This is a genomic window from Lysinibacillus sp. FSL L8-0312 (assembly GCF_038003285.1).
Lineage (GTDB): Bacteria > Bacillota > Bacilli > Bacillales_A > Planococcaceae > Lysinibacillus > Lysinibacillus fusiformis_D.
In genome coordinates, this window is record NZ_JBBOOV010000001.1 from 1 (window position 1) to 57,671 (window position 57,671).

The window sequence follows — 57,671 nt, forward strand, 5'->3', positions numbered from 1 at the left end:
ACTCTAACAATTAGAGGTGCAGTTTTTCTATGGATAAATTTACTGCTGAGGAAAAATTAGGAGCCGTTTTACGCTATTTAAACGGCAAAGAAGGTTATAGAGAAATGGGGGAAATTATCATCTGCTGATAATACCCTATTGAATCGTTTCTTCTGCATTAAAATCTGAAACGTTCTATATAGACAATTGAAAGCGTACTATGACGGCAATCGTCAAACAAACTGTCAAAGACTATATAAATTTTGATAATGATATCCGAATACAAGAGACACTAAACAACCAGTCGCCGATTTAGTACCGACAACTGATTGGATAATGCTTTTTGATCCCTGTCTTATATTGGGGCAGTCTCAAATTGATTCATCAGGACGCTACTTTTATTTTTGTTGCTGCCATTCACTTACAAGCATGCCGTATACAACATGATCCACATAATGGTCATAGAGCCATTCTGCTGAGCGAATCGTACCTTCTTTTATTAGGCCAAGTCGTTCGGGTATTGCACGGCTTTTGTGATTGGTTTCAGCAACACGAATTTCCACTTTATGCAGCTGCAATGTTTCAAAGGCATATTGTAAGAGAGCTTTTACCGTTTTTGTCATAATGCCATGTCCCTGAGCACCTTCACTTAGCCAATAGCCGATCGTACCAATGTTATTATTCGGATTAATGGCATTAAAGCCAGCTATGCCGACGATTTCATGGTTAAAAAGAATAACGAGGGAGAGACTACTTTTTGATTCATGTCCTTTAATACAGCCCTCAATATAAGCTTTCGTGTCTGCCACTTCCTTCGTGTAATCCAACCATGGTAGCCATTCTTTTAGATACTCTCTAGAGGCATCTGTTAAGGCAAAAACCTTTTCTGCATCCTCCAAGGTGATTGTACGTAAAGATAGATCTTGGTCAATGGTTATTTGCATCTTGTGCACCTCCCAATTATTTTAATGCATCGTGCATAAAGCCCTTCATTTCGCGGCTTAGTACAGTCAGCTCTTCAATGATTTCGCTAAAATCCTGTACAAGCTGTGCTTGCTCATTCGTTGCATCATTGATTTGTCCCATATTTTGCTTTAAGTTTTCAAGATTTCTATTAATATTACGTAAGGAAGATTCTATATTTTCGGTAGCACTAGATGTCTCAAAGGACAATTTTCGAACTTCCTGTGCCACAATATTAAAGCCAGCACCATGCTGTCCAGCGCGAGCAGCCTCTATGGATGCATTTAAACCAAGTAAATTGGTTTGGCGGGAAATGCTTTTGATTAAATCCGTTACGGCATTGGTTTTTTCTGAATCTTCTAGGGCATGCTGTGCCTGCTTATTTATTTCCTCACTAGTAGCCGCTAATTCCTCTGAATGGGAAGCGATTGTGTGGACTTTATCTTGTAGGCTATTGACGATATTATCCATAGTACTCATATAATCTTCGAGTTTAAGCTCATTATCTATTGGTAGGCCAAATGCTAAGGCACCTACTACTTGACCATTTTCACGAATGGGGAATGAAAAAGCATTGATTGCTACGCCGTAAACATCCTTTGGTATAACCACATCTGCATTTTGTCCGTTAAAGGCAATGTAAACATTTTGGTCATTAGCATTTACTTTTTGTCCATCATGATAGCCTGAATCTACACGTTTCCCCGCTAAATACTTGATGACTGTTTCACTATCCTTTTCAATAACAGCTACAATGGCTTCTTGCTTTAATGCAAGGTGAATATAAGGTGCTGCAAGGGCTAAAGCTTCAATAATTTTCATAAAAATTCCTCCAAGTCTAGTCAATGAAAAATGGTTGTGTCATCTGTATTCATTGTGACAATGGTTCTAGATGATTACCTTTACTGTAGCATAATATTTGCCAAGTCAAAATAGTAAATTCCTTTTTATAAATAGCTTTTAAAAAGAGAGTTGGCGTGTTTTGAATGTCAATTAAAATTTGCTTTTTCCGGGTGAAAATGGTGATGAATTTGTCTATTATTTGACGGAGGGATCGTGTGTTTTACGAAATATTGTATTAGAATAATAGTAGTATGTTGAAGAGCTGAAGGAGAGAGAGTCATGGAATATATACAAAAAGGCACGAGAGCGTTTCATAAAGCAAACTGGGCCTTATTTTTGGCAGGCTTTATTACTTTTGCAAATCTCTATATAACGCAGCCATTACTACCGACATTTGCAGATGTGTTTCACGTCTCGCCAGCTGTAGCAAGTTTATCTCTTTCTGTCACTACCTTTGCCTTAGCAGTGAGTTTAATTATTGTTAGTTCTTTATCTGAGGCATGGGGAAGAAAATCATTGATGACGATTTCTATTTTTGCAGCCTCTGTATTGACAGTGGCACTAGCTTTTTCACCTAACTTTGAAATAATTTTAGGATTGCGTGTGCTACAAGGCATCGTTTTTGCAGGTTTACCGGCAATTGCCATGGCTTATTTGGGGGAGGAAATGGAACCAGCAAGCTTAGGTGTTGCCATGGGCTTATACATTAGTGGTAATTCTGTGGGAGGGCTTAGTGGACGAGTCATTATCGGGACATTAACGGACCATTATAACTGGCATATAGGGATGATGGTGCTAGGAGGAATTAGCCTTTTTGTCAGTGTGTTGTTTGTCTGGATGCTGCCAAGCTCCAAGCATTTTAGCCCACGTCCTTTACAATTAAAAGCATTAACTAAAACGCTGTTGCAACATCTGAAGGACCCTTCTATGTTGTGTCTATATGGTATAGGATTTGTTCTAATGGGAAGCTTTGTCACACTTTATAACTATATTGGCTTTCAATTAATGGCCCCTCCCTATAATTTGAGCGCGACCATTGTAGGCTGGATATTTGTCATATACCTAGTAGGGACATTTAGTTCAGCATGGTTTGGTAGCCTAGCCGATCGTTACGGACGCCAACAAATGTTATTACTAGCCATTGCCATTATGTTGGCAGGAGCCATAGTAACACTTAATGGGCTCCTTACTTTAAAAATTATCGGCATTACGGTGTTTACCTTTGGCTTTTTTGCAGCTCATTCTATCGCGAGTGGCTGGGTGAGTAGACGGGCAACACATGATAAAGCGCAAGCATCATCCCTTTATTTATTTTTTTATTATGTTGGTTCGAGTGTTGGCGGGACAGTAGGTGGTGTTTTTTGGATGAAGTATGGCTGGGTAGGTGTGATCGCCATGATTGCTCTATTTTTACTAATTGCTTGCGTGTTATCTTTCTTATTGAAGGAATTGATTGCTAAGCAACATGCTATAACCACTCTATAGTACTAAATGATGTGAGGTGTCGTTTTGCAGGAATTACTTTTGTACTTTTTTATTATACTAACAGCTTCCATTTTGCAAACAAGTACGGGGTTTGGTTTTTCTATCATGGCCACCCCTTTTTTACTGTTGCTTTTTTCTCCGCAAGAGGCAATGCAAATAAATATCGTACTGTCCCTTGTTATTTCATGTTCTCTCATTTGGAAGGTGAGGCATGATATTGATGTCGCTTTGCTGAAGAAGATAATAATTGGTAGTGTTGTGGGCGCTCCTTTTGGCAGTATTTTATTTGCCTTAGTCGATGTCACGACATTTAAACTTATTATCGCCATCCTCTTAATAGGTCTTACGTTTCTCTTGATGAAAAATCTCTCCATTCAACAAACAAGTGGTAGAGATTATGGCGTTGGTTTAATCTCAGGAATGTTTACAACAAGTATTGGTATGGCAGGGCCGCCATTGTTGCTGTATTTTGCGAGCACCCATCGAAATAAGGAAACCATTAGAGCTATTTCACTAGCCTATTATATTTTTATCTATCTTATTAGTTTACTATCTCAAGTCACTGTTGAGGGCACAAGTAAACTGGTTTGGATTTATAGTTTGTATGCCTTGCCTATTGTTTTCATCGGCCTTATTTTAGGACAAATCTTGTTTACTAGGCTCAATCAAAAGCTATTTAAATCATTAATTTATCTTCTTTTAATAGCAGCAGGTATAATTTTATTGATACAAACTATATGGACGATGCTATAAAAAAGAATGGAAGAGAATATTTATCTTCCATTCTCATAGTGTTGAGAAACAAAACCATCCATAGCATTTTTGTGAAAGGTGAAAAAGGATTTCCGTTGGAGGCTACTTGCTTTCCTGTGGGCGAGCGCTGAGCTACTTCCTACGCTACCGCTCAGAGGCTTGCCTGTCTCGCTATATAGTTAACCCATAATATTGTAGCCAGCGTCGATGTAAATTGTTTCACCAGTTACACCACGTGATAGGTGAGATAGCATAACAATCGTCATATCGGCTACTTCGTCTTGTTGAACATTCCGTTTTAATGGAGCTGTTTCTTCAATTTTGTGTAAAATGGTATTAAAAGAAGGTACACCTTTTGCAGCAAGTGTACGAATAGCTCCAGCTGAAATGGCATTGACACGAATATTATCCTGACCAATATCAGCAGCAAGATAGCGCATGGAAGCCTCTAATGCAGCTTTTGCTACACCCATAACATTATAGCCATCAAGCACACGTTCAGCCCCTAAGTAACTCATCGTGACAATAGAGCCACCTTCTGTCATATACGGATGAGCCGCTTTTGCTGTTGAAATAAGTGAATAAGCACTTGTATCTTGTGCAAATGCATAGCCTTCACGAGTTGTTTCAAGGAAGCGGTTGTGTAAGTCTTCGGCGTGGGCAAAAGCTACTGAATGCACAATACCATGAATAACGCCAACCTTTGAGCCGATTTCATCGAAAGCCGCTTTTGTACTGTCATCACTATTTACATCGCATTGCACGATGAGTGAATCAGAATGGCCAATTGTGTCTAATTGCTTTTGTAATTTCTTTAATGAGCGTTCTTGTCGATAGGTGAAAATAACATTTGCACCTACGTCAAATAAGCGTTTCGCAATGCCCCAAGCAATACTACGATCATTTGCTACACCCATAACTACAATGTTTTTATCTTTTAATTGTAATAAATTATCCATCATTATAAAGAACTCCTTTGCGAGATAATATCTGTTATTAGTACCAACTACTAAAATCTTATCATACATAAAATATCGTTGCAATAACAAGATGAAAAGAGAAGTCGTTTCATAAGCAAAAAAAATTCATCTCTTTCTTATGAGAGACGAATTAAAGGTAGTCCTATTTTATTTGTTACCATGCTGTTCATACAGATATACTGCTCGATTAACAGCACTGCTGACGGTGATTCTAAAGCTATTTTGTGAGCGAATGACTTGAGCTAGTATTTTGATTGCTCTTGTTTGATCTTGGTGGAATGTAGCATTGTCTGTTTGAAAATCATCCTCTAAATGAGCGAGAAAATATGGTTTTAGGTGTTGAGGGAGTAATAAATCAGCTTCAGAGCTTTTTTCAAGCGTATTGTACACCCACAGGTCTATTGCATTTGCTAATTGGAAAGCGACAAAATACTGTAAATCATCATTCTCAAATCCCTTTGTTTTTTGAATTATTTGAATCTTTTTGAGCTCGTCTATTAAAAATGTATTGATGGAATAGTTAATTGCTTTAGAAGGATTGAGAATGAGTTCATCGTTGAACTGAGATTTTAAGAAAACCCAGTTATTTAACACGATGGCCCATGAATCTAGTGTATTCAAACATTTAGCACAAACATCTGGAAAAACTGGTTGCCATTTAGCAGCAAGATTTTTAAATAAATTCATATGGTCTTGATTAATAAGAAATAAACTATGTTCAACTTGTAGCTGCTTAAACATTATCATTCCTCCAATAGATTGGTATGTATAGCAATAGACCATATGATTATCTCTTGATGCAAATATTTAATACACATAAGAAGGCACCCAAAGTAGGATGCCTTTTAGGGTATACATTTACTTGAAGACTATTCGAATTTTAATGAATCGCCATCGAAAGTTTCGTCGGCTACTTTGATGGAGTCTGTTGGACAACCTTCAAAAGCATCTTGCATATCTTCTAATAGATCTTCTGGTACTTCAGCAGTTCCCATGTTATCATCTAAAATAACGAAGGCAATCCCTTCATCATCATAATCATAAATGTCTGGCGCTGCGGCTCCACATGCGCCACAGGCGATGCATGTATCTTTATCAACTATTGTGTATTTAGCCATTTTTTTCTCTCCTTTAACGATGTTCCTACAAAGCTTCATACTCATTTTAAAGATGTTTATCTTACATTTCAACTTAAATACTATTAAATTGGAGGAATTTGCGTCAATGTTTCATCAAATTTTATTGCAAATCTTTCAAAAACTCCATAAGGAGCGGACAATTTCGGCAGCCTATCATGTCCTAAGAGGAAAGCGTTCAGGCCAGACAATTCAAGATATTGGTCTTTTTCAGTTGCATCCATATTTTGGTCTGTTGCCGAAACTACCTCGTGCCACATTTGACGAGGCGGTTACCTTATTTATGCAATATAGTTGGTTAAACGTGCAGGAATCCGGTCATTTTTACATGGAAAAGCTAGGATTGCAGCGTGCACAGCAAACACCGACCTTTTTCTTTGATGGTTGGCATTATCGAGGGAATGAGCATGTTTTTTATGCAAGGCTTTCTCTCCTTGTCCAAAGCTTGTCACATCAAACTGCAACAGTTCGTTCTTTTTCACCAATCAGTAGGGATCCAGTAATTCAAGCATGGGTGCGCTCTTTTTTACAGGAGCATCATTACAAGGAGGGTCATTTGCAGCAACAATTAGTGGTAGAATGTACAAATGTACTCCAAACGATCCCTGTTTCAGATGCCAACAAACAGCTTGTTCTTTACCGCCTCAGTGGTTATCGATTACCAGGCTGGACTTGGCAACAGCTTGCATTTGAACGGAAGGAGAACGTGTTAGATAGTCAATTAGCATTTATAGAAACACTACATATATTATTAAATGAAGTGCAACAAAAATTAAATGATTACCCACTGCTTGGTCGAGTGGCTGAAGGGTTAAAAGTGACAATTTTATTAACTGATTCTGCCCAGCAAACAGCACAGTTATATGAGCAAGGCTATTCAATGGAGGAAATTGTACAAAAGCGAAAATTAAAACAAAGTACAATTGAGGATCATTTTGTAGAATTAGCCATGTATGAACCGAACTTTTCTATTGGACCATTCGTCTCATATGAAGAAGCACAAAAAGTTTGGCAGGTATCCAAGCAATATCAAACAAAAAAATTGAAAATATTACATGGAGCATTAGAGGACATGAGTTATTTTCAATTAAGGCTTGTCCTTGCGAAAGGAGAAGTTTAAATGGAACTTGAACAATTATTGCACAAGCATTTTGGTTATTCATCATTTCGACCAGGGCAGAAAGAAGTCATTGAAGCTTTGCTGCAAGAGCAAGACGTTATTGCCTTATTGCCGACAGGAATGGGGAAATCACTCTGCTACCAGCTCCCAGCCTATATATTAGAAAAGCCTGTCTTAATTGTGTCACCATTGCTTTCATTAATGCAGGATCAGGTAGAAGAGCTGAAGCGTTTTGGAGAAAAGAGAGTGATCGCTTTAAATTCTTTTTTATCCCAAACAGAAAAACGCTATGTACTACATTATCTAGAGCAGTATCGGTTTATCTTTACCTCACCAGAAATGTTATTACAGCAGCAGGTACAAGAGAAATTAGCGCAAATGAAGCTTGGCTTAATCGTAGTGGATGAAGCGCACTGTATATCACAATGGGGCTTTGATTTTCGACCGGATTATTTACGAATTGGTGAATGGTTTTCGAGGGGAAATCGCCCGCCAATATTGGCGCTATCCGCCACAGCAACGGATAAGGTCGTTCGAGATATACGTGAGACCCTATCACTCAAGGCGCCATTTGAATTTATGTATAATGTTGACCGTGCAAATATTCATTTAGGTCGTATAGTAGTAGAGGATAAGGCTGATAAAGCTAGGTGGCTCATGCAGCATATTAAAGAAACAGCAGGGCCAGGTATTTTGTATGTATCTTCACGCAAACGTGCGCAGCAATATAGTGAAGCCCTTTTACAAGCAGGTATTCGCACCGCAGCATACCATGCAGGCTATGGAGCAGAAGACCGTCAGTTTATTCAGCAGCAGTTTATAGATGGTGAACTGGATTGGATAGTCGCCACGAATGCTTTTGGTATGGGCATCAATAAACTTAATATACGTCAGGTTATACATGAATCGATGCCTGCCAACATAGCGAATTATATGCAGGAAATAGGTCGTGCAGGGCGTGATGGTCAGTCTGCACTTGCCATTTTGCTGTATAGTGAAGGGGATGAAGAGCTAGCGAAATTTGTTGTGACAGGTGATTTGCCGACACCACACCATGTTGATCGCTATCAGGAGCTGCTTTCCCAGCAAATACAGCCAACACAGATGCTGAAAAATGGTGAGCTGAGCGAGACAGCTTTTCGTGTGCTGGATTATTGGGTGCAACAAGAATCTAGTGAACAAGTGAAGGCTCGATTAAATCATTTAGCCCTAGAGAAATACAGTGCGGTGAACGAAATGCTAAAAATCATTCAGACAAAAGACTGTATTCGTGAACATTTAGTCGGGTATTTTGGGCAAAAATTGCAGAAAAAGCCGGAAAACTGTTGTGAAAATTGTGGAATCCATTATGATGAAATCAAGAAAACACGCTTACAAGAAGATAAGAAAATTGAAATGGTTTCGTGGGAAAGTCGATTGCAGCAACTTTTAATGGGTATTTAGACTAAAACTGACGGTCATTTACTTTTTTCGTAAAATTCGTCATAATAGACATGATAGAAAGCGTAGTAAGGTTGGGGGAAAGGCGAATGAATAAAGAAGATTATCGCGATAAAATAGAAGAACATCGTCAATCATTTGAAGATGAACAAAATGAACAGCAATCCTTATCAAGAGTTTCCAGAATGAATAAAAATGGCAATAAAAATAAAAAGCCAAAAAATACAAGCCGGAAAACACCGTTAATGACGATTTTGTTTGTTATTTTTATCCTAATTCCATTAACAATTCTTATTTATTTTTGGAAATTTTATGAGCCAGGAAAAACGATTGAACAAGCTGAAAAAGATACAGCAGAACAGGTCGTCGAATTAGATCCTTCCGAGTCATCTGCATCTGATAAAGAGAAAGATAAAGGTAAGGGACAAGACGATCAAGGAGATAAAAAAGCACAGGAGCAATCTCAAAAAGATGCAGACAAATTAGCAGCTGAACAAAAGGCTGCGGAAGAAGCGAAAAAAGCTGAAGAAGCAAAAAAAGCTGAGGAAGCGAAAAAAGCCGAAGAAGCTAGAATAGCACAACAACAGGCAGAGGCAGCAAGAAAAGCAGAAGAGGCGAAAAAAGCCGAAGAAGCGAAACAAAATGCTAAAGCCACTACACATACTGTCAAAGCGAATGAGAACTTATACCGAATCGCATTGAATCATTATGGCGATGGTAGTGAGGCGACATTAGCTAAAATTCGTGCTTTCAATGGTATGTCTTCAAATACGGTCAGGGTTGGGCAAGTAATTAGGCTACCTTAATAAGATTTTTTAATGGTTATATAGTTTTTCTAGTATAAAATAACAGACAAACGTTCACACCAAAACGTACGTCTGATTTAGCGAAAAGGCGATTCTTCTTAAGAAATGAATCGCCTTTTTGCTGTCGTAAGGAGAAGTGAGGAAATGCTATATATAGGGCTATTTCTTTTAGTTGTCATCGCCTTTCTACTTTATATGTGGAAGGTAGCGCATGAAAATAATGTATTACATCACCAGCTTTCATTACACGGTGAACAGGAACAGGTACGATTATTTTTTATTTCAGATGTACATTTACGTAAAATAAATAAAAAAATGATTGCACAATTAGAGGGACATTTTGATGCTGTGATTATTGGTGGTGACTTTGCAGATAGCCGCACACCTATTGAACGGATTCATGAAAATTTGACTTTATTAAAGTCTATCGCACCAATCTATTTTGTGTGGGGCAATAATGACAGAGAAATTGGAGAAGAAAGGCTAAAGGACATTTTACAGGCCTATCAGGTTCAAATCATTGTCAATGATGCTGTGCTACTTCCTGTAAAAAATCGTTTTTGGTTAAGTGCAATTGAAGATACAACAGTGAAAGAATATAGCTTTGAAAAGGCCTTTGAAAAGGTAGGAGAGCAGGATTTAGTTGTTTTCATTGCACATAACCCAGGTGTTTTTGCCAAAGTTCGAGCAAAGTTCCGAGCAGATTTAATGATGGGGGGACATTTACATGGGGGGCAGATTCGATTCGGTCCTTATGGTGTTCATCCCAACGGTTCCTATCGACAGCGTGATGGTGTCATGACCTTAGTAAGTAATGGCTATGGCACGACATTAGTGCCTTTTCGACTTGGCGCAAAACCTCAATGTCATATTATTGACATTGATATTTCGAGTAAATAACCAACCAATTCTTGTGAGAAGGCGTATAATAAAAAGGTATCGTCTATTCTATAATTATGTGAAAGCATGAAGCAGCAACTAATGCTGTTCAAATTCGATTGGAGTGTCAAGAAATGCAGCAAGCAGATGCAATTATTGTTGGAGGTGGCCCATGTGGCTTAGCAGCAGCAATAGCTTTGCAAAATATTGGATTACAACCTATTGTGATCGAAAAGGGCAATATCGTGAATGCCATCTATCACTATCCTACACATCAAACTTTTTTCAGTACAAGTGAACGTTTAGCTATTGGTGACGTACCTTTTATTATTGAAGGCCGTAAACCAAAACGAAACCAAGCACTTGTTTACTATCGAGAGGTTGTCCGCTTGAAAAATATACAAGTAAATCGCTTTGAAAAAGTGCAAAGTGTTGTGAAAAATAACGATGTGTTCACTGTCACATCTGATAAAGATACGTATGAAACGCCGTATGTAGTAATTGCAACGGGCTATTACGATCACCCGAATTATATAAATATTAAGGGTGAACAGTTACCCAAAGTATTCCATTACTTTAAAGAGGGACATGAATTTTTTGATACGGATGTACTTGTTATTGGTGGCAAAAATTCAGCTATAGATGCTGCGTTGGAATTAAATAAAGCAGGCGCTCGTGTAACAGTTGTCTATCGTGGTAGTGAATATTCTTCAAGCATCAAACCGTGGGTCTTACCTGAATTTGAAGGGGTAGTCAAAACGGGAGAAGTTGACATGCGTTTTAATACGAATGTGCTAGAAATTCGTGAGCATGAAGTGGTTTTAGAAGTAGCTGGGCAAGAGCAAGTAGTAAAAAATGATTTCGTTTTTGCTATGACTGGCTACCATCCAGATCACACTTTTGTCAAAGCGATGGGCGTTGAGATTGATGAAGAAACAGGGCGTCCTTTTGTTACGCCAGAAACGATGGAAACTAATGTCGAGGGCTTATTCATTGCGGGAGTTATTGCAGCAGGGAATAATGCCAATGAAATTTTTATCGAAAATGGGCGTTTCCATGGTGAATGTATTGCTCGAATTATTGAGCAAAGAAAAAAATAATGACCGAGGCTGTATAGGCATCTAGCTTATACAGCCTTTTTAGTAAGGAGGAATCACATTGATTGGGTTGTATTGGGCCCTTAGCTATTTAATGGGAAACTTCATGACAGCTTATTTCGTTGGTAAGGTGTATGGTGTCAATTTGCAGGCAGAGCGTAGTAAAAACTTGGGCGCACGTAATGCAGGAAGTGTTATTGGAAAAGCGGCCTTTGTTTGGACTTTTCTTGGTGATGCACTGAAAGGAGTACTAGTCGTTTGGTTAGGGTATTTGTGGCAATTAGAAGAATGGGTCATGATTGGTGGAGCTGCATGGGTAATAGCCGGACACTTATTTCCTATCTGGTTGAAATTTAATGGCGGAAAAGGTGTGGCTACTTTTATCGGTGTTGGAATCGCCTTATCACCGAGCCTATTTTTATGGATGATTATTGGTACTATGCTTTCGCTTGTCTTTATACGAAGTTTGACACTTAGTATGGTTGGAGGCTTTATTTTCTATATAGGGGCTATTATTCAGGCGGGGAAATTAGAGCCATATGGACTGCTCATTATAGCAATCATGTGCATGCTCATCAAGCATATGTCTAATATTCAGGAATCGTTAAAAAGAAGGAAGTGAAGAGATGTATTGGTGTAAAATTGCCCAAACAAATGCCGAGTTTGAGGCTATCGCTCGATTGAATTATGAAACATTTGTTGAAGAGATTCCACAGCATGAAGCGAATTCGACAAGAATAAAAGTTGATCGATTTCATCGGGAGAATACATATGTCGTTGTGTATAAGGAAACAGAATTAATTGGAATGGTCGCGTTTAGAGATCAACGACCGTTCTCGATTGATGAAAAAATTGGCGAGATTGAGGGATATTTACCTAAAGAAAATTGTGTGAAACCTTGCGAAATTCGATTACTTTCAGTGAAAAAGGGTTATCGAACGGGGCGGGTACTATTGAAACTTACACAAGCTTTAACTACCTTTGCCTACGAAAAAGGCTATACAGCAGCAGTAATTTCAGGGACAACAAGAGAAGAAAAGCTGTATAAGCAGATGGGCTTTAAACAATTTGCACCAGCTGTAGGAGCAAAAGATGCAATATTTTTACCGATGGTGCTAACAAGACATGAATTTGAACAATCATTACAACATAGACTAGCGACGGAACAGTTTACATTTTATCCAGGACCTGTGAAGCAATTGGAGATGAGTGATTATTCAGATTTATCGCACCGATCGTTACCATTTTATGCACTTTATGAACGAGTGCAAAAAAAGCTACTGCATTTATCGAATGCCAATTATATTGGTGTAATCGTTGGTACGGGAACATTGGCAAATGAAGTGATGCTGGCCCAATTAAAGGCGCAACAATTAGGGAAAGGGCTTATTTTAACAAATGGTGAATTTGGCGAACGTTTACGGAAGCAAGCTACTCGCTGGTCATTATCGTTTGATGTAGTGGAGAAAGACTGGGGGACAGCGTTTGATGGAGATGAGGTGGCGTCACTGCTTGAAACGGGGGCTTATCAGTGGATGCTAGCAGTGCATGGTGAGACTTCCACAGGGACTTGTAATGATTTAGAGCATTTGAGTGAACTAGCTAAGCAATACCATGTAAAGCTATGTATAGATAGTATCAGTACGTTTGGTGCCATGCCATTTTCTTTACAAGACTGTTATTTGGCTACAGCAGTGAGTGGCAAAGCCATCGGTGCGTTAAGCGGGCTAGCATTTGTGTTTTCACAATCCCTTGTACCACCAGCTGCTACATTACCTGCTTATCTTGATTTAGCAAATTATCAGCAAGGTGCCATACCATTTACACTACCTGCAATGTTATTGGGTAATGTTGAGGTGGCATTACAAGCCTATCCAGCACGCTATGAGCAGCTACAGCAACGCTTTCAGGCACTGCTGCAGCTTCCCATCATGCAATATCAATACCGAACAGTCCACTATCCAATGCTTGTAACTGTTCGATTGCCAAGTACTTATTCTAACCTACCCATTGATCTAGCATTAAATGGGCTATTGGTTCATGGTGAAAGTCATTATTTACAACAAAGGGGATTCATTCAATTTTCCGTAATACAACCAGATTTCGACGAAGCCTTAGCTCGTCTTCGTGAAATATTGTACTACTATGAACAAGTGATAGCGGCAGAGCAAAGTACCAGCTAAAAATATATTGCCTTTACAGGAAAAAGTCCTTTAAGTTAATAGGCGTGCCTGTAGTGTTTAGACCTATTAACAATTTTAAGCGTGCCTTTTGGCCATTAATACCTGTGGCGAAAATTGCACCTAAGTCTTCCAGCATTTTCCCTCCACCAATGTAGCCATAAACACCCTCTGCAATCCCATTGAAGCAGCGGGATACGAGCACTACTGGAATGTCTCGCTGTAAGAGGCTTTCAATTCCTTTTACTACAGATGGAGGGACATTCCCTTGACCTAGTCCTTCCAGTACGACGCCATCATATTTGCATGCAAGCACGATATCTAGTAAATCTTCCTCCATTCCAGCATACACTTTTAACATCGCCACGCGCTTGGATAAATTGTTAACATCTACATATTGTCGACGAATGGGTGCATGATGGAATAGGATACGTGATTTTGTAATTAATCCAATCGGCCCATACTGTGGAGATTGGAAAGTATTCACTGAGCTCGTGCTTGTTTTAGTTGTGTTAACAGCAAGATGAACCTCATCATTCATGACAACAAGTACCCCTTTATTACGTGCTTCTTCATCGACGGCTACTCGGACTGCTTCCACTAAATTATAAATGCCATCTGCCCCTAGTTCGTTAGAAGAGCGCATGGCACCTGTCAGTACAATGGGGATGTCTAAGTTCGTTGTTAGCTCTAAGAAATAGGCAGTTTCTTCTAAAGTATCCGTACCATGTGTGATGACAACACCATCGATTGGCTGTGCTGTCATTTGCTCCATAATCACGTTGCGCAATTGTAGCATTTCCTTCGGTGTGATATGTGGAGAAGGAAGGTTAAAAGCTTCTATTTCGATGATGCTTGCAAGTGAAGCTAGTTTATTACTTTCCTTCATAAGGGGATTTTCTTCATTCGGCATGACTGCTCCTTCAGCACTCATAGCCATGGAGATTGTGCCGCCAGTATGAATTAATAAAATTGTTTTTTTCATAAAAAATAAAATCTCCTTTTAAAAAGTTTTTTTGTCATTACATGGTATAATAATAGCAGTCTAATTGTTGAAAGGAGCCGGCATCATGATCATTTTATTATCTGCTGCCATTGCTCCCGGTCTAGCGCTTTTTAGTTATTTCTATTTGCGCAATCAGATGGCTACGGAGCCAAGAAGAACTTTACTACAAACGTTTTTATACGGTGCATTCTTAACGTTCCCAATCATGTTTTTACAGTATGTATTAACAGAGGAAGGGGTTTTTCGATATCTTTATCTTCAAGATGTTCTTTTTTCTAGTGTCATTGAAGAGTTTTTTAAATGGTTTGTGCTATTAATTGCAATCTATAATCATGTAGAATTTGATGACCCATACGATGGTATATTATATGGTGCCAGCATATCACTTGGTTTTGCTACGATTGAAAATGTTCTCTATTTACTGTCCTTTGGCTTGGACACGGCATTCATGCGAGCCTTATTACCAGTATCGAGCCATGCATTGTTTGGTGTCGTAATGGGCTATTATTATGGACGGGCTAAGTTTTCAAAGCTTGTTAAGACGAAAGAAATGATTGCTATGGCGCTCTGTGCACCAGTTGTACTTCACATTCTATACAATACAATATTATCATTCAAAGGTCACTGGGTTTATTTAATGATACCTTTTATGTTGTTTTTATGGTGGTTTGGCTTGCGCAAAGTAAAACTTGCTCATTACCATCTGGTACAACATCTCCATATGCAAAAGAAAATTTAAAGCGTAGAAATCGTCAAAGATTTCTACGCTTTATTTCTGTTTTAGCATGTATAAATTACTCCTTTTGTTTCAAGCTATAAAAAAAAGGAGTGATAAAAGTGCGTTTAGTAAGCATACTTTTTGCTTTGATATTAGGAATTAGTATAATTGCGATTCCTCAAAATGATGCCAATGCATTTAGCGATCAGCAAATTACTCGTGGTGCCTATGGAGATGATGTTATTGAATTACAGGCTAGGCTACAATACTTAGGTTTTTATAAGAGTAAAATTGATGGCAAATTTGGCTATAACACATACTGGGCTTTGCGTAATTTCCAAGAGAATTATGGTTTGCCAGTAGACGGAATTGCCGGCACTAAGACAAAAAAAGCATTAGCAGGCAATTCTGATTATGATGAAAAATGGGTTAAGGCACAATTGAATGCAGGAAATCAATTTACTTACTATGGTGGTAAGCCACTTGATCAACAAGTGAAAAAAGGCACTGGCGGTGGTAATAGCAGTGGAAGTAGCAATAAGAATGGTACACAGACACAGGTTCCACCAAAATATACGGAACGAGATTTACAATTAATAGCCAATGCCGTTTATGGAGAAGCTAGGGGAGAACCTTATGAGGGGCAAGTAGCAGTAGCGGCCGTTATTTTGAACCGCTTGGAAAGCCCAGATTTCCCGAATACTATTTCAGGTATTATCTTCCAACCGTTAGCGTTTACAGCAGTAGCAGATGGTCAAATTTGGCTAGAACCAAATGAACGTGCAAAAGAAGCTGTTATTGATGCTATGAACGGCTGGGACCCATCTGAAAATGCATTGTATTATTTCAATCCTAAAACAGCAACAAGTAAATGGATTTGGTCACGCCCACAAATTAAACAAATAGGAGAGCATATTTTCTGTTCATAGGAAGGAGGAACATAGATGAAAACTTGGCTCGTGGTCTTAACAATCGCTGTCATTGGATTAGGAGCATATAGTATTAATTTACATGGAGATAAAGAAGATTTACAACGTACCGTGCTCGCACAGTATACAGATAAGTTAACAGATGCTTCTGAAAAACTGTCCCATCTTCAGCGTTCAGTATCGCAATCCCTCTTGTTTCAAGACGAGCAGGCGATTCACAATGAGCTAGACTCAGTTTGGCGTTTAAGCTCAGAAGTTCGTTCTTCTATTGCAAATATTCCTATTGGACAAGAATTATCGAATCAATGGATGAATTACTTAGGGCGACTTGGCGATGAAGCTAAAAGAACAGCCAAAACAGGTGATTATGATGCTTGGCGTGAAAAGATGCCACAGGTGTCAACCAATTTACAGTCTCTTTCTGATGAATGGACAGCTGCAACCGTTGATTTTTATAAGCATGATGGAAAAATGGATATTTGGCTACAGCAAGTAGATAATAAAAATCCAAATACACAATTTGATACTGTGAAAGATACGTTAAAAGGCTACGGTGAAAAGGATTTCCCATTAACTTTATCTGAATCTGATTGGCAGAAAAAAATTGAGTTAAAGGCATTGCAGGATGCCGTTATTACCGAAAAAGAAGCACTAGAAAAAGTGAAATATTTATTCCCAGTCATTAAAGATGCTACATTCACTGTCACAAAAAGTAGTGATACAGCACCATATCCTTTCTATCATATCCAATTCCACCAAGGGATACGTCTAGGGTATGTTGATTTAACAGAAAAGGGTGGCCATTTATTATCCTATTTAGTAGAACGACCTGTTGATGAAGCTAAGCTATCACAAGAAGAAGTTCTTAAAAAGGCACAAGATTATGTTAAGAAATTAGGCATGAAGGATGTAGCCTATGTGGAATCACGTGAAAACCACCAAGCATGGCATGTGACATTTGCCCGTGTAAATCCAGGCGATAATGCGTTAATTTATGCTGACGGTGTGCAATTAAAATTAGCGAAAGATACAGGTGAGCTATTAGGTGCTAATGCGATGGAATATATTCAAGAAGAGAATATCAAACCGCAAACCGCTAAGCCTATTGATTGGAAAACGTTCTTCCAGGACGATATTCAAGTACAAGAAGTAAAAAATATTTATACAGACAATGGACAATTTGAACAACGTCTTTGCTATGAGGTCATTGCATTACGTGACGGAAATACACAAGAAACATTCCGAATCGTTATTGATGCGGAAAATCACAACGTATTAAAAGTAGAATATCTCACTTAGTAATAAGAAAATACTACCAATTTTTATAGCCAAAATAAACATCTCATGAGATAATTAAACTATAATTTTCGTACGGGGAGATGCTCATGGAAATAAAAATTGGTACACAATTACAACTTGAACCTACTTATACCGAGCGTGTGGAGAAATTCCAATGTAAAGTGGTAGAGCAGCAAGACAATATTCTTTATATCGACTATCCAGTTAATACGGCAACGAAGAAAACGGCGTTTTTAATAGATGGCTCAGAATTTAGAGCGACTTTTCGAACCGAAGATAAACATTCCTTTGCTTTTAAAACAGAGGTCATTGGTCGTAAAGCAGGTAATATACCGATGATTATGTTGCATTGTCCAAAGCCGGAGGAATTTATAAAAATTCAACGACGAGAATATGTCCGAGTGGAAACACCAGTGGATGTAGCGGTCCAATTCAAGGATCATAAATATCAACTTGTGTCAGCAGATATTAGCGCAGGAGGCTTGGCAATCATCTTGAAGGGAACAGTAGCTTTCAAAGATGATGATGAGGTAAAATTAACGATCGCATTGCCGTTTACTAATGGAGAAGTCAAATACGTTATTACAGAAGCTACCGTCGTGCGCATTTTTGAAAAAGAGGGTAAACGCATTGCGACAATCCAGCTAACGGATACAGATGACGTCGACCAACAGCATATTGTGCGTTTTTGCTTTGAGCGTCAATTAGTCAATCGTCGTAAGGAATTGAATCCATTTAATGTTTAATGTTCATGATGAATATTTTTATTTAACCCTCTCCTAGCAGAGGGCTTTTTTTAGGTTATATGGTACAATAAAAAGCGATAGAAAGTAGGGAAGAATATGAAAAAAAACATTCAAATTGCGATAGACGGACCGGCTGGTGCTGGTAAAAGTACAATCGCGAAAATTGTTGCAGAAGCACTTGGATTTACTTATATTGACACAGGTGCAATGTATCGAGCAGTTACGTATAAAGCGATGCAACAAAACATACATTTAAATGATGAAGCAAAATTAGCAGAGATGCTAGCGGCTAGCACAATCGAATTGAAACCATCCCAACAAGGACAGCTAGTCTTTTTAGATGGTCACGATGTGACAGCGGAAATACGCTCAAATGAAGTCACTTCATCCGTTTCTCAAGTTGCTGCCCATGCGAAAGTTCGTGAGCTATTGGTTGCGCAACAGCAAAAGCTGGCAGCTAATGGTGGAGTGGTCATGGATGGTCGTGATATTGCGACACATGTATTAAAACATGCAGAGCTCAAGATTTTTATGTCTGCAACAGTAGAAGAACGTGCTAGACGTCGATTGATTGATAATCAAAAAAGAGGAATTGACTCCTCTCTTGAAAAACTTCAAGAAGAAATTGCGCTCCGTGATAAAAAAGATAGTGAGCGTGAAGCATCGCCACTGATTCAAGCGGAAGATGCCCTATTTTTAGATACGACAGCATTATCCATTGATGATGCAGCACAAGCTATTTTAAAATTAGCAGAAGAAAAAATGCTATAAATCCTAAAATTTCAGACATTTTTAGAATTTAAAGGATTTATTTTTGTCTTTGTCTTCAATATCGAATAAAATAGTAAGGGAAGATGCGAAGGAGGGTTACATATGTCTGAAGAAATGAACTATGCAGAACAAACGTTTAACGAAGGTGATATCGTCAAAGGTATTGCAGCGCAAGTTGATGAAAAGGCAGTATCTGTGTCAATTCCAGGTGCACCGTTTGATGGAATTGTACCGATTAGTGAATTATCAAGCTTACACATTGAGAAAGCTTCTGATGTCATCTCTGTAGGGGATGAATTAGAGTTGATGATTACAAAGGTTGAAGAAGAGAACTTTGTCTTATCAAAACGTAAAGTTGATGCTTTAAAAGCATGGGATACACTTGAGCAGCAATTTGCCGCAGAGGAAATTTTCGAAGCGGAAGTAAAGGATATTGTTAAAGGTGGTCTTGTCGTAGATTTAGGTGTACGTGGCTTTGTACCAGCATCCCTTGTAGAAGACTACTTTGTTGATGATTTTGAAGGCTATAAAGGCAAAACATTAAGCTTCAAAATTGTTGAGCTGGATAAGGACAAAAATCGCCTTATCTTATCACACCGTGCAGTAGTAGAAGCGGAAAAAGCTTCTCAAAAGAAAAATGTCATCAATCAAATTAAAGCTGGCGAGGTATTAGATGGTAAAGTACAGCGTTTAGCATCATTTGGCGCATTTATCGACCTTGGCGGTATTGATGGCCTTGTACACATTTCACAAGTGTCACATGAGCATGTGAATGATGTGAGCGAGGTTTTAGCTGAAGGACAAGACGTTAAAGTAAAAGTTCTGTCAGTGGACCCAGAAAATGAACGTATTTCATTATCCATCAAAGAAACGATGCCAGGACCTTGGTCAAGTATCGAAGAGCGTGCAGCGAAAGGCACTATTTTAGATGGTCGAGTGAAGCGTCTTACTTCATTTGGTGCATTTGTGGAAGTATTCCCAGGTGTGGAAGGCTTAGTGCATATTTCACAAATCGCACATAAGCATATTAACACGCCACATGAAGCGTTAAAAGAGGGACAAGAAGTACAAGTAAAAGTGCTTGATGTCAATGCTGAAGAAGGCCGCTTAGCGCTAAGCATTAAAGAATTACTAGAAAATCCCGAAGCAGAAGAAGTGATCGACTATGAATTACCTGAAGAAAACACAGGTTTCTCATTTGGCGATGTGATTGGCGATCAACTAAAAAACTTTAAATAATAATGTATGGAGCGAGGATGCATAAAGGTATCCTCGCTTTTTTATGTTGACGATGCAGATAGAATCTTCAGGTTGCGGGATAGTATTTTGAAAGCGGTGGAAAGAATTCTTAGATTGAGGGATAGAATTGAAAAAGCGTTGGATAGAACTTTCAGATCGAGGGATAGAATTGAAAAAGCAGTGGATAGAACCCTCAAATCGAAGGCTAACTCATAAAGAGGCGGATAAAAACTTCAAATTGAAGGATAGAACAGAAAAAGTGTTGGATAGAATCTTTAAATGGAAGGATAGAACAGAAAAAGCGGTGGATAGAACCCTCGAATCAAAGGCTAGCACATAAAGAGGTGGATAAAAACTTCAGATAGAAGGATAGAACTTATAAAGAGGTGGATAGAATCTTTAAATGGAAGGATAGAACTGAAAAAGCGATGGATAGAACCCTCGAATCGAAGGCTAGTACATAAAGCGATGGATAGAATCCTCGAATCGAAGGCTAATGCTTAAAGCGTAGGATAGAATCTTCAAATCGCAAGATAAAACTCAAAAATCAGAGGATAGAATCAAATAAAATTCATCAAACGTCTCGTTATTGCCATACATAGCGTTCTACATTATGGATATGATATGATATAATGGCATTTTTCGTGTATAATAGCGAAAGACAAGAAGTTGGAAGGATGAAGTACAGATGACGAAACCAGTAGTAGCCATCGTAGGTCGTCCGAACGTAGGTAAGTCGACGATTTTTAATCGTATCGTTGGAGAGCGTGTTTCGATTGTGGAGGATATCCCAGGCGTAACGCGTGATCGTATTTATAGTTCGGCAGAGTGGTTAACACACGATTTTAATATTATTGATACAGGTGGGATTGAAATTGGAGACGAGCCGTTTTTAGAGCAAATTCGTCAACAAGCTGAAATCGCCATTGATGAAGCGGACGTTATTATTTTTATGACTAATGGTCGTGAAGGGGTAACGGCAGCAGATGAGCAAGTTGCTAAAATTTTATACAAAACAAAAAAACCAGTCGTATTAGCAGTCAATAAAATTGATAATCCTGATATGCGTGAAATGATTTATGATTTTTATGCACTTGGCTTCGGAGAGCCTTGGCCGATTTCTGGTTCGCATGGCTTAGGTTTAGGGGATTTATTAGACGAATGTGCAAAGCATTTCCCGAAAGAAGATGAAGAACAATATGGAGATGATGTGATTAAATTCTCTTTAATTGGTCGTCCGAATGTTGGGAAATCTTCATTAGTAAATGCTTTCTTAGGGCAAGAACGCGTTATCGTTAGTAATATTGCGGGGACAACACGTGATGCTATTGATACGCCATATGAGTATGACGATCAGGAATATGTCATTATTGATACAGCCGGCATGCGTAAAAAAGGGAAAATCTATGAAACCACTGAGAAATACTCGGTTTTACGTGCGCTACGTGCCATTGAACGCTCAGACGTTGTTTTAGTGGTAATGAATGCAGAAGAGGGTATTCAGGAGCAGGATAAAAAAATTGCAGGCTATGCACATGAAGCTGGAAAAGCTGTTGTGATCGTAGTGAATAAATGGGATGCCATTGAAAAAGACGAAAAAACGATGAATGTCTTTACACAGCAAATTCGTGAGCATTTCCTATTTTTAGATTATGCCCCGATTATTTTTGTATCGGCTAATACAAAGCAGCGTGTGCATCAAATTTTACCGATTATTCAACGTGTAAGTGAAAATCATGCGATGCGTATTCAATCTTCTATCTTAAATGAAGTGATTGAGGATTCCGTGGCACGTAATCCCGCGCCGACGGATAAAGGTCGTCGTTTACGTATTTACTATGCTACTCAGGTTGCGATTAAGCCACCGACATTTGTTGTGTTCGTGAATGAGCCTGAGCTGATGCATTTCTCATACGAACGTTTCTTAGAAAATCGAATTCGTGAAACATTTGACTTTGAAGGAACGCCAATTCGTTTAATTACACGTGCTCGTGCTTAAGGTACTAGCTATACACATACAATACGCCAACCCGACATATTTGTTGGGTGGCGTCTTTTTACAAGAACAGAAATTATTATAGACAACCCAACAAAGGGAGGATTTTTTATGGAAAAAGTTTGTGTGTTAGGGGCAGGCTCATGGGGTACTGCACTGGCGATGGTACTAGCGGAAAATGGACATGATACGCTTGTATGGACACATAGAGCTAATCAGGCAGAAGAAATCAACCATCTGCATACGAATAAAAAATATTTACCAGAGACCGTTCTGCCTGCAAATTTACATGCGACGAGTGATATAGCAATGGCAGCTACGCATGCAGAGACTATTGTTGTGGCTGTTCCTACGAAAGCTATTCGAGAAGTTTGTGAGAAATTAACGGCTAAACTAGCTAGAAAAGTGTTATTTGTCCATGTTTCTAAAGGGATTGAGCCAGATTCATTAAAACGAATTTCTGAAATTTTAGCGGAAAGTTTGCCAGCTGAAAATGTGGAAGAAATTGTCGTTCTTTCCGGACCAAGTCATGCCGAGGAAGTTGTGCTGCACCACCCGACAACGGTTACTGCTGCTTGTGCTAACATAGACGCTGCTGAAAAAGTTCAGGATTTATTTATGAATCAATTTTTCCGTGTTTACACAAACGATGATGTGATCGGTGTAGAAATTGGTGGGGCACTGAAAAATGTCATTGCATTAGCTGCAGGTATTACAGATGGCTTGAATTATGGTGATAACGCGAAAGCAGCACTTATTACACGAGGACTTGCGGAGATTACACGTTTAGGTGTAAAAATGGGCGGTAATCCATTTACCTTCTCAGGGCTTACAGGCATGGGAGATTTAATTGTAACCTGTACAAGCGTTCACTCCCGAAACTGGCGAGCTGGGAATATGCTAGGGCAAGGGATGAAGCTACAAGAAGTGTTAGATCAAATGGGCATGGTTGTAGAAGGTGTACGTACCACAAAGGCAGCCTATCAATTAGCAGAAAAGTATGGTGTGGCTATGCCGATTTCCACAGAGCTTTATAGTGTTCTATTTAATGATGTTGAACCGAAAGTGGCGGTTGACGCATTAATGATGCGTATGAAAAAACGAGAAATAGATGATATGAAGCATTAATATTAATTTTTTGATTAAATCTGTCATAAAACGGACATAAATAAGGTGTCTCAACGAATCTGTTGAGACGCCTTATTGTGTGCTATTAGTTGAATAGTGCAAGCACTGTAAAAGAGTTGTCCATTTCTTGATAGTTATGGGACAACTATTTCTTTTTAGCGAAGGCACATAGTATAATATACTTTGATTGTTTCTTGACATTGAACGAAAGGTGGTTATTTGAAATGGGCCCGTTAGCTCATATGCCTGCACTGGATGTAATGTGGGTGTCGTTTTATTGTATAGGCTTTATGATAATATCAGTCGGCTTAATTTATTTAGCTCGGAATAAGATTTCAAATGTATTTTTACGAACAATCGTAAATTTATGTGCATACATACTGTTTGGACTTGGCACATTTTTAATGGTACTAATAGTTGCCACATGGCCAGCATAAAAAATTAATGAGGTGTTCAGTAACATGAAAAAACTAAGTGCTTTTCTGTTGGTATTTGCAACTGCCATACTGTTAGTAGGGTGTGCGTACCCAGAAGACGAAAAAAGGGCAAAGGTCACGCCTGATGTCGACCAGTTAGCTGCAGTTCAACGTGCCGTGAATGAATACCGCGAAGCAACTGGTGGGCTAGTACCAATTAAAAATAGTGAACTTGATACAGACATTTATATCAAATACTTAATCGACTTTGAAAAGCTTATGCCGAAGTATTTGACGACAATTCCTGGTAATGCCTATGAAAAAGGCGGTATATATCAATATATTATTTGGGATCCTGAAGATCAAGCGACGGTCAAATTAGTAGATTTAAATGCGGCTGAGCGTATACGTGAAATAGGTATTCGTAAACTATCTACACAGTATTTGCCAATCAAAGGTTCAATGTCCGATAATGTTTATCAAATTAATTATAAAGATTTGGGCTATAAAACAGATGTGACAGTGAAAAGTCCTTATTCTGGCGTCGAATTACCGCTCTTTATGACAGGTGACGGTGAATTGCATGTGGATTATTCTGTGGATTTAGGACAACTTTTAAAAGAAGACAAGCCTGATGTCAAACCTGGTGATGATATTCGTCAGTTACTTGTCGACAAATATCCTGTAGTGCCTGCTTATTCTGTTCCCTATACAGTGGATGATAATGGTGAGCCAATTTATGATATGGAAACGTATAGTGTAGATGTCCAAAAGGCGAAAGAACGACAAAAACAAGAGGCAGAAGCCGCTGAGAAAAAAGAAGAATAAGAAACAAAGCTCCTTACATTTGTGAGGGGCTTTTTCATATTTGTCTACAAGCTTGCATATAGTGAAAAAGCGTAGATAAAGGAGGCAGAAACCTTGAGTGAAGCAGTATTTAGAGAAATTGCAGAGCGCACAAATGGCGATGTTTATATTGGTGTTGTCGGTCCAGTACGTGTAGGTAAATCAACATTTGTAAAAAAGGTAATGGAATCAGTCGTGTTACCAAATATTGTGGATGAAACAGAAAGAATGCGAGCACAAGATGAGTTGCCACAAAGTTCTCCGGGGCCTGTCATTATGACTGCTGAGCCGAAGTTTGTGCCTGCTCAAGCAACCCGTATTGTGGTCGGCGAAGATGAGATGCCATTCCAAATTCGTTTAGCAGATTGTGTTGGTTATATTATTGATGGGACAAAGGGCTATGAAGATGAAAACGGTCCTAAATATGTTCATACGCCTTGGCATACAGAGCCAATTCCATTTCAGGAAGCCGCTAAAATTGGCACAGATAAGGTGATTCGTGACCATGCGAATATCGGTATTGTTGTTACGACTGATGGTACCGTTAACGGAATCAGTCGCCGTGCCGCAGAGAAGGCAGAAGAGGAAATTGTTGAACAGTTAAAAGAAATCGGCAAGCCTTTTGTCATCCTTCTGAATTGCCAAATGCCAGCGAGAGAGGAAACGGTTCAGCTTCGCAATGAATTGTTTGAACGTTACAATGTGCCTGTTATTGCCATGGCGATTGACCAAATGAGGGAAACGGATATTCAATATATTTTACAAGAGGCGTTATTTGAGTTTCCTATCCGTACAATTGAGGTGGAAAAACCAGATTGGCTGGACGTTTTAGATGCTACACACCCATTAAATGTTGCCTTGATTGATTCCATGGAGGAAGTACTCTCTTCTGTAATGAAAATTCGGGATGTGCAACAGGCGTCAGATGCCTTTAAAGCCATTGATTTTATCGATCAAAGTGAAGTCGTTCATGTAGATGCTGGTGTGGGAACGGCGGTAATTCGTGTATCCCTACAGGGCGAATTGTACAAATCGGTTTGTAATGAATGGCTAGAAGAGCCGATTGAAACGAAAAAGGATTGGCTGCTCTTTATTAAAGAGGCGGCAGAGGCAAAAGAAGCCCAAAAACGCTTCAAAAGTGCGATTCATGATGCTGATACGTCAGGTTATGGTGTGACATTGCCGATGATGCAAGAATTTGAGCCAACAGCACCAGAGCTCATTAAGCAAAATAATTTCTTTGGTGTACGAATGAAAGCAAAGGCGCCATCTTACCATATTATCCGTGTAGATATGGAATCTGAGTTTGCACCGTTAATCGGTTCGGAATTCCATAGTCAGCAACTGCTAAAAGATTTAAATCATGCTTATTTACATGATCGTGATGCATTATGGAATACACAGCTTTTTGGAACGCCACTACACGAAGTATTAAAAGAAGGAATACGCTATAAAATGGATGCAGTTCCATCTACTGCTAAAAAACGTATGCGTCAAACGATTGAACGTATGGTCAACGAAGGTGATCGAGGTTTAGTGACATTTATTTTATAGTGATAAAAATCAAAAAAAAGTACGAAAAATAGGTGAAGGGCTTTTCGTTTTTATGCGAAAAGTCCTTTTATTTTTGTTTTTTGGGTGAAAAACTGATTTTTTGGTTATAATCATGTATGAATACAGTTGCGTAGCGGTTTTCTATGTGTTACTCTTTTTACAGAATTGGTTCATGACCCTTTGAGAGGAGGTGAATGGTGTGAATAAAACAGAATTAGTAAACTCTGTTGCTGAAGCTGCAGGTCTTTCTAAAAAAGACGCTTCTAAAGCAGTTGAAGCTGTATTTGATACAATTCAAGATGCTCTTGCAAAGGGTGACAAAGTACAATTAATTGGTTTTGGTAACTTTGAAGTACGTGAACGTGCGGCTCGTAAAGGTCGTAACCCACAAACTGGTAAAGAAATCGAAATCGCTGCTAGCAAGGTGCCTGCTTTCAAACCAGGTAAAGCGCTTAAAGACGCGGTAAAATAATACACGTCTAGTAGTTACATAGAGCAGTCTTCATGTTAACGAACATGAAGGCTGCTCTTTTTAACGTTAAAATTCATTTTACATAACATTAATACGGGAATTTGCTGAGCTAGAAATGAATTTCTAATGAATCAGGTAAGTCATTTTGCGCTTCCCTTTTGGATGTGCTACGATGCATAGGGAAATGTGTAATGTTTTGATACGCAGGAGGGTTTTTCGGATGTCGAATATAGATTTATTGAAAATAGAAGAAGCAGTAAAAATGATATTAGAAGCAGTAGGTGAAGATGTAAACCGCGAAGGTTTATTGGATACACCAAAACGTGTAGCAAAAATGTATGCTGAGATGTTTAGCGGCTTGCATGAGGATGCAAAAGATTATTTTAAAACGGTGTTTCATGAGGATCATGAAGAATTAGTGCTTGTCAAAGATATTCCTTTTTATTCGATGTGTGAGCATCATCTAGTACCTTTCTATGGCAAAGCACATGTCGCATACATACCAAATGACGGCGTTGTAGCTGGCCTTAGTAAACTTGGACGAGCAGTGGAAACGATTGCCCGCAGACCGCAATTGCAAGAGCGTATTACCTCTTCAGTAGCGGAAACAATTATGGAGATGCTTGCACCAAAAGGCGTTTATGTGGTCATTGAGGCTGAGCATATGTGCATGACAATGCGAGGACTAAAAAAACCGGGTTCCAAAACGGTAACATCTGTTGCTCGTGGTATTTACGAAGAAGATGAAGTGAAACGAAGAGAAGTACTGTCATTTATTCAAATGTCTTAAATTGCATGTCTAATTATGTTATGATGTACTAAGAATTTGTCGGATTTAAGGAGTGTACAAAGATGTCACAAGATTATATTGTTATTCAAGCAGAAGAAGATGGTGTCCATGTCATTGGTTTAACTCGTGGAACAGATACAAAATTCCATCATTCAGAAAAGCTAGATGCCGGCGAAGTAATGATTGCTCAATTTACAGAACACACATCTGCCATGAAAATACGTGGTAAAGCACAAATTCATACAGCACATGGTGTGATCAATAGCGAAGCAAAAAAATAATAAAGAGTTCTTTCGATAGGTTTTGCCCTGTTTTAAGTATGACAGGCACATAGAAAAACAATCATTGTGAAAAACTGAGTATGAGGTTTCTGGGCAGTTAGTATTCCCGCATCAAATAATGGGAATGCTTTACTGCCTGTCCTATGAAGAAAGCAAATTTTTTTTATTCCACATCGTTGCATATGCTATAATGACTCAGTAAGCAAGCGTTAAGTCTTAGATAGGACTAGCGTATCTGAAAGTGAAATGGAGTAAGGTCTATGAATGCAACATACATTCAAAATTCAATTGCACAGTTAAAAACAGAGATTTTCATGGATGTTCGTCATAGAACTTTGCAAAAATACACAGGAGTTCCTGTGATAGATGAAAATCAATTGTTTTATTTGCTAATCCCTTTTTTGAATGGTGAAGAGTGGCAACAAGAGCAACAAGAGGCTGCAATTACTGTTGGCATTGTATATGCAGCATTAGCGGCTCACGATCATATAAAAGAAATAGATGCAACATCAAAAGAACAGCAGCTTACCGTTTTAGCTGGAGATTTTTATAGTGGTCGTTATTATGAAATATTAGCGATGTCAGGAAATGTCGCATTGATCCGAAATTTGTCACAAGGTATAGTGGCTCGTTGTGAACACCAGATTAAAGTGTATGAAGCAGAGCAACGAACAATCGAGCAATGGTATGCGTCGTTGTGTAATATTGAAGCGGGATTAATTGCTCAATTTTTCGGTCTTTATTCTTTCAGTGACTATATACCGCTTATAGAAAAAAGCTTATTAATCTTGCGTTTAGAAAGAGAATGGGCGGCTTATCAGCGTGGGCAAATGTCTTTAATGGGTAAGGCACTTGAAGCAAGTGTCAGACAAAATGGCGCAACCTTTAATAGCGTCATCCAGGAAAAAATTGTGCATTTAAAAACAGAGCTATCACAGATCATCAATCATTCAACTTTTTTACAAAGTGATATCAAACAAGCTTTACATGCACACGTAGAGGCATCCATTGCTTCTACTAACGGATAAGAGAGGTTTTTCAAAATGGCTAAAACGAAAGAAGAACACGTTCACGAAGTATTTGAGAGTATTTCGGACAACTACGACAAAATGAATGGTGTAATTAGTTTCCAGATGCATGTTGGCTGGCGTAACGATACGATGAAGCATATGGCTGTAAAACCTGGAACAAAAGCGCTGGATGTATGCTGTGGCACGGCAGACTGGACAATCGCTTTGGCAGAAGCAGTAGGTGAAAGTGGAGAAGTTAAAGGTCTCGACTTTAGTCAAAACATGCTGAAAGTTGGCGAACAAAAGGTGCAGTCATACCCGCAAATAGAACTAATTCATGGAAACGCGATGGAGTTACCTTTTCCAGATGATACGTTTGATTATGTGACGATTGGCTTTGGTCTTCGCAATGTACCTGATTATTTACAAGTCTTGAAGGAAATGCATCGTGTCGTAAAACCAGGTGGTATGGTGGTATGTTTAGAAACATCTCAATCTGAAATTCCTGGTTATCGTCAACTGTTCCGTTTTTATTTTAAATATATAATGCCGATATTTGGTAAAATATTTGCGAAAAGCTATAAGGAATATTCTTGGCTTCAGGAATCTGCGAATGATTTCCCAGGTATGAAGAAGTTAGCGGCATTGTTTGAGCAGGCAGGATTAGAAAAAGTAACGTACAAAGCATACAGTGGCGGGGCTGCGGCAATGCATATGGGCTTTAAAAAGGTACGTTAATGGGGGAAGGTTTTCACACGTGGAAAAGATGAAGTTAAAACTACTCTATTCCGATTTGAAATCAGATATCGATATCATTGAACGAGAGTTAGAAAAAGCGGTGGACTCGTCTTCATATTTGATCAACGATGCTTCTCTCCATTTATTACAAGCTGGTGGCAAACGGATACGACCAATTTTTGTGTTACTAGGTGCAAAATTTGGCGATTATGACATTGAGAAGATGAAGGATGTAGCAGTGCCATTAGAACTCATTCATATGGCATCACTTGTGCATGATGATGTCATTGATGATTCCAATATGCGAAGAGGACGCCCGACTGTCAAATCACAATGGAATAACAGAGTAGCAATGTACACGGGCGATTTTATTTTTGCACGTGCACTAGAATATATTACAAAGCTGGAAGACCCGCTTGTTCATCAAATTTTAGCCCGTACCATGGTAGAGATTTGTAACGGTGAAGTCATTCAAATTGAAGATAAATTTAGATTAGATCAAGGCTTGAAAGATTATTTTAGAAGAATCAAACGCAAAACAGCATTACTTATTTCCTCAAGCTGTGAGCTAGGTGCTGTAGCGGCAGGTGTTGATGCTAAAACAGTGCGACATTTAAAACGCTTCGGCTACTTTGTAGGCATGAGCTTCCAAATTATCGATGATGTGTTAGATATCATGGCAACAGATAAGGAGCTAGGGAAGCCTGCAGGTAGTGATTTATTGCAGGGCAATATTACATTACCGATTCTATTGCTGAAAGATGAGCCAGAGATGCAGCCATACTTAGTCAAAGTATTTGCAGGCACATTAACAGAACCGGAACGTCAAAATATGTTGCAATATGTGCGTAAATCTCATGCAATTGAGCAAGCTAATCGTATGAGTGATAAATATTTGAAAAAGGCCTTACAGGAAATTGATGCTTTACCAAAACATCCCGTAAAGAAAAAATTGCGTGATGTAGCATTGTTCATGGGTAAGCGCAAATTCTAGCTTTTTGTTGTATAAAGGCTCATTTTTTGTTAATATTTATCGGTAGGTGTAAAACCTGTTAGACGAATTTAAGGAGTGTTTTAAACATGGCAATTGAACAAACTTTTTTAATGGTTAAGCCTGACGGCGTTGAACGTCAAGTAATTGGAGACATCGTTGACCGTTTCGAACGTCGCGGTTTTGTAATGAAAGGTGCTAAATTAATGGTAATTCCTAAAGAATTAGCAGAAAAGCACTATGCTGAGCATGCTGAGCGTCCATTCTTTGGTGAATTAGTTGATTTCATCACTTCTGGTCCTGTATTCGCTATGGTATGGGAAGGCGAGAACGTAATCAAGCTTGCTCGTACAATGATGGGTGCAACTAAACCTGAAGAATCTAACCCAGGTACAATCCGTGGTGACTACGCAACAACTGTTTCTCACAACATCATCCACGGTTCAGACTCTCTTGCTTCTGCAGAGCGTGAAATTGGCTTATTCTTCGGTGAAGATTTAGTTTAATTTCGAATCTAAGAAGCGTAGCGAAAATAACTACGAATAGAACTCAATAAAAAAATCATCTATTTTTCCGATGTAACTTTTACCTTCTAACAAAAAATGTTAGGGGGTTTTTTATTTGTCAAAATCATTCAATAAAGTTAACACAAACATTGATTTAAGCTTATTGACTATCAAAACTGAAAAAGAACCAAAGAAAGAAATGGTGACAAAAATCAATAACTCAATAGTTAAAATGGATACGTTTGATGAATTGGACAACAGAAATATAACCATTAAACACGCCATACAAATTTTAAATCAACAATGGCGACTAAACGGATTAAGACCAAGGACAATTGATAGTTACAACTATAATTTTAAGCGATTTGTTGAAGTTACTAAAGTTGAATATCTCCATGAAATAAACAATGAAAAAATTTATCAATATTTATCAAGTTTCAAAAATGCAAAGGACACATCTCTACATGGTCGTTTAAAGCAAATTAAAGCCGTTTTAAGCAAGTGTCACGATAATGGTTGGTATAACTCAAAGTTTTGGACAAACATCAAAATAAAAGTAAATACAAGCGTTAAGGAAGCTACTACGGAAAGTGAACTGGCACTCTTGTTATCACTTTTGGATAAATCAACGTATTCGGGATTACGTGATAGCATAGCGATTTTACTTTTATACAAAACAGGTATTCGAATTAAAACATTGGGAGCTTTAAGAGAACAGAATATTGATTTTGAAAATATGCTTTTGAAGTTACAGGGAGAGATAATGAAATCGCATAGACCATTGATTCTTCCTTTAGATGATGAAATGTGTACTTTATTAAGAGAGCTAATTTCAATAAATGATGATATTAGGAAAGAACATAGAGAAAAGAATGATTATATTTTTCTTTCAAACATAGGTGTACCAATTTCGAATACAGTTTCACCGTCCAATTTAATTGCAAAAAATTTATGGGTATACAGTAAAAAGTGGAATTTAAAGAACATTAATCCTCATTCTATTAGAAGGTTGTATGCTCATAATTTGGTGAAACGTGGGGCGGATATAAACTTAGTATCTCATGCTTTAGCGCATTCTGACTTATCGACAACTACGAGATATTTGGGGTTAGATGTTGATACAGTAGCAAAGAATTTACGTGATTTTTTATAACATATACTTCTTCTCAGAGTTAGTTTAAAGCGATAGCGAAAAGCTTATATTTGCCCCGCTTCTAGAACTACTTGTATATGTGTCTAAACGAGATGAAAAATAGGGCTACTATTGATAGCCCTATTCCTTAGTTTGTTTATTTTTCCAATTATTTTGGATTTGCAATAGCTCGTTAATTTGTTTTAACACAAACTCTTGATAATCAGGATTTAACTCTTTGAAAATTGTCATAGCCATTTCAAATTTAGTATCAGCAGGGCTTTTAAACATCTCACCTTCACCAGTATTTAGCCAATTTTCATTCACATTGAAAGTGATACAAATCAATCTGATGATGCGGTCATTTACCTTTCGATGCTCTAATTCAATGCCTGCTATATGACTATTGGATATTGAAATAGCTTTAGCAAATTTGGCTTGCGATAAATTCAGTTCAGTTCGTACTTGTTTAACACGTTGATTGATAGTAGTAGACAATAGATATCACCTCGTTAGTATTCAAAATATCATATATCCACTCACATTGAAAGTAAATATAAATAAAATGCAGTTGAATTACTCTCTATGTAATTATATAATACTCTCATAAGGTGTGAATAAGGAGGGGTTTCATGGGAAACGAAGACCAATACAAGCAACTAGAGTCCAGCTTTAAAAGGTTAGATGAAGAAGGAAAGCGTTATATACTTGGTATTTTACAGGCACTAGAGTTTGCCCAATCGAATCAAGTTGTGGGTGTAACCAAGCCTAAGAAAAAAGATGGCGAGAAAGAAGATTGATGGTACATATACAGCTATATGAGTGTTTATCTTAATTGAAGCGGGTCATAGGGTTTTCAATAATGCAAATTATAGGAGGGGAATAATGTTAAAAAAAGTAGGAGTTCTATTATTACTAGGTGCGACATTAACAGGGTGTTCTGATAAATTGGATGAAACCACAGAAGAAGTAAATAAAAAAGATGAAGTTGCGTTATCTACAACCAAGATGATTGCGGAAAGCGATAGTACAGCTAATATTGAGGAATATCTCAGCGATATGCAAAGATTTAAAGAAAACATATATATAGAATTAAAAGCTATGGAAGCGTTGAGTCAGAAAATGGCTGATAATCCTCTAATAATAGAAGATAAAGAATTTGTATCGAGGATAACTGGTGTAGCTAAAGAAGTTAGAGATAATTACAAATTTATTAAAGAGATGGGTGTACCCGATGAATTATTAAACTATCATTCACGAATGATAGAGGTATTTAAGGAGTTAGAATTAGGTGCAAATTTATATGAAAAAGGTTCATTAGAAAAAAATGTTGAAACGGTACTTGAATCATCAAGGCATTTTGTAGTGGCTGTGAATTTACTTGATTCAGCTACAACAGAATTGAACACAATTTATAAAGCTAGTGATGATGAGATTTATGAATTTATGGTGCAGTCATACAGTGCATTAACTAATAATGGGGAAAATTATAATCCTGAAATACATGATGCACAGGTATCTAAATTAGCAAGTGAGAAATATGGAATAAGTGAAGAAGAGGCAGACAGAATATATATTCAGAAAGAAATGTCACGTTAAAATATTTGTCAAAGGATGAAGTAGAGTGAACAAATTAATCTTAGTAATAATGTCGCTGATTTTTATTCTTAGTGCTTGTAGTGGTAGAGATTTATCCAATGTAAAAACATCTCTTTATGGTCATTGGATAGATGAAGAATCTGCAACACAGTACTATATTAGTGAAGACAGCATTATACAAGTTAATGAAGAGGGTCAAAAAGATAAAACCTATAAAGTATTAGATTATGATGAAGTAATGAACATGATAAAAATACGAGAAAAAGACGAAGAAGGTAATAGCTTTGTTACGGAAATTGTATTCGATGATGATAAAAGAGAATCAGCACAGATATTACTAGATTTGTCTACACTAGAATTTGCTAACGAGGATATTGACTCCGACATGTTGGACACAGTTGAGATGTTGCAACAAAAAATCATTCAAGCTAATGCAAAGTCATTTGAATATCAGTGGGAGTATGTTGATGATAAACAAGAACCATAAAGATGAAGAGAGCAGGGAGAGAAATCCCTGTTTTTTATTTGTTTTATTATCATGAACAGTGAAAAAGAGTCTATCAGCCACGCAAATGTATGGAAAATACGTCACGTGCAATTTGGAATAAAATAATGATAATAGAGATGATTTCTACGTGTGAGTAGTACGGGGGTATTAAAGACCAAATAGGTTGATGTTTATAGTCATAGACATGGTAGCACATCCGCTCCTACACGTAGTTAGCAATTTAAAAGCGTCAAAATACAATTTCGTGTATTTGACGCTTCTTTTAGTTTATAAGCTGTGTGCTAGCTGTCTATCTAATGGATAAAATTGAGTTTTTATCATAAAATATATTTTTGCATTTCTATAGTATCGAAATATGTATTATTTCCATACATAAATTAAGGACATTTTACCTAAAAGATGTACATGAAACATACAAAAAAACAAATAAAAGTTTTGATTTTGGTATGAAATGTATACTGTAAACGGGCAGTATAGACATAATAGAAATAAATATAATAAATAGATAAAGAGAATATTGGTCGCTTCGCTCTATACTATCTAATTGCTTACGCAATCTATTTCGTTGCTTCGCAACGTAGGGCTTCGCACTATTACACCAGAATTAAATGATAATTATCATTACTACATTTTTTTGCAAAAATCAATAAGATAGTAGCATGGAATTTGAAAAAACTTGACTTTTATGATATAATATGATATATGAATTGGTTTGTTGATTGTGTTGACAGCCATTCTATAGTTAAAAACGGTAATAATTTTCCTATCAAAAGTCAGAAGAAGGGAGGTTGAACAATTGACTGTGAAAGATTTTTTCTTTTGTTATAACAGAACGGTTATGATGTATTTGAAAAGAAAAGGATTTAAATTTTTATTATGTGCGTATCATGAAACATCGTTACAAAAATATTGGATGTTTTTGAGGACACCAGAATTAAGTAAAGCTTTAGATAGCTATAAACAAATTAATTATGAAATTGGTTAAGCAAAAGAAAGGAAATAGGCAAGATGAAAATGAATGAACAATCTAATATCGTACTACCAAATGTAGCATTTGCTTGGGGGACAAAGTATCATTTGACTACGGATGAATTTTTACTTTATGTCCATCTACAATTTATGAAACAGATAGGGCAATGGAATCAAACAATAACTTCTATTGATATGTTAATCCAAAACTTGGGATTACAGACCAAGAATAAACAACGTGATAAAGCAGAAGTTATTACAAACCTTAGAAGTTTAGAAAAAAAGGAGTATATAAAAATAGACTGTGATGGGGATATTAAAAAAGCCTTTTTCACAGTAATGCAAGTACAGGAGTTATTGTCTCCTGAATTTATTGTTGAAATATATGAGGAAGGAAAAAAACGTATATTTAAAGGATTTACAAAATTATCTGGTAAACTTTATAATCTTGCAAACAATGATGGTAGAGCTTTAATGGTAATAGCTTTTATAGAGTGGAGGAAGAGAATCAAATACGATGTACCTAAATCCGAATGGGTTAAAGTATTAGGTATTGCTAAATCAACTTTAGAAACCGCATTTAAAGACTATGAAAAAAGATTTTTACGTATTGTAAAAGGTGAGTATTACCAAAATGAGCAAGGTGAAATCAGACAAGAAACAAATTCTTATGCAGTGATGGATAAAGACAAATCTTCTACTAAACTTGAAGAAACAGTCGAAAAATATAAAGTTGAAAATTACCTTGATAAGATGCGAGAAACAGTCACAGACAATGATATAAGGAATGATAAAAAAATTTTTATGCAAATTTTTGATAGGAAAACATATATAGAATTTGAAGGTTATAGAGCATGGAAAGAAACGAATTGCGAATATGTTAAAAGAGAAGGTCAAAAGAAAATTGACAAAATGTTAGCAAGCAAAGTTAAAGATGGTTATGCGGGCAAAGTAGTAGTGCGATTAGAAAGTGAATATCAAGAGTATATTGAACTTCGAAAGAGACAACATGATATGGTAGAACTCATGTCTCAAAAACATTTGGAAGAATTGGAATCAATGGATGGGGATACAAATGTTACGGATAAAACATTAGAGATTGTAACTTCATATATAAAAAAAGATAAGAGTGATGTAGATTTAACAGCCTTCTTAGATGATTATTGAAAACATGGATTAGGTAAGTTATCAAAATCTAAATATAAGGGTTTTGGAATTTTTGATTAGCCTTATATAAAACACAAGAACATATATAATGCGAATCAAGCATTTCAAACATGAAATTTATTCAGCCCTTACATTGAAGTAAGGGGTTTTTTTATTGATAAAAAATTTCCTTTACTAAGAATGTATGCTTTTTATATATAGAAAACTTTACCTAAAGAAGCGGTATACCTATTTGCTAGTCGTAAGGGTAGTGGTCATATTACAACAACACAAGCTTGCCGTATTATTTCTAAAGCTGGTGATATGATAGGAAGCAATTCAATAGGTAAACATACAACGTAAGACGTTTGGCTACACATACTATCAAGCTACAAAGGATGTAGCAACATTAATGGAAATCTATAATCACTCATCACAAAAGACAACATTGCGCTATATTGGGATAACAGAGGAATCAATTGAAAATAGCATTAAAGGTGTATCTTTCTTCTGATTTATAGGGTGAATCTTATCAGATGCAAAAGTGTTACCTTCGGTATTTATCCTTTGATTCATAAAAATGAAATCAGAAGAACTTTATCAAAAGGTGAAATATAATATTGAATTTCAAGAAGTGGAAGAAGATAATGGTATTGAGGTAACAGATGTAATTCGTGGATTAAATTACTATAATTGTGTTTTTATTTTAAATAGTTGTATGTAATAGGGAATAGATTGTTAGCCAGTTGAACTAAATAAATGTTAAGGAGGAATGGATGAAATGGTATTAAAAAAATTGACCTTAGAAGATTGGAAGCAATTTGATAAAATTCAGTTTGATTTTCACCCACGAGTTACAATTATTACAGGAGCAAATGGTGCTGGCAAGAGTTCTGTTTTAAGATTAATTGCACGGCAACTAGGTTGGGGTTATGAGGAAGTTGCAAGTGTATTTCTTAAAAAGAATAAAAGTATATTCTTAGCTGGTATAAACTTTGATAAAATAACAGAATTTACACGAGAAAATAAAGAATTAAAGAAAGTTTTGTATGATATGCAATCAAATTCTGAAAAATGGATTGATACAATTAAAGCTAATAATATAGTTATGGGCGAATTGGAAGTCGAAAAAGGCATTTTTAAATTTTATGTACCAGAAGAAGTACATTCAGCTTCGTATAATATAGAAGCACGATTTCAATATTTTAATGAAGAAAAAGAATTTAAGCCTTATGATGTAGATGGCATAATAAAAGGTGTGAACATTTCATCTCATCGTCAACCATATTCGTATGTAAGAGTAGATGAAATTCCTTTACATGTTGATGATACAAATAGTTTATATCGTCAATATTTAAGCTCGATTCAAAATAGAACCTTGAATAATAGATATAATAGTAATGATGAATCGCCTGTACAATATATGAAAAAATCGCTAATTTCATTAGCAATATTTGGTGAAGGAAATGCTTTAGTTGAACCTAATGAAGAATTAAAAGAAAAATTTTATGGGTTTACAAATATATTAAAATCAATTTTACCAAAACATATAGGTCTAAATAAAATAACTATTGAAGCAGGTGAAGTTGTTTTAAAAACGGATAGTGGTGATTTCCTAATTGATGCAGTTTCGGGTGGTTTAGGAGCACTGATAGATTTAGCTTGGCAAGTATTTATGTATGATAATGCTGATGAAGAATACACAATTATTATAGATGAAATCGAAAATCATTTACATCCCTCTATGCAAAGGGAAATATTACCTAATCTTTTAAATGCATTTCCGAAAGCTCAATTTATAATTAGTACACACAGTCCGTTTGTTGTCAACTCTATTAAGGAATCGTATGTGTATGCGTTGAAATATAATGATAAAAATAGAGTGGAATCGTTAAAGTTGGATTTTTTCAATAAAAACAATGATGCTTTTGATGTACTAAAAAATGTTTTGGGAGTTCCTGTTACTATGCCTCTTTGGTTGGAAAATGAGTTGGATAGTATTTTAAGTAATTTTAGTACAAAAAAACTAGATTTAGATTCATATAATCAATTAAAGCTGTATTTAAGCAATAAGGGTTTAGAGGAATACTTGCCTGAAATGCTTAAAAAATTTGAGGTGTAGAATTAATGATTGGTTTAAAAAAACTAAATAAGCCAGCTATTTTAATTCAAAATGCTAATGAATGGACAGAATTATATTTAGCATATAAGGAAGGAGATGAAAATGTATCTAAAACGGTTGGGAGTAAGTATTCTCATAAGGAAGTTAAAAAAACTCTAATTGAGGAAACGCATGGTAAGTGTGCATATTGTGAATCAAAAATATTACATATCTCGTTTGGTGATATTGAACATATAGTTCCTAAAAGTGAAGTTCCTGAAAAGTGTTTTCAATGGGATAATTTAACCTTAGCATGTACAGTTTGTAATAATAACAAGAGAGATTTTTATGATGTTGACAATTTACTAATAGACCCTTATATTGATGACCCAAATGAACACTTTTATTTTGCAGGTCCAATGCTCATTGAAAAAACAGAGAAGGCTATTCTAACCCGTTCAAAATTAGATTTGAATAGGGCAGAATTGTTTGAAGATAGAACTCGATATTTAGAAAATTTAAGTGGATTTACTATGCAGATTCAAAGTGCTACAAATCCAGTTTTAAGAGAAGCTCTATTTGATGACTTTAGAAAAAAAGCAAAAATTGAACAAGAGTATTGTAAGATGGTTTCTGATTTTCTGGAGTTATTTGAATCAAAGTACAATTTATGTGAAACCTCATATACATTACAAAAATAAAAATGTTTGTAATTCACATAAAAATGCAGAAGGATAACAGAATGGTTTGTGAGAGTCATATGAAGCCAACTAAACAATTTAGTCAGTACCTATGAGTGTATATTAGAGTAAGCTCAAGCCTTGAGGAAGTAATAGAATAAGAGTGGGGATAAACTAAGTGTTTATCTCATTTTTTAATTTGATATTAGTTTTGGAATAAGATTAAATAAAGGTCTTAAGTTGTGGGTCATGTAAGTCGCATAAGTTCCCGTGGGGCTGAACGCCTATAAGAGGGAAGCTGATTCGTTCACTGAGAAAGGGTCATATTTCGTACATGCTCTTTTGTATGTTGATAGAGTTGCCAACTATTATTTAAGTTAGGGATTTCAACAGGATTACGTTGTGGTGATTGCTTTAGAAGTTAGCAAGTGAAAGGCAAATCTAGTTTTAAAATTCGTAAAGGCAAGACAAAGAAGGAAAGAAAGGTTTATTTATATAGCTTAATGGCTGATATTGTTGATTACATAGAAACATTACCTAAAGAAGCGGTATACCTATTTGCTAGTCGTAAGGGTAGTGGTCATATTACAACAACACAAGCTTATCGTATTATTTCTAAAGCTGGTGATATGATAGGAAGCAATTCAATAGGTAAACATACAACAAGGAAGACAAAAAGAAATTTTATACTAATATATAAATATTTATTTATCATTTTAAAGAGGAGGTGTTTGTAATGTTAGAATTTGGTGCATTTTTGATACTAATAATTTTATTTGGGATTTTTTTTAATACAGTTATCATTGTGTGTAAAAGAATAAAAGTAAAAATAAATAGATATAGTGTTGATGAGAAAGATATATTTTCTTATCATTTGATTGATAATTGGGAGTTGGAATTAGAAAAAACTTTATATTTAAATACTATTGGTAAATGGTATATATGGTTGTTTACATTAGCTATGTGTTTAGTGACGATATATGATAGCCCATCAAAAATAAATAGTGAAAGTAAACTTTTTCTCTTAACAATGGGGATAGCTGTTATCGTTATATTATCTGGGATAATGTGGTTTTTACATAATTCAAGCTTTAGTGGGTTTGAAAAAATAGGTATGTATTTTATTAAAATAGGTATCTTATTTTCATTTACGATTGCAATTTTGGATTCCGATATTAAGACAGTTACATCTGTCGAAAGTTTATTTATAGGTATAGCAATTCCAGTTTTATTTTCATTTTTGATAATGAAAAGTGTAGTTGATTCTTTTAAAAATAATTATATTTTTCAAGTATTTAATTTCATTATATTAATACTATTATTAAATTTCTTCTATATAGGATTTAGGTTTGGTCTTTTTTATGGAGTTAACAATGATCAGTACCTAAATGCTAATGGAGAATTTATTTTTTTTCAAAAAGAAGATATTTACCAGTTAAATAGTAGTTCAAACTGGGGCTTAGAAGAAATTTTATTAGTTACATATAAAGGTATCAAACCTTTTTTTTCCTTTACTGAATTTAAAACTGGGAAAGATGTGATAGATTTTATACCTTTTTTTGAGTTTATTTTGGGTCACATATATAACTTGACTGTGATTGCCTTTTTTGTATCATATTCTGTTAGTAAGCTAATAAATAATCAAGAATTGAATAATTCATCGAAAAAAGTTATTGAATCTAAAAAGAAAGAAAAAGATAAGCAATAAAATTATATAAGAAGACTTATGCTTTTGGAAAAGAGCTATAAATTAGTTTATGATTTAGTACAATTAAAGTGAATAAATACCACGATAAAGGAGAATGACGATGCCTGTATATAATAAATTAGTACGAGATAAGATTTTAGAGATTATTGAAGCGGATGGATTAAAATATAATGCAAGAATTTTAGAACCACAGGAGCTTCTAGTAGAAGTAAAAGTAAAAATGATCGAAGAAGCTAAAGAGTTTCATGGAACAGATAATGTACAAGAAAGTATTGAAGAATTAGCAGATATTTTAGAATTAGTACATACAGCTATTAATGCATTAGGTGTAAGTTATGATGAACTGGAAGCGGTTAGAGGACAGAAGAAGGCTAAACGTGGAGGATTTGAAAAGGCGATTTATTTAATTGATGTAGAGGATAAGTAACCTATTTTCAATGGAGTGTTTAGATGAATAATTACTTAGACAATGATAGTACTTTGGAATCGAATTTTCGCTCGATATACTTATTTGGTAGAAATGTTGCAACTTATAAATTTGCGTTTGCTAAAACATTACTTGAATTAGGTGAGAGTAATAAAAGTTTTGTGAGCTTAGAAGAAATATCCCCTATATTTGCAAAGTACATGTTAGAGCATATTAGGAACGGGAAACGACAAATGACAAGTCAGTCATCTAAGTTTATTAGTGCCTTGAATTTGTTTCATCAAAACCAAATTACGTGGGAACAGTTACTTGAAGTTACCGAAAAAGTAGGGTTTAACAATGTGATAGATGCCTTTCATAACATTCCTAATGGTGAGCTTGATAAAAAATTTTATGAGAAGTCCATACAAGGAAAGTCGTTAGGGATTACGTTGACTGATAGTATATTTATGTTGAATGGAAGCTCCCAAAAAGAAAATATATTAAGTGAAATTGAAGGTAGATGGAACTTAGTTGAAAACGCATGGACTGAACGAAATCCAAAACTAGAAGTTCAGTTTGATACAGACCTTGAGCAGTTTTTCTTTATAAAGCCTATGACACCACAGCAGTTCATGTTGTCTCATGAAAGAATAAATCTAACTTCTGCTAGAAAGCCATTAAACGGATATCAAAAGGGAAAATGCTTCTATTGCTATAAACCGATTTCAATTGAAAGTAACCAATTGAATACTTGTGACATAGACCATTTCGTACCGCTATCAACACAGTTCAACAGTACACATGATTTAGACTTAAATTGTGTTTGGAATCTAGTTCTAAGCTGTCAGGATTGTAATAGAGGTGAAGCTAATGGGAAGTTTGCTAGACTACCTGAAGACCCTCTTTTACAACGATTGTATAAGCGTAATGAGTTTCTAATTGAAAGCAATCATCCACTAAAAGAAACGATTATTATGCGAACAGGGAAAAATCCACAGCAAAGAGCAGATTTTTTAAAATAATGTATAGACTTGCGGAGACCCTAAGTAGAGCAAAGTGGAAGCCTAAATTTGAGTATGACATTGGATTTTAAAATAGAGCAATGAAAAATATACAGGATGGTACTGTCTTTATAAAAATGTAAAGAGTCTAAAAGTTTACTTGCAAATAGATGACTTTATTATAGTGGGGATTTTTCCACTTCTACTTGCTAACATGGCTAAAAGTAATGTATAGTTACTAATTAAATAGAAGGTAAAAGCTCGGTTCTAATTTAGTTTTTTTCGTTTATTTCAGAGAACCCATGATATTAGTGATTTCAGAGGCGATAGTTATCGTCAATTTTCTTGGTAGTAACCCAGGTACAATCCGTGGTGACTACGCAACAACTGTTTCTCACAACATCATCCACGGTTCTGACTCTCTTGCTTCTGCAGAGCGCGAAATCGGCTTATTCTTCGGTGAAGATTTAGTTTAATTTGTGAATAGAATAGATTAGGCAGTCTCAATTTACTTGGGATTGCTTTTTTTATTGCCTAAAAAGTAAGGATAGATAGTATGGCAATAGGGGAATTATCTATTTCTAGATAGATATAGAATTGTTAAAAGCTTTGTCCTCCTGTACAATTAAAGATGTAATATTCTGATAATTAAGTTAGGAATAGATTGATAGGCCTGTCAATAAACTGTGAGGGATGACAAGGAAAAGGGGTTATGGATATGAGAGAAGTGGTAATCGTAGCAGCTGTGCGAACTGCTGTAGGGCGTAGTAAGGGAGCATTAAGTCAAGTTCGAGCGGATGATTTAGCGGCAGATGTGTTACAGGAGGCTGTAAGGCGAGCAGGGATTGGCAAGGAACAAGTGGATGATGTCATATTAGGCTGTGTAACGCAAACAGCTGAACAAGGGGGAAATATTGCACGGACAGCTTTATTGATGGCTGGCTTTCCAGATAGTGTGCCAGGGGTAACCATTGATCGTCAATGTGGCTCTAGCCAACAGGCCGTCCATTTTGCAGCACAGGCCATTCTAGCGGGGGATATGGATATTGTCATTGCAGGTGGCGTGGAAAGTATGTCAAGGGTACAGATGGGGTCAAATATGCAAAATGCACATGCTGGCAAACGCTTACAGGAGAATTATGATATTATCCATCAAGGATTATCAGCGGAGAAAATCGCCTCACAATGGTCTTTATCAAAAGAACAGCTCAATAGCTATGCTTATGAAAGCCATCAACGAGCAATCGCAGCCATTGAAGCAGGTCATTTCAAAGATGAAATACTACCTATTCGAGTTCCACAGGAGGATGGATCAGTGACAACATTTACTGTTGATGAAGGTCCTCGTGCAGAAACAACCGTCGATATTTTAAATGCGCTAAAAACTGTTTTTCAAGAGGATGGCGTTATTACTGCTGGCAATGCAAGTCAGATGAGTGATGGGGCATCAGCGGTAGTGGTGATGTCCTTGGATAAAGCCCAGGAGCTTGGTATTCAGCCACTTGCTAAAATTGTGACAAGAGTGGTCGTAGGCTCTGATCCAACATTAATGTTAACAGGGCCAATCGAAGCTACGAGAAAAGCGCTAGAACGATCAGGTCTCAACATAGAGGATATCGACACATATGAGGTAAATGAAGCCTTTGCACCAGTACCGCTCGCATGGCTACAGGACATGGGTGGAGATCCGAAGAAGCTCAATCCTGATGGGGGAGCGATTGCATTAGGGCATCCATTAGGGGCAACTGGTACAAAATTGTTAACGACTATGTTATATCGCATGGAGCGAGAAAATTATCGTTACGGCTTACTGGCAATCTGTGAGGGAATGGGGATGGCAAATGCCACGATCATCGAAAAAATGTAAGGGGGATATGTTTGATGAAACATCATGAAGTGGTAGCGGTAGTAACGGGTGGTGCTTCAGGTTTAGGGGAGGCAACTGTCCGTCACCTTGTTGAACGAGGTGGCAAAGCGGTTGTTTTTGATGTCAATGATGAACGTGGACAAGCTCTAGTAGAGGAATTAGGGCAAAATGTCATCTATGCACGAGTGGATGTTGCGAAGGAGGAGGACGTGGCAACAGGTCTTGAGCAGGCCATTGCAGCATTTGGCAAGATTAATGTAGCGGTGAATTGTGCTGGCATTGCTGATGCGAGTAAAGTGATTTCGAAGCGAGGCGTACATGCCCTTGCTTTATTTGAAAAAGTGATCACTGTTAATTTAATTGGTACATTTAATGTCATCCGTCTAGTCGCGGAGAAAATGCAGCACAATGAGTCGAATGAGGATGGGCAGAGAGGTGTTATTATTAATACTGCGTCTGTGGCTGCATTTGATGGTCAAATTGGACAAGCAGCTTATAGTGCGTCAAAGGGTGGAGTGGCAGCGATGACATTGCCAATTGCACGAGAACTTGCGGAGATCGGTGTACGTGTGATGACCATCGCGCCAGGTTTAATTGAAACACCGATGTTTGCTTCGTTACCTGAGCCTGCAAGAACAGCTCTTGCTCAAATGACACCATTCCCTAAGCGGCTTGGCAAACCTTCGGAGTATGCCCTTTTAGTTGAAAGTATTATCCATAATGGTTTGTTAAATGGTGAGGTCATTCGTCTGGATGGTGCGATCCGTATGCAGCCTAAGTAACAACAACAATATTTAATTTTTGAAGTGGTTTGTCGCAGCTAGTAGTCTTGGTCGTTTCAAAATTTGATGTATGAAGGGACGCGGTATAATGCATATGATGGACACACCTTTATTATTAACAAGTTTTTTGAATCGCGCAGAACGATTTTTTCATTCGAAGAAAATTTATTCTAGAACAAGTGCGACAACTATTCATGAGTTTACGTATAAAGAATATGTTAAACGAACGCGCCGATTAGCGGATGCACTTACCAAGCTTGGAATGGAGCGAGGTATGAAGGTAGGCACATTTGCTTGGAATCACCATCGACATTTGGAAGCCTATTTTGCAGTCCCATGTGCAGGAGCAGTACTGCATATGATTAATATTCGGTTAGCACCTGAGCACATTGCTTATGTCATCAATCATGCAGAGGATGAAATATTACTAATTGATGATAATCTAGTACCACTTATTGCACCAATCTTGTCACAGCTGAAAACGGTAAAACATTTTATCATTATGGGAGATGCTGTTGCAGTCGAATCTATCCCCATCCCAAATGCTCTTTCTTATGAGGCTTTGCTCGCTGAGGCCAATGAACATTTCGTATTCCCAGAAGATTTAGATGAAAATACACCTGCTGGCATGTGCTATACAAGTGCAACGACAGGCATGCCCAAGGGAGTTGTTTATACTCATCGTAGCATCGTTCTGCATAGTTTAACGGCTGGCCTTGCTGATAGTATTGCTATTTGTGAATCGGATGTAGTGTTACCAGTTGTCCCAATGTTCCATGCTAATGCATGGGGATTACCTTTTGCCAGTGTCGCATTTGGTGCTACACAGGTCTTACCAGGTCCGATGTTTACACCACAGCTTTTACTTGAGTTATTTGACGTATATAAAGTAACGTTGACGGCAGGAGTACCTACGATATGGCTAGGGGTTTTACAGGAGCAACGTCAAAATCCGCGTGATTTATCATCGATGCGATTAATTGTTTGTGGGGGATCTGCCTCACCAATTGGCCTAATTCGAGGCTTTGAACAAGAACTCAATATCCCTTACATGACAGGCTATGGTATGACCGAGACATCACCGCTCGTAAGTCTCTCCACCTATTTAACCCATATGCAAGACTACACAGCTGATGAGAAAATGCATGTTCGAATTACGCAAGGTATGACCATGCCTCTAATTGAAACACGGGTAGTCAATGAACATGGTGAAGTGCCATGGGATGGCAAAACGATGGGAGAACTAACGATTCGAGGTCCGTGGATTGCTAATGAGTACTATCATGATGAGCGCACAGATGAAGCCTTTAAAGATGGTTGGCTCTATACAGGCGACATCGCGGTGATGACAGCAGATGGCTATATAAAAATTACCGATCGTACAAAGGATTTAATTAAGAGTGGTGGCGAATGGATTTCTTCTGTAGAGCTTGAAAATGCATTGATGTCCCATCCAAAAGTATTTGAGGCTGCTGTTATTGCTATTCCGCATGAAAAATGGTTGGAGCGACCATTAGCCTGTGTGGTAGCGAAGCCTGAATTTAAAGAATCGATTACCAAGGCAGAGCTACTAGAGAGTTTACAGCAGCAATTCCATAAAACGTGGATTCCTGATGATATCGTCTTCATTGAAGAGGTACCGAAAACGTCAGTAGGTAAATTCCTAAAGGCCAAATTACGAGAAGATTTAAAGGCGTATCGCGTACAAGTTTAATAAAATGGTTAGCATGAAGGTAGTGAAAAACTACCTTCATTTTTTGTGCGAAATTTATTATATATCAGTGCATCTGAACAACTACTGACTAATGCAAAAAATATTGTATTGGAAGAAGATAAATCCCTGAAAAATGAAACTATTTTTTCCATTTTGCCGTATAATCTTAGTAACGAAAGGATGTGGATGGATTGTCAATTGCCATTGTAGCGATTATTGGAGGCGTCATTATTTCATTAGCTGGGATTTTTACAGACGCTCGCACAAGACAACAAAAAATTAAACTGAAGGCTGTTGAGAAAGAAGTAGAGTTAGAAAAGCTTAGATTGGAAACGTATACGATAGAAACAGAAAAAATGCGCCTAGAATTAGAACAGTCGAAAGTGTTACTATTAGAAGAAAAACAAAATGCAAGCAAGTAGATTGGCTTACCCAAGAAAGACTATTTCAGGATTGGGACTTTTCCGCTATAATGGAAATACGACGCTAGAGGGGAAGATGACCATATGTCTGATTATGAACAATTTATAGAAGGTATTAAGCGCAAAACAGGAATAGATTTAGCGTTATATAAAGAAGCGCAAATGAAAAGACGATTAACCTCTCTTTATGAGAAAAAGGGCTATCGTAATTTTGTAGACTTTCTAAAGGCACTTGAACAAGATCGTGATTTAATGAATGAATTTTTAGATCGTATGACGATTAATGTTTCTGAATTTTATCGCAATGGAAAGCGTTGGGAAGTATTACAAAAGAAAATCTTGCCGAAGCTATTACAAACAAATAAGCGTTTAAAAATTTGGAGTGCTGCTTGTTCAACAGGAGAAGAGCCATATTCTTTAGTAATGGTATTATCTCAATTGGTGCCTTTATCTCAAATTCAAATTATTGCTACTGATTTAGATGAGAATGTCATACAAAAAGCGAAATTAGGTGTTTATCCTGAACGTTCTTTAGCAGAGGTGCCAAGTGACATTAAAGCAAAGTATTTTGAACAAGAGGGCTCCTACTATCGAGTGAAGGATGAAATTAAGCGTTGTGTAACCTTTAAGAAACATAATTTACTGAATGATTCCTACGACAGCCATTATGATTTAATTGTTTGTCGCAATGTCATGATCTATTTCACAGAAGATGCAAAAGATCAAATTTATAATAATTTTAGTAAAGCCCTGCGCAAAGATGGTATTTTATTTGTTGGCTCAACAGAGCAAATTTTTAATCCAGCACGTTATGAATTTGATGTAGAGGACACGTTCTTCTATCGGAAAAATAGCTAATAATATGGATGAAAAGCTTTGTACAAATGACCAAAATAGTCTTGTACATATAGTAAGCAAGTATTAAACATAGATATTTCATACGCTTTTCGCTTATCATAAGCAAAGGCGTATTTTTTATAAAATTTAGCACTTCACTTTAGTAGTGCAATGAGTACTTTGTCAAATGCATGTTGTATCGAAGGCGAAACGTCAGCGGCAATTATGCTGTAGCGTAATGGATACAATTCAGCACGCCATATTTCAGTAGTACACCGATTTCCTTTATAGACGTCGTTCAGAATATTCGCATTTAGAACGATGGAAATGGGATGTACTGAAAAGACATTTGTAAAAGGACTGTTTTTTTAAAGAATATATGTTATAGTGAAAAATACATACTTTAGCGAGTTGAAGGGAGAAAGTGTTTATGCGTTACTTAACAGCAGGAGAGTCACACGGACCTCAATTAACGACAATTATTGAGGGTTTACCGTCACTCTTACCCATTACAGCAGAAAAAATTAATCATGATTTAAAACGACGCCAAGGAGGTCATGGACGGGGGCGCCGCATGCAAATCGAAACAGATACAGTAGAGATTGTTGCTGGTGTTCGACATGGTCAAACACTTGGCTCTCCTGTCGCACTAGTTGTAACAAATGATGACTGGAAGCACTGGACTAAAATTATGGGTGCTGAGCCATTAGCAAATGATATTAATCCTGAAGATATTAAGCGTCAAATTTCACGACCTCGTCCAGGTCATGCGGATTTAGTTGGGGGCATGAAATATGGTCACCGTGATTTACGCAATGTATTAGAGCGTTCTTCTGCACGTGAAACAACTGTGCGTGTAGCAGTCGGCTCTGTGGCAAAAGCTTTACTCAATGAATTAGGCATTTCCATTGTTGCACATGTGACTGAAATCGTAGGAATTAAGGCAGATACATCTGTACTAGAAGGAAAAACAACAGAAGAAATTCGTGCTATTGTCGAAGCAGATCCTTGTTACTGTGCTGACCCTGTAGCGTCTGCCAAAATGGTAGAGGCTATTGATGAGGCGAAAAAAGCTGGAGATTCTATCGGTGGTGTTGTAGAAGTCATTGTCGAAGGTATGCCAGCAGGTGTCGGCTCTTATGTGCATTATGATCGTAAGCTTGATGCGAAACTAGCAGCAGCCATGCTATCTATCAATGCATTCAAAGGTGTAGAATTTGGTCTAGGTTTTGAAATGGCACGACGTAAAGGCTCTGAAGTGCATGATGAAATTATTTGGTCTGAAGAAGAGGGCTACACACGAGCAACGAATCGACTCGGTGGCTTAGAGGGCGGTATGTCAACAGGAATGCCGATTGTCGTACGTGGTGTCATGAAACCAATTCCTACATTATACAAACCATTACAAAGTGTGGATATCGAAACAAAAGAGCCATTTAAAGCAAGCGTTGAGCGCTCTGATAGCTGTGCAGTACCCGCAGCATCTGTAGTTGCAGAACATGTTATTGCCTGGGAAATAGCGAATGCTATTTTGGAGCAATTTCATAGTGATCAACTACCTCAATTACAAGCTCAAATTGACGAGCATCGTCAATATACAAAGGGGTTCTGATTTATGCGTGTACCAGTTGCAACAAAATCGCATCAGTATGAAGTTGTTCTCGGTCATCAATTTCTAACTGAAGCTGTTCAAGCATTTGCAGATAAACTTCAAAAAGCAGATAAGCTGATCGTATTTACAGATAGCAATGTTTGGGCTGCACAGGGAGATTATTTCAAGGCAAATTTCCCATATGATTTTGAGGTCTTTATTTTACCTGGTGGTGAAGCTTGTAAAACCTTTGAACAATACAATGCTGCTCAAACATTTTTATTGGAACAAAAATGCTCGCGGAAATCATTTGTTTTTGCTTTTGGGGGTGGAGCTGTCGGCGATTTAACAGGCTTCGTTGCGGCAACCTATATGCGTGGAATTCCTTTTATTCAAATTCCAACGACCATTTTAGCCCATGATTCTGCAGTTGGTGGTAAAACAGCTATTAATCATCCGTTAGGAAAAAATATGATTGGTGCATTTTATCAGCCTGAAGGTGTTATTTACGATACGGCTCTTACCGAAAGCTTATCCGAACGTGAAGTGCGTTCAGGAACAGCAGAGTTAATTAAACATGCGATGATTTCTGATTCTATTTGGTTAGAGGAATTAATGACAGCTGATTCAGTGATTCATTTTAATCAAAATGAACTGGCCAAGCAGCTGAAAAAAGGAATTGAAGTGAAAGCTCAAATCGTGGCTGAGGATGAAACAGAGCAGTCCGTTCGGAAATTTTTAAACTTAGGCCATACATATGGACATGCCATTGAGGCAGCAGCTGGTTATGGCAAAGTAGCACATGGAGAAGCCGTAATGATGGGGTTGGTCTATAGCCTATTGTTAAGCGAGCGTTATGGAAAGCTGGAGCGAGCTTTCACCAAGTCATTTTTACAGTTCGCAGTGAAAAATGGCTATCCATTTGAGCCTGTGAATGATTATTCATTTGAACAGTTAACTAGTTATTTAATGAAAGATAAAAAAGTGGAATACGGCATTTTACAGTTCGTTCTTTTGGAAGAAATAGGTAAACCTTTTGTGAGAGCCATTGATTTAGAAGAATGCAGAGAAGTAGATGCCGAATATAGACAGTTATTAGCGGAGGTGCTTGTATGATTCGTGGACTTAGAGGAGCAATAACAATTGAATCGGACAGGCCAGAGCTTGTATGGGATGAGACAGCAAGATTAGTGCGTGAGGTTGTGGCAGCAAATCATGTGGAGATCGATGATATTGCATCAATCCTTATTTCTACAACGCCAGATATTACCTCTGCATTTCCTGCCCGTGCAGTACGCTTGATGGACGGCTGGCAATATGTCCCTGTTATGTGTACACATGAAATGGATGTGCCGAACGCTTTACCTTTATGTATTCGTGTATTAATTCATGCGAACGTAGAGGTAGCCCAAAAAGATGTAAAGCACTTGTATCTCAACGATGCAGTGAAATTAAGACCAGATTTGGCGCAGGCTAAATAAGTAGAGGAGATGTTTTAGATGAAGTGGAAACAACAATTGGACGGTATGCAAGCATATAAGCCAGGGAAACCAATTGAAGAAGTACAACGTGAATACGGCTTAAAGGAAGTCATTAAATTGGCATCGAATGAAAATCCGTTTGGGTGCTCACCTAAGGTAACAGCTTATTTACAAAATAATGCGGTGAATCATGCCCTTTATCCAGATGGCTATGCACAAAATTTACGTACAGCTGTTGCGAATCATCTAGGTGTCAAGGAAACACAGCTTCTTTTTGGCAACGGCTCTGACGACATTATTGCTATTATTACGCGTGCACTGTTGTATCCAGGAGTAAATACGATTATGGCGGATCCTTCCTTCTCTCAATACTGGCACAACGCTGAAATTGAAGGTGCTGAGGTACGAAAAATTCCTTGTGTTGAAGGTGCCCACGATTTAGATAGCATGGCAGCTGCAATTGATGACCAAACATCGATTGTTTGGGTATGTAGTCCAAATAATCCTACAGGAGTTGTCATACCTGATACGGCATTACGTGCTTTTCTTGCAAAAGTACCAAGCGATGTCCTTGTCGTGTTGGATGAAGCTTACATTGAATATGTAACACATCCTGGCCATAAGGATACGTTACCAATCATTGATGAATATCCGAATGTACTTCTATTACGTACATTTTCTAAAGCCTATGGACTAGCTTCATTCCGTGTTGGCTATGCGATTGGGCAAGCTGGCGTTATTGCTAAGCTTGATCCTGTTCGCGCACCATTTAATAATACAATCTTAAGTCAAGCTGTGGCAGCTATTGCACTCAGCGATCAAGCTTACATTGAAGCATGTCGTGAAGCCAATGAAAACGGCAAAAAGCAATATGTAGAATTCTGTGAAAAGCATAATTTAAAATACTTCCCATCTGATACGAACTTTATTTTCTTTGATACTCAAGCTGATAGTGATGTTGTCTTCCAAGAGCTGATGAAAAGAGGCTTTATTGTCCGCAGTGGCAATGCTTTAGGATTACAAGGGTTTATCCGTGTCACAATTGGTACAGAGGCACAAAATGCAGCATTACTTAGCCAGCTTGACGAAGTATTAACACAGCAAGGAGTATTTGCATGACACGCAAAGTACTCGTTATTGGGCTAGGCTTAATCGGCGGTTCGATTGCCCTTGCTTTGCAAAAAGCACCCGAAACAAAAATTATTGGCTATGATATGGATACACAAACACGTGAGCATGCAAAAACATTAAATATTGTGCATGAGATTGTTACAGATCCGCAGGCTGTTGCGGCAGATGTCGATATCATTATCTTTGGTACACCTGTTAATGCAACACTTGTGTGGATGGAGCAATTAAAATCATGGCCATTAAAAAATAAAGTCATTATAACAGATACTGGGAGTACAAAAAAATTAATTATGCAAAAGGCCAGCGAATTACGTGAGCTTGGCATTACATTCATTGGTGGACATCCAATGGCAGGTTCTCATAAAAGTGGTGTGTTGGCTGCAAAGGCGCATCTTTTTGAAAATGCGTATTATATGCTGACGCCGCTTGCTGGAGAAGAAATCGTTCATATGGCTAAGCTTGAAAGTTTGCTAAAATTTACACATGCAAAAGTAGTCAGTGTATCTGCGAGTGAACATGACCATATGACAGCTGTGGTGAGTCATTTTCCACATGTTATCGCAGCCTCATTGGTCCATCAATTAGGTGAGGAAAATGGAGAATACCCGATGACACGCTCGCTTGCAGCAGGCGGTTTTCGTGATGTTACACGAATTGCTTCCTCGAACCCCGTTTTATGGCGAGATATTACGCTACAAAATCGTGAGGAGCTACTTACTCAGTTAGAAGGCTGGGAAAAAGAAATGACTCGCATTAAGGAACTGCTGACGGATGGTTCTTCACAGGCTATTGAAAACTATTTTTCTGTTGCCAAAGAGCTGAGAGATGAATTGCCGATTAGTGCAGGGGCCATGTATACGCCATTTGACTTATATGTTGATGTTCCTGACTATCCAGGCGTTATTTCAGAAGTGACGGGCTTGTTAGCGGATGAAGCGATCAGTATTACGAATCTACGAATCGTTGAATCACGTGAAGATGTTTTCGGTATTCTCGTTATTAGCTTCCAAAGCGAAAATGATCGCGAACGTGCTGCGGCATGTATCCAACAACGAGCAAATTTCGAAACGTATATTTCATAGCATAAGAAAGCGTCGGTATTTCGGCGCTTTCTATCTTCATATTGAAGGGAAGAAAGTTTATGAGTGAAAAAATTTTGCAATACAATAAGCCTTCTTTACAGGGCACTTTAACCATTCCAGGCGATAAATCTGTATCCCATCGTTCTGTCATGTTTGGAGCCATTGCTAGCGGGACAACGACAGTAGAGGGCTTTTTACTAGGGGAAGATTGTTTAAGTACAATCGATTGCTTCCAGAAGCTTGGCGTTCAAATTGAGGTCGAAGGAACTAATGTAACGATTCATAGTCCTGGCATGGATGGCTGGCAGGAGCCAACAGACGTGTTGTATACGGGTAACTCTGGCACAACAACACGCTTAATGTTGGGTATTTTAGCTGGTTCTTCGGTTCATTCCGTGATGACGGGGGATGCATCTATCGGCAAACGACCAATGCGACGTGTGATAGACCCACTGCGTCAAATGGGTGCTCATATTACAGGGCGTGCTGACGGGCAGTACACACCCCTTGCTATACAAGGTACAAAACTACAGGCCATCGATTACAAGATGCCTGTAGCAAGTGCACAAGTGAAATCTGCTATTTTACTAGCAGGCTTGCGTGCTGAAGGAACAACGATTGTTAGAGAAATGGAAGTTTCAAGAGATCACACAGAGCGAATGCTGCGACAATTTGGTGCACAGGTAGAAGTAGACAATGGCGTTGTCTCCATTGAAGGCGGACAGTCTCTCAGCGGGACACATGTTGCTGTTCCAGGGGATATTTCCTCGGCAGCCTTCTTCTTAGTGGCAGGAGCCATTTGTGAGCATAGTCACGTAACATTAAATAATGTTGGTATTAACCCAACGCGTGATGGCATTGTCGAGGTACTTGAAAAAATGGGCGCAACAATGACCGTGACACCGAATGAGGATAATCAAGCTGAACCTACAGCAACCATTCAAATGGCCACATCTACTTTAACAGGCACAACAATTGAGGGGGACATTATTCCTCGTTTAATTGATGAAATTCCGATCCTTGCCTTACTCGCTACGCAAGCACATGGTCAAACAATCATTAAAGATGCTGAGGAGCTAAAAGTGAAGGAAACGGATCGCATCACGGCGGTTGTAACTGAATTGAAAAAGCTAGGTGCACAAATAGAAGCAACAGAAGATGGAATGATCATTAATGGACCAACACCATTAAAAGGTGCAAGTCTTCGCACATACGGCGATCATCGAATTGGTATGATGGGGGCTGTTGCAGCTCTAATTTCGGATGGAGCCGTAACATTAGATGATGCACAATGCATTGCTGTATCCTACCCATCGTTCTTTGAACATATTGAGGCAGTGAAATAACAATTCAAGATAGACTCTCCAGCTTTTGGGGAGTTTTTTCTTGTTTCAATGGTAAATGTTTTGTAGCATAAAGGTATCAATGAAAGAATAGGTGAATGACTGTGAACAATGCGATGACTGAAATGATGCAAGCACTTGAACAAGGGGACTTAGCATTAATAGATCAGCTACTAGAATCATTTTTAACGAAGGAGCTACCTGAGGAGATTTATGCACTCGCTGAGATTTTTATGCAGTATGGGTACATGAAAGAAGCTGACCGTGTGCTGGAGCATTTACAATTTTTATTCCCAGAAGAGGCACAGTTAAAAATAGATCGTGCAAATGTATTAATGGAGCTTGGTGATGAAGATGAAGCATTGGATTTATTATTAGAAATCGAAGAAGCATCACCAGAATATCCGCAAGCCTTATTAGTTCTAGCCGATTATTATCAAATGCAGGGGTTATTTGAGGTTGCAGAAAAACGTATAAATGAAGCATTAGCAATTTTACCTGACGAGCCGTTATTACATTTTGCTAAAGCAGAACTTTTATTTGAAACAGGTCGTTTTTTAGAAGCTGCAAGGTTGTACGAAGACTTATATGAGCAGCAAAATGAATTTGCAGGTATTCAACTTGTTGAACGATTGGCAGAGGTGTATCGTGCAGGGGCTGCCTATGAAACGGCTTTTGATTATTATGTCAAGGCCCTTGAGGATGAGGTAAAGCCAGATATTTTATTTGGAGCGGCTTATTCCGCTTTCCAATCACAAAAGTACGAGATGGCTATTAAACAACTAGAGGAATTGAAAGAATTAGATCCGGATTACTTCTCAGCCTATTTATTGCTTGCGGAAAGCTATGCTATGACAGAGGATAATAAAAAAGCTTATGGGGCCATTCAAGAGGGGCTAAAACGCGATGAATATGATAAATCATTGTATTTATTTGCTGGTAAAATGGCGTTGAAAAATGGTTTGCCAGAAGAAGCGGAGCAACATCTGCGAGAAGCTATAGCGTTGGATCCTGAGTACATGGAGGCGGTATTAGCCCTTATTTCTGTGTTGGGACAACAGGAGCGTCATGAGGATGTTATCGAATTATTTGAAACGCTACAGCAAAATGATTTTGAATGGAGCACATTATATCCATTTGCAGCAGAGGCATATGAAAATTTAGAATTGTACGACTGTGCATACGAATTTTACCGTTTGGCATATAATGATTTTAAGGAAGACGCAACATTTTTAGAAAAATATGTTTACTTCTTATTAGAGGAAGGAAAACGTTCAGAGGCAAAAGAGGTTCTTGGACAATTAATCAACATTCAACCGGGTGAACCAGAGTGGCAAGAGAAGTTAGAAGCCTTAGAATTTGAGTAAAGGAGGGAGTGGGTATGACTGCTTCTGTATCAGTTGTTGATAAAAAAGCATTTGTTCGATGGTTTTTAAAAAATTATCAATTGAAACGTCGTGAGTGTGTATGGATTTTAAATTATTTATTAAGCAATGATGACTTACTAAAAAGAATCCGATTTGTGGAAGAAGCTCACTATTGTCCTAGAGCGATGGTGATGTCGACAGTAGACTCAACAGGTGTACCTTTTCGTTTCTACAAAGGCAATGTGATGACAGCAGATGCTGAGAAGTCTTTCCATGATTTACGCTTACATGAACAAGAAGATATGTATATACAATTGAATTTTCCAAATATACCACCAAGTGCACAATACTTAGCAGTTCTCGAAGAAAACCCTTATATGCCAGAAACACTGCTAGTCAGTGAAAAAGATCGTTTACTGGCAGAAGAGCTGCTTTCCAATAGCTTACTCGTATTCCAAGAAGAAAAATTACTCGCACAAATTGATGAAGCCCTCGACCAGGGAGATGAAGAACGCTTTTATGAATTGTCTAATTTGTTACAAGCATTAAAGGAAACGGCTAATTTACGTTAATCATAGGTAAAAATTGAATGTCCTTTATCCACTTCAATATGGTAACATTACTAGTGAATGAATGATTGTTTTCACTTTTAATTGGGTATCCTATTTTAGAGTGGATAAGGGCATTTTTATTTTGCGATAAAAGGAGGTTTGTTGAATGTATTTTAATGCAAACGATGTGACATCGTTTCTGGCACAGAAGGATTTCATTGATACCGCTATTGTTCCACTTGTATCCATCGATCTCTCTTCTGAAAAAATGAAACAGAGTGGTGCCGAAGTAGATTTTGTTATGTCTTTAACTTCGTTTATAGAGCAACAGTTCAAAGGCCGTTTATTAGTTATGCCACCATTTTCTTATATGACAAATTTAAAAAACGATGAATTTCCACAGCAATTAGAAGCACAATTACATAATGCTGGATTTAAGCATGTGTTCTTCATTACTTGTGACCACTATTGGACAAAGAGTGAAGAGAAAGTCAATATAGTTTGGTTACCAGCTATTCCGTTAGAGAGCATGGATGCAAGTGTGAAAAAATCTATTTTAGAAGATCAATTACGCCAGGTGATTCCAATGCTTTCGACTAAATGGGCACAGATTTAACAATTAGTTTCAATAAATGTTCACATTCTCCAGCTTTCCACAGAATGCTATATTGACCAAGCTATGGACTTGATATATCATATATATGTCCTAGTATTACTATTTGTAAAAGTATGTCCGTTGGACTGACCTTTAAGTTAGAGGGGGGAAAATAATGAGTAATAATCGAGTTTCACGTCGTCAATTTCTAAGTTATACTCTTACTGGTGTAGGTGGATTTATGGCGGCAGGTATGTTAATGCCGATGCTTCGCTTTGCAATTGATCCAGTGTTACAAAAGCATGATGGTGGAGATTTTGTAGAAACAGAGCATAAAATCGCTGACCTCACTGAAGAGCCTGTCAAAGTTGACTTTTCATTCGAGCAAGTGGATGCATGGTACAAATCGAATGTTACAAACGTAGCGTGGGTTTATAAAAATGGCGATCAAATCATTGCTCTATCACCTGTTTGTAAGCATTTAGGATGTATGGTTGATTGGAGTGGAGATTCTGGACACCCAGATCAATTCTTCTGCCCATGTCACGCAGGTCGTTA

The 57,671-nt window shown here is 37.5% G+C and carries 64 protein-coding genes and 1 pseudogene (1 of these 65 running past the window's edge); 58 read left to right on the forward strand and 7 right to left on the reverse strand.

Annotated features, from left to right (window positions below; all coding sequences use genetic code 11):
• Window positions 1-199 precede the first annotated feature (199 nt).
• Window positions 200-295 carry an IS3 family transposase gene (locus tag MHI22_RS23350; protein WP_445668832.1) on the forward strand — a complete coding sequence of 32 codons (96 nt, stop codon included), beginning with the start codon at window positions 200-202 and terminating at the stop codon, window positions 293-295.
• A gap of 82 nt (window positions 296-377) precedes the next feature.
• Here MHI22_RS23350 and MHI22_RS00005 read toward each other — a convergent pair whose 3' ends face one another.
• Entirely contained in the window at window positions 378-923 is a 546-nt protein-coding gene (locus MHI22_RS00005; RefSeq protein ID WP_058844231.1) for a GNAT family N-acetyltransferase, read from the reverse strand.
• 16 nt (window positions 924-939) lie between these two features.
• Window positions 940-1,764, reverse strand: coding sequence for a methyl-accepting chemotaxis protein (locus MHI22_RS00010; protein ID WP_036126881.1), 825 nt, complete (start codon window positions 1,762-1,764; stop codon window positions 940-942).
• A 300-nt stretch (window positions 1,765-2,064) separates the two neighbouring features.
• Here MHI22_RS00010 and MHI22_RS00015 point away from each other — a divergent pair, with 300 nt between their 5' ends.
• Both MHI22_RS00015 and MHI22_RS00020 read left to right on the forward strand, forming a co-directional pair.
• Window positions 2,065-3,270 carry an MFS transporter gene (locus MHI22_RS00015; protein ID WP_058844232.1) on the forward strand — a complete coding sequence of 402 codons (1,206 nt, stop codon included), beginning with the start codon at window positions 2,065-2,067 and terminating at the stop codon, window positions 3,268-3,270.
• Window positions 3,271-3,294: 24 nt separating this feature from the next.
• Complete coding sequence (locus MHI22_RS00020; protein ID WP_058844233.1) at window positions 3,295-4,023, forward strand: sulfite exporter TauE/SafE family protein; 729 nt, start codon at window positions 3,295-3,297, stop codon at window positions 4,021-4,023.
• 179 nt (window positions 4,024-4,202) lie between these two features.
• On the opposite strand, the gene MHI22_RS00025 is transcribed toward MHI22_RS00020, so the two are convergent.
• The 3 genes from MHI22_RS00025 to MHI22_RS00035 all read right to left on the reverse strand — a co-directional run bounded on the left by MHI22_RS00025 (window position 4,203) and on the right by MHI22_RS00035 (window position 6,121).
• Entirely contained in the window at window positions 4,203-4,985 is a 783-nt protein-coding gene (locus MHI22_RS00025; protein WP_080717138.1) for an enoyl-ACP reductase FabI, read from the reverse strand.
• A 165-nt stretch (window positions 4,986-5,150) separates the two neighbouring features.
• Complete coding sequence (locus MHI22_RS00030; protein ID WP_340810762.1) at window positions 5,151-5,744, reverse strand: hypothetical protein; 594 nt, start codon at window positions 5,742-5,744, stop codon at window positions 5,151-5,153.
• Window positions 5,745-5,872: 128 nt separating this feature from the next.
• Entirely contained in the window at window positions 5,873-6,121 is a 249-nt protein-coding gene (locus MHI22_RS00035; protein WP_004232564.1) for a ferredoxin, read from the reverse strand.
• A gap of 106 nt (window positions 6,122-6,227) precedes the next feature.
• Between MHI22_RS00035 and MHI22_RS00040 the strand changes: the two genes are divergently transcribed.
• The 7 genes from MHI22_RS00040 (at window position 6,228) to MHI22_RS00070 (ending at window position 13,664) form a co-directional block, all read left to right on the forward strand.
• Window positions 6,228-7,259, forward strand: a complete 1,032-nt coding sequence (locus MHI22_RS00040) for a helix-turn-helix domain-containing protein (RefSeq protein ID WP_058844235.1) — start codon at window positions 6,228-6,230, stop codon at window positions 7,257-7,259.
• Entirely contained in the window at window positions 7,260-8,702 is a 1,443-nt protein-coding gene (locus MHI22_RS00045; RefSeq protein WP_058844236.1) for a RecQ family ATP-dependent DNA helicase, read from the forward strand.
• An 86-nt stretch (window positions 8,703-8,788) separates the two neighbouring features.
• The gene (locus MHI22_RS00050; RefSeq protein WP_340810763.1) at window positions 8,789-9,505 is read left to right on the forward strand and encodes a LysM peptidoglycan-binding domain-containing protein; all 717 of its coding nucleotides are present in this window, start codon (window positions 8,789-8,791) and stop codon (window positions 9,503-9,505) included.
• A gap of 144 nt (window positions 9,506-9,649) precedes the next feature.
• Window positions 9,650-10,405: a metallophosphoesterase gene (locus tag MHI22_RS00055; protein WP_036126801.1), complete on the forward strand. Its 756-nt coding sequence runs from the start codon at window positions 9,650-9,652 to the stop codon at window positions 10,403-10,405.
• Window positions 10,406-10,518: 113 nt separating this feature from the next.
• Complete coding sequence (locus MHI22_RS00060) at window positions 10,519-11,484, forward strand: YpdA family putative bacillithiol disulfide reductase (RefSeq protein ID WP_036126799.1); 966 nt, start codon at window positions 10,519-10,521, stop codon at window positions 11,482-11,484.
• Between the two features lie 58 nt (window positions 11,485-11,542).
• Complete coding sequence (locus MHI22_RS00065) at window positions 11,543-12,103, forward strand: glycerol-3-phosphate acyltransferase (protein WP_330493529.1); 561 nt, start codon at window positions 11,543-11,545, stop codon at window positions 12,101-12,103.
• Window positions 12,104-12,107: 4 nt separating this feature from the next.
• A complete protein-coding gene (locus MHI22_RS00070) occupies window positions 12,108-13,664 on the forward strand; it encodes an aminotransferase class V-fold PLP-dependent enzyme (protein WP_340810765.1) in 1,557 nt (518 codons plus the stop codon).
• 13 nt (window positions 13,665-13,677) lie between these two features.
• Here the strand turns inward: MHI22_RS00070 and MHI22_RS00075 are convergent, their stop codons facing one another.
• Complete coding sequence (locus tag MHI22_RS00075) at window positions 13,678-14,646, reverse strand: asparaginase (RefSeq protein ID WP_036126794.1); 969 nt, start codon at window positions 14,644-14,646, stop codon at window positions 13,678-13,680.
• An 85-nt stretch (window positions 14,647-14,731) separates the two neighbouring features.
• Between MHI22_RS00075 and prsW the strand changes: the two genes are divergently transcribed.
• From prsW to MHI22_RS00175, 20 genes are all read left to right on the forward strand, one after another.
• Window positions 14,732-15,406 (forward strand): glutamic-type intramembrane protease PrsW, encoded by a 675-nt coding sequence (prsW, locus tag MHI22_RS00080; RefSeq protein WP_036126792.1) that lies wholly within the window; start codon window positions 14,732-14,734, stop codon window positions 15,404-15,406.
• 98 nt (window positions 15,407-15,504) lie between these two features.
• Window positions 15,505-16,314, forward strand: coding sequence for a spore cortex-lytic enzyme (gene sleB / locus MHI22_RS00085; RefSeq protein ID WP_036126789.1), 810 nt, complete (start codon window positions 15,505-15,507; stop codon window positions 16,312-16,314).
• A 15-nt stretch (window positions 16,315-16,329) separates the two neighbouring features.
• Window positions 16,330-17,613, forward strand: coding sequence for a PepSY1/2 domain-containing protein (locus tag MHI22_RS00090; protein ID WP_036126787.1), 1,284 nt, complete (start codon window positions 16,330-16,332; stop codon window positions 17,611-17,613).
• Between the two features lie 86 nt (window positions 17,614-17,699).
• Window positions 17,700-18,359 (forward strand): flagellar brake protein, encoded by a 660-nt coding sequence (locus MHI22_RS00095; protein ID WP_058844239.1) that lies wholly within the window; start codon window positions 17,700-17,702, stop codon window positions 18,357-18,359.
• A gap of 96 nt (window positions 18,360-18,455) precedes the next feature.
• A complete protein-coding gene (cmk, locus tag MHI22_RS00100; RefSeq protein ID WP_036126782.1) occupies window positions 18,456-19,130 on the forward strand; it encodes a (d)CMP kinase in 675 nt (224 codons plus the stop codon).
• A 102-nt stretch (window positions 19,131-19,232) separates the two neighbouring features.
• Complete coding sequence (gene rpsA / locus MHI22_RS00105; protein WP_058844241.1) at window positions 19,233-20,369, forward strand: 30S ribosomal protein S1; 1,137 nt, start codon at window positions 19,233-19,235, stop codon at window positions 20,367-20,369.
• Window positions 20,370-20,496: 127 nt separating this feature from the next.
• Window positions 20,497-20,709 (forward strand): hypothetical protein, encoded by a 213-nt coding sequence (locus tag MHI22_RS00110; RefSeq protein WP_340810766.1) that lies wholly within the window; start codon window positions 20,497-20,499, stop codon window positions 20,707-20,709.
• Window positions 20,710-21,057: 348 nt separating this feature from the next.
• On the forward strand, window positions 21,058-22,368 hold the full coding sequence (gene der / locus MHI22_RS00115) for a ribosome biogenesis GTPase Der (protein WP_036126778.1): 1,311 nt from the start codon (window positions 21,058-21,060) through the stop codon (window positions 22,366-22,368).
• Between the two features lie 108 nt (window positions 22,369-22,476).
• Window positions 22,477-23,493 carry an NAD(P)H-dependent glycerol-3-phosphate dehydrogenase gene (locus MHI22_RS00120; RefSeq protein WP_058844243.1) on the forward strand — a complete coding sequence of 339 codons (1,017 nt, stop codon included), beginning with the start codon at window positions 22,477-22,479 and terminating at the stop codon, window positions 23,491-23,493.
• 224 nt (window positions 23,494-23,717) lie between these two features.
• On the forward strand, window positions 23,718-23,930 hold the full coding sequence (locus tag MHI22_RS00125) for a DUF2768 domain-containing protein (RefSeq protein ID WP_008180416.1): 213 nt from the start codon (window positions 23,718-23,720) through the stop codon (window positions 23,928-23,930).
• A 24-nt stretch (window positions 23,931-23,954) separates the two neighbouring features.
• Entirely contained in the window at window positions 23,955-24,737 is a 783-nt protein-coding gene (locus MHI22_RS00130; protein WP_058844244.1) for a hypothetical protein, read from the forward strand.
• A 93-nt stretch (window positions 24,738-24,830) separates the two neighbouring features.
• Window positions 24,831-26,309 (forward strand): stage IV sporulation protein A, encoded by a 1,479-nt coding sequence (gene spoIVA, locus MHI22_RS00135; RefSeq protein WP_036126772.1) that lies wholly within the window; start codon window positions 24,831-24,833, stop codon window positions 26,307-26,309.
• Window positions 26,310-26,508: 199 nt separating this feature from the next.
• Window positions 26,509-26,781 (forward strand): HU family DNA-binding protein, encoded by a 273-nt coding sequence (locus tag MHI22_RS00140; RefSeq protein ID WP_004232618.1) that lies wholly within the window; start codon window positions 26,509-26,511, stop codon window positions 26,779-26,781.
• Window positions 26,782-27,001: 220 nt separating this feature from the next.
• Window positions 27,002-27,571 (forward strand): GTP cyclohydrolase I FolE, encoded by a 570-nt coding sequence (gene folE / locus MHI22_RS00145; RefSeq protein ID WP_036126769.1) that lies wholly within the window; start codon window positions 27,002-27,004, stop codon window positions 27,569-27,571.
• A 62-nt stretch (window positions 27,572-27,633) separates the two neighbouring features.
• Window positions 27,634-27,852 (forward strand): trp RNA-binding attenuation protein MtrB, encoded by a 219-nt coding sequence (gene mtrB, locus MHI22_RS00150; RefSeq protein WP_004232621.1) that lies wholly within the window; start codon window positions 27,634-27,636, stop codon window positions 27,850-27,852.
• Window positions 27,853-28,112: 260 nt separating this feature from the next.
• On the forward strand, window positions 28,113-28,880 hold the full coding sequence (locus MHI22_RS00155; protein WP_036126766.1) for a heptaprenyl diphosphate synthase component 1: 768 nt from the start codon (window positions 28,113-28,115) through the stop codon (window positions 28,878-28,880).
• Between the two features lie 15 nt (window positions 28,881-28,895).
• Window positions 28,896-29,600: a demethylmenaquinone methyltransferase gene (locus MHI22_RS00160; protein ID WP_036126763.1), complete on the forward strand. Its 705-nt coding sequence runs from the start codon at window positions 28,896-28,898 to the stop codon at window positions 29,598-29,600.
• Between the two features lie 19 nt (window positions 29,601-29,619).
• Window positions 29,620-30,594: a heptaprenyl diphosphate synthase component II gene (gene hepT, locus MHI22_RS00165; RefSeq protein ID WP_036126761.1), complete on the forward strand. Its 975-nt coding sequence runs from the start codon at window positions 29,620-29,622 to the stop codon at window positions 30,592-30,594.
• Window positions 30,595-30,680: 86 nt separating this feature from the next.
• A complete protein-coding gene (gene ndk, locus MHI22_RS00170; protein ID WP_004232627.1) occupies window positions 30,681-31,097 on the forward strand; it encodes a nucleoside-diphosphate kinase in 417 nt (138 codons plus the stop codon).
• A 115-nt stretch (window positions 31,098-31,212) separates the two neighbouring features.
• Window positions 31,213-32,250 (forward strand): tyrosine-type recombinase/integrase, encoded by a 1,038-nt coding sequence (locus MHI22_RS00175; protein ID WP_340810767.1) that lies wholly within the window; start codon window positions 31,213-31,215, stop codon window positions 32,248-32,250.
• A 120-nt stretch (window positions 32,251-32,370) separates the two neighbouring features.
• Here the strand turns inward: MHI22_RS00175 and MHI22_RS00180 are convergent, their stop codons facing one another.
• Complete coding sequence (locus MHI22_RS00180; protein WP_221680602.1) at window positions 32,371-32,727, reverse strand: helix-turn-helix transcriptional regulator; 357 nt, start codon at window positions 32,725-32,727, stop codon at window positions 32,371-32,373.
• A 134-nt stretch (window positions 32,728-32,861) separates the two neighbouring features.
• On the opposite strand from MHI22_RS00180, the gene MHI22_RS00185 reads away from it, so the two are divergent.
• The 28 genes and pseudogenes from MHI22_RS00185 to MHI22_RS00320 all read left to right on the forward strand — a co-directional run.
• Window positions 32,862-33,029 (forward strand): hypothetical protein, encoded by a 168-nt coding sequence (locus MHI22_RS00185; RefSeq protein ID WP_340810768.1) that lies wholly within the window; start codon window positions 32,862-32,864, stop codon window positions 33,027-33,029.
• 85 nt (window positions 33,030-33,114) lie between these two features.
• Window positions 33,115-33,828 carry a hypothetical protein gene (locus tag MHI22_RS00190; protein ID WP_340810769.1) on the forward strand — a complete coding sequence of 238 codons (714 nt, stop codon included), beginning with the start codon at window positions 33,115-33,117 and terminating at the stop codon, window positions 33,826-33,828.
• A 25-nt stretch (window positions 33,829-33,853) separates the two neighbouring features.
• The gene (locus tag MHI22_RS00195) at window positions 33,854-34,315 is read left to right on the forward strand and encodes a hypothetical protein (RefSeq protein ID WP_340810770.1); all 462 of its coding nucleotides are present in this window, start codon (window positions 33,854-33,856) and stop codon (window positions 34,313-34,315) included.
• Between the two features lie 823 nt (window positions 34,316-35,138).
• A complete protein-coding gene (locus tag MHI22_RS00200; RefSeq protein ID WP_340812684.1) occupies window positions 35,139-35,321 on the forward strand; it encodes a DUF5659 domain-containing protein in 183 nt (60 codons plus the stop codon).
• A gap of 23 nt (window positions 35,322-35,344) precedes the next feature.
• Entirely contained in the window at window positions 35,345-36,472 is a 1,128-nt protein-coding gene (locus MHI22_RS00205) for a hypothetical protein (protein WP_257961425.1), read from the forward strand.
• Window positions 36,473-37,031: 559 nt separating this feature from the next.
• Window positions 37,032-37,175: a hypothetical protein gene (locus MHI22_RS00210; protein WP_340810771.1), complete on the forward strand. Its 144-nt coding sequence runs from the start codon at window positions 37,032-37,034 to the stop codon at window positions 37,173-37,175.
• A 57-nt stretch (window positions 37,176-37,232) separates the two neighbouring features.
• A complete protein-coding gene (locus MHI22_RS00215; protein WP_340810772.1) occupies window positions 37,233-38,573 on the forward strand; it encodes an AAA family ATPase in 1,341 nt (446 codons plus the stop codon).
• A gap of 5 nt (window positions 38,574-38,578) precedes the next feature.
• On the forward strand, window positions 38,579-39,253 hold the full coding sequence (locus tag MHI22_RS00220; protein WP_340810773.1) for an HNH endonuclease: 675 nt from the start codon (window positions 38,579-38,581) through the stop codon (window positions 39,251-39,253).
• A 407-nt stretch (window positions 39,254-39,660) separates the two neighbouring features.
• Window positions 39,661-39,969 carry a hypothetical protein gene (locus MHI22_RS00225; RefSeq protein WP_340810775.1) on the forward strand — a complete coding sequence of 103 codons (309 nt, stop codon included), beginning with the start codon at window positions 39,661-39,663 and terminating at the stop codon, window positions 39,967-39,969.
• A complete protein-coding gene (locus MHI22_RS00230; protein ID WP_340810777.1) occupies window positions 39,969-40,940 on the forward strand; it encodes a hypothetical protein in 972 nt (323 codons plus the stop codon). The genes MHI22_RS00225 and MHI22_RS00230 overlap by 1 nt, the downstream gene beginning before the upstream one ends.
• Window positions 40,941-41,040: 100 nt before the next feature.
• A complete protein-coding gene (locus MHI22_RS00235) occupies window positions 41,041-41,367 on the forward strand; it encodes a nucleoside triphosphate pyrophosphohydrolase (RefSeq protein WP_312129793.1) in 327 nt (108 codons plus the stop codon).
• 23 nt (window positions 41,368-41,390) lie between these two features.
• Window positions 41,391-42,371: an HNH endonuclease domain-containing protein gene (locus MHI22_RS00240; protein ID WP_340810778.1), complete on the forward strand. Its 981-nt coding sequence runs from the start codon at window positions 41,391-41,393 to the stop codon at window positions 42,369-42,371.
• A gap of 266 nt (window positions 42,372-42,637) precedes the next feature.
• A pseudogene (locus MHI22_RS00245) lies at window positions 42,638-42,826 on the forward strand (nucleoside-diphosphate kinase); the annotation flags it as partial.
• Between the two features lie 242 nt (window positions 42,827-43,068).
• Window positions 43,069-44,217, forward strand: a complete 1,149-nt coding sequence (locus tag MHI22_RS00250; RefSeq protein ID WP_340810278.1) for a thiolase family protein — start codon at window positions 43,069-43,071, stop codon at window positions 44,215-44,217.
• A gap of 14 nt (window positions 44,218-44,231) precedes the next feature.
• Window positions 44,232-44,999, forward strand: a complete 768-nt coding sequence (locus MHI22_RS00255) for a 3-hydroxyacyl-CoA dehydrogenase (protein WP_340810779.1) — start codon at window positions 44,232-44,234, stop codon at window positions 44,997-44,999.
• An 88-nt stretch (window positions 45,000-45,087) separates the two neighbouring features.
• Entirely contained in the window at window positions 45,088-46,713 is a 1,626-nt protein-coding gene (locus tag MHI22_RS00260; RefSeq protein ID WP_036123224.1) for a long-chain fatty acid--CoA ligase, read from the forward strand.
• A gap of 191 nt (window positions 46,714-46,904) precedes the next feature.
• Window positions 46,905-47,135: a hypothetical protein gene (locus MHI22_RS00265; protein WP_016994411.1), complete on the forward strand. Its 231-nt coding sequence runs from the start codon at window positions 46,905-46,907 to the stop codon at window positions 47,133-47,135.
• 84 nt (window positions 47,136-47,219) lie between these two features.
• Window positions 47,220-47,993: a CheR family methyltransferase gene (locus MHI22_RS00270; protein WP_036123217.1), complete on the forward strand. Its 774-nt coding sequence runs from the start codon at window positions 47,220-47,222 to the stop codon at window positions 47,991-47,993.
• Between the two features lie 409 nt (window positions 47,994-48,402).
• On the forward strand, window positions 48,403-49,584 hold the full coding sequence (aroC, locus tag MHI22_RS00275; protein WP_340810780.1) for a chorismate synthase: 1,182 nt from the start codon (window positions 48,403-48,405) through the stop codon (window positions 49,582-49,584).
• Between the two features lie 3 nt (window positions 49,585-49,587).
• Window positions 49,588-50,679, forward strand: a complete 1,092-nt coding sequence (aroB, locus tag MHI22_RS00280; RefSeq protein ID WP_340810781.1) for a 3-dehydroquinate synthase — start codon at window positions 49,588-49,590, stop codon at window positions 50,677-50,679.
• Entirely contained in the window at window positions 50,676-51,044 is a 369-nt protein-coding gene (gene aroH, locus MHI22_RS00285; protein WP_036123206.1) for a chorismate mutase, read from the forward strand. Before aroB ends, aroH begins: the two co-directional genes overlap by 4 nt.
• Window positions 51,045-51,062: 18 nt before the next feature.
• The gene (hisC, locus tag MHI22_RS00290) at window positions 51,063-52,163 is read left to right on the forward strand and encodes a histidinol-phosphate transaminase (RefSeq protein ID WP_340810782.1); all 1,101 of its coding nucleotides are present in this window, start codon (window positions 51,063-51,065) and stop codon (window positions 52,161-52,163) included.
• Entirely contained in the window at window positions 52,160-53,257 is a 1,098-nt protein-coding gene (locus MHI22_RS00295) for a prephenate dehydrogenase (protein ID WP_036123199.1), read from the forward strand. The genes hisC and MHI22_RS00295 overlap by 4 nt, the downstream gene beginning before the upstream one ends.
• A 59-nt stretch (window positions 53,258-53,316) precedes the next feature.
• Window positions 53,317-54,603, forward strand: coding sequence for a 3-phosphoshikimate 1-carboxyvinyltransferase (aroA, locus tag MHI22_RS00300; RefSeq protein ID WP_249646081.1), 1,287 nt, complete (start codon window positions 53,317-53,319; stop codon window positions 54,601-54,603).
• A 95-nt stretch (window positions 54,604-54,698) separates the two neighbouring features.
• Entirely contained in the window at window positions 54,699-55,967 is a 1,269-nt protein-coding gene (locus tag MHI22_RS00305) for a tetratricopeptide repeat protein (protein ID WP_340810783.1), read from the forward strand.
• Between the two features lie 14 nt (window positions 55,968-55,981).
• Window positions 55,982-56,539, forward strand: coding sequence for a ReoY family proteolytic degradation factor (locus MHI22_RS00310; RefSeq protein WP_036123193.1), 558 nt, complete (start codon window positions 55,982-55,984; stop codon window positions 56,537-56,539).
• Window positions 56,540-56,684: 145 nt separating this feature from the next.
• The gene (locus MHI22_RS00315) at window positions 56,685-57,134 is read left to right on the forward strand and encodes a YpiF family protein (RefSeq protein ID WP_036123190.1); all 450 of its coding nucleotides are present in this window, start codon (window positions 56,685-56,687) and stop codon (window positions 57,132-57,134) included.
• A 154-nt stretch (window positions 57,135-57,288) separates the two neighbouring features.
• Window positions 57,289-57,671: the 5' portion of a QcrA and Rieske domain-containing protein gene (locus tag MHI22_RS00320; protein ID WP_036123187.1), read on the forward strand. The gene runs 124 nt beyond the window's last position; only the first 383 of its 507 coding nucleotides appear in the window; its start codon is at window positions 57,289-57,291; its stop codon lies off the right edge, out of view.

Coding starts and splice junctions, on each gene's coding strand:
- MHI22_RS23350 (WP_445668832.1), top strand. CDS start 200: ATGACGGCAATCGTCAAACAAACTGTCAAAGACTATATAAATTTTGAT.
- MHI22_RS00005 (WP_058844231.1), bottom strand. CDS start 923: ATGCAAATAACCATTGACCAAGATCTATCTTTACGTACAATCACCTTG.
- MHI22_RS00010 (WP_036126881.1), bottom strand. CDS start 1,764: ATGAAAATTATTGAAGCTTTAGCCCTTGCAGCACCTTATATTCACCTT.
- MHI22_RS00015 (WP_058844232.1), top strand. CDS start 2,065: ATGGAATATATACAAAAAGGCACGAGAGCGTTTCATAAAGCAAACTGG.
- MHI22_RS00025 (WP_080717138.1), bottom strand. CDS start 4,985: ATGATGGATAATTTATTACAATTAAAAGATAAAAACATTGTAGTTATG.
- MHI22_RS00030 (WP_340810762.1), bottom strand. CDS start 5,744: ATGTTTAAGCAGCTACAAGTTGAACATAGTTTATTTCTTATTAATCAA.
- MHI22_RS00035 (WP_004232564.1), bottom strand. CDS start 6,121: ATGGCTAAATACACAATAGTTGATAAAGATACATGCATCGCCTGTGGC.
- MHI22_RS00040 (WP_058844235.1), top strand. CDS start 6,228: ATGTTTCATCAAATTTTATTGCAAATCTTTCAAAAACTCCATAAGGAG.
- MHI22_RS00045 (WP_058844236.1), top strand. CDS start 7,260: ATGGAACTTGAACAATTATTGCACAAGCATTTTGGTTATTCATCATTT.
- MHI22_RS00050 (WP_340810763.1), top strand. CDS start 8,789: ATGAATAAAGAAGATTATCGCGATAAAATAGAAGAACATCGTCAATCA.
- MHI22_RS00055 (WP_036126801.1), top strand. CDS start 9,650: ATGCTATATATAGGGCTATTTCTTTTAGTTGTCATCGCCTTTCTACTT.
- MHI22_RS00060 (WP_036126799.1), top strand. CDS start 10,519: ATGCAGCAAGCAGATGCAATTATTGTTGGAGGTGGCCCATGTGGCTTA.
- MHI22_RS00070 (WP_340810765.1), top strand. CDS start 12,108: ATGTATTGGTGTAAAATTGCCCAAACAAATGCCGAGTTTGAGGCTATC.
- MHI22_RS00075 (WP_036126794.1), bottom strand. CDS start 14,646: ATGAAAAAAACAATTTTATTAATTCATACTGGCGGCACAATCTCCATG.
- prsW (WP_036126792.1), top strand. CDS start 14,732: ATGATCATTTTATTATCTGCTGCCATTGCTCCCGGTCTAGCGCTTTTT.
- MHI22_RS00090 (WP_036126787.1), top strand. CDS start 16,330: ATGAAAACTTGGCTCGTGGTCTTAACAATCGCTGTCATTGGATTAGGA.
- MHI22_RS00095 (WP_058844239.1), top strand. CDS start 17,700: ATGGAAATAAAAATTGGTACACAATTACAACTTGAACCTACTTATACC.
- cmk (WP_036126782.1), top strand. CDS start 18,456: ATGAAAAAAAACATTCAAATTGCGATAGACGGACCGGCTGGTGCTGGT.
- rpsA (WP_058844241.1), top strand. CDS start 19,233: ATGTCTGAAGAAATGAACTATGCAGAACAAACGTTTAACGAAGGTGAT.
- der (WP_036126778.1), top strand. CDS start 21,058: ATGACGAAACCAGTAGTAGCCATCGTAGGTCGTCCGAACGTAGGTAAG.
- MHI22_RS00120 (WP_058844243.1), top strand. CDS start 22,477: ATGGAAAAAGTTTGTGTGTTAGGGGCAGGCTCATGGGGTACTGCACTG.
- MHI22_RS00125 (WP_008180416.1), top strand. CDS start 23,718: ATGGGCCCGTTAGCTCATATGCCTGCACTGGATGTAATGTGGGTGTCG.
- MHI22_RS00130 (WP_058844244.1), top strand. CDS start 23,955: ATGAAAAAACTAAGTGCTTTTCTGTTGGTATTTGCAACTGCCATACTG.
- folE (WP_036126769.1), top strand. CDS start 27,002: ATGTCGAATATAGATTTATTGAAAATAGAAGAAGCAGTAAAAATGATA.
- mtrB (WP_004232621.1), top strand. CDS start 27,634: ATGTCACAAGATTATATTGTTATTCAAGCAGAAGAAGATGGTGTCCAT.
- MHI22_RS00155 (WP_036126766.1), top strand. CDS start 28,113: ATGAATGCAACATACATTCAAAATTCAATTGCACAGTTAAAAACAGAG.
- MHI22_RS00160 (WP_036126763.1), top strand. CDS start 28,896: ATGGCTAAAACGAAAGAAGAACACGTTCACGAAGTATTTGAGAGTATT.
- ndk (WP_004232627.1), top strand. CDS start 30,681: ATGGCAATTGAACAAACTTTTTTAATGGTTAAGCCTGACGGCGTTGAA.
- MHI22_RS00185 (WP_340810768.1), top strand. CDS start 32,862: ATGGGAAACGAAGACCAATACAAGCAACTAGAGTCCAGCTTTAAAAGG.
- MHI22_RS00190 (WP_340810769.1), top strand. CDS start 33,115: ATGTTAAAAAAAGTAGGAGTTCTATTATTACTAGGTGCGACATTAACA.
- MHI22_RS00205 (WP_257961425.1), top strand. CDS start 35,345: ATGAAAATGAATGAACAATCTAATATCGTACTACCAAATGTAGCATTT.
- MHI22_RS00210 (WP_340810771.1), top strand. CDS start 37,032: ATGAAATCAGAAGAACTTTATCAAAAGGTGAAATATAATATTGAATTT.
- MHI22_RS00215 (WP_340810772.1), top strand. CDS start 37,233: ATGGTATTAAAAAAATTGACCTTAGAAGATTGGAAGCAATTTGATAAA.
- MHI22_RS00220 (WP_340810773.1), top strand. CDS start 38,579: ATGATTGGTTTAAAAAAACTAAATAAGCCAGCTATTTTAATTCAAAAT.
- MHI22_RS00230 (WP_340810777.1), top strand. CDS start 39,969: ATGTTAGAATTTGGTGCATTTTTGATACTAATAATTTTATTTGGGATT.
- MHI22_RS00235 (WP_312129793.1), top strand. CDS start 41,041: ATGCCTGTATATAATAAATTAGTACGAGATAAGATTTTAGAGATTATT.
- MHI22_RS00240 (WP_340810778.1), top strand. CDS start 41,391: ATGAATAATTACTTAGACAATGATAGTACTTTGGAATCGAATTTTCGC.
- MHI22_RS00250 (WP_340810278.1), top strand. CDS start 43,069: ATGAGAGAAGTGGTAATCGTAGCAGCTGTGCGAACTGCTGTAGGGCGT.
- MHI22_RS00255 (WP_340810779.1), top strand. CDS start 44,232: ATGAAACATCATGAAGTGGTAGCGGTAGTAACGGGTGGTGCTTCAGGT.
- MHI22_RS00260 (WP_036123224.1), top strand. CDS start 45,088: ATGCATATGATGGACACACCTTTATTATTAACAAGTTTTTTGAATCGC.
- MHI22_RS00270 (WP_036123217.1), top strand. CDS start 47,220: ATGTCTGATTATGAACAATTTATAGAAGGTATTAAGCGCAAAACAGGA.
- aroC (WP_340810780.1), top strand. CDS start 48,403: ATGCGTTACTTAACAGCAGGAGAGTCACACGGACCTCAATTAACGACA.
- aroB (WP_340810781.1), top strand. CDS start 49,588: ATGCGTGTACCAGTTGCAACAAAATCGCATCAGTATGAAGTTGTTCTC.
- aroH (WP_036123206.1), top strand. CDS start 50,676: ATGATTCGTGGACTTAGAGGAGCAATAACAATTGAATCGGACAGGCCA.
- hisC (WP_340810782.1), top strand. CDS start 51,063: ATGAAGTGGAAACAACAATTGGACGGTATGCAAGCATATAAGCCAGGG.
- MHI22_RS00295 (WP_036123199.1), top strand. CDS start 52,160: ATGACACGCAAAGTACTCGTTATTGGGCTAGGCTTAATCGGCGGTTCG.
- aroA (WP_249646081.1), top strand. CDS start 53,317: ATGAGTGAAAAAATTTTGCAATACAATAAGCCTTCTTTACAGGGCACT.
- MHI22_RS00305 (WP_340810783.1), top strand. CDS start 54,699: ATGACTGTGAACAATGCGATGACTGAAATGATGCAAGCACTTGAACAA.
- MHI22_RS00310 (WP_036123193.1), top strand. CDS start 55,982: ATGACTGCTTCTGTATCAGTTGTTGATAAAAAAGCATTTGTTCGATGG.
- MHI22_RS00315 (WP_036123190.1), top strand. CDS start 56,685: ATGTATTTTAATGCAAACGATGTGACATCGTTTCTGGCACAGAAGGAT.